This is a genomic window from Massilia sp. KIM (assembly GCF_002007115.1).
Lineage (GTDB): Bacteria > Pseudomonadota > Gammaproteobacteria > Burkholderiales > Burkholderiaceae_D > Telluria.
Genome location: NZ_MVAD01000001.1, coordinates 1 through 56,612 on the forward strand (window position 1 = coordinate 1; position 56,612 = coordinate 56,612).

Below are 56,612 nucleotides of genomic sequence, written 5' to 3' on the forward strand. Positions count from 1 at the left end.
GCCTGCCGCCGGCCCTGATCCAGACCGCCGAGAACGACGTGCTGCGTGACGAAGGCGAAGCCTACGGCCGCAAGCTCGACCAGGCCGGCGTGCCGGTGACCGTCACCCGCTACAACGGCATGATCCATGACTTCGGCCTGCTCAATCCGCTGGCCACCCTGCCGGGCGTGCGCTCCCAGGTGCTGCAGGCCGGCACCGAGCTCAAGAAAGCCCTGGCGCAGTAAAGCTTCTCTCCTCGCGGACCGGTCCGCGTTTGGCCGCCTACGGGCGGCCTTTTTTCGTCTGGACGAAAAGTGTTGTAACGGAACTACCACGCACGACAGTTCTTCTTTTCATTTTTGCTAAGCTAAGTAGTAATATTACACAGTGACCGATGGCCACCGCTGCCGACGAGTCCAAGCCTCACCTAGAAGGCAGCGCAAACAAAGAAGAACGAGGAGACACAATGTCGAACGGACGTAGTTTCACTTCACGGCTGCGCACGCTCGCGGCCTTGCTGGGCGCTGCCGGCGTGCTGGCCGCCTGCGGCGGCAGCAGCGATGGCACCAGCGCCAGCGCCAGCATGAGCGGCAGCCGCGCGCTGGCCGCCACCACGGCGGCCGCCGCCGAGCCGGTCGCCGCCGGCAGCATCCGCATCCATTTCCGCCGTGTGCAGGGCGACACCGCCCAATGGGGCGTGTATTCCTGGGACGGCCCGCAAAACCCCAGCTCGGCCTGGATCACCGACCGCTTCATGTTCAGCAAGGCCGACGCCTTCGGCGGCTACGTGGACATCCCGCTCGCGGCCGGCAAGTCGGCGATCTGGTTCCTGGTCACCGACGGCAGCGGCACCAAGAACTGCAACGCCGACCAGCGCGCCGGGCTGAACGCCGACGTCTACCAGAAGGGCCAGGAAATCTGGCTGCTGGAAGGCGACTGCACCATCTACGACAAGGAACCGGCGCCGAGCTTCGGCAGCCTGGCCCTGGCCGGCGCCCACTGGCTGTCGGCGCGCCACCTGGCCTGGCCCGGCGCCCCGTCGAGCGGCAGCTATCGCCTCTACTATGCGAAAGAGGGCGGGCTCGGCGCCGCCGCCGAGGGCGTGACCGGGGCCGACGGCAGCTTCGCCCTGCAGCCGGCCAGCCTGCCGGACGGGGTGCGCCAGAAGTTCCCGCACCTGGCCGGCGCCACCGGCCTGGCCCTGTCGACCCAGGATGCGGCCGCCGCCGCCCAACTGGCCAGCGCCCAGTTCGCGATCGCCCAGTTCGGCCCGGATGGCCGCCTGGTGCAGGTGACTTCGCTGCAAACCGCCGGCATGCTCGACGAGGTATTTGCGAGCAAGGCCGCCAGCGCCCAGCTGGGCCTGAGCTTTGACCGCGCCGGCCGGCCGACCTTCCGCGTCTGGGCCCCGACCGCGCGTTCGGTCGCGCTCGACCTCTACCCGAACGCGGATGCGCCGGCCACCAGCCAGGTGCCGATGGTGCGCGACGACAGCGGGGTATGGAGCTATACCGCGCCCGACGGCTCGATCACCAACCGCGCCTGGTACACCTACACCGTCAAGGTGCTGTCGCGCTGGGCGAACAATGCGGTGGTCACCAACACCGTCACCGATCCGTATTCGGTGAGCCTGAACGCCAACGGCCGCCGCAGCTTCGTCGCTGACCTCGACAGCCAGGCCCTGAAGCCGGCCGGCTGGGACCACCAGCGCCTGCCGAAACTCGAGCACCCGGCCGACATCTCGCTGTACGAGCTGCACGTGCGCGACTTCAGCGCCAGCGACGCCACGGTGCAGGCCAAGCACCGCGGCAAGTACCTGGCCTTCACCGAGCGCGACTCGAACGGCATGCGCCACCTGAAGTCGCTGCAGAAGGCCGGCCTGACCCACGTGCACCTGCTGCCGGTGTTCGACATCGCCAGCGTCGACGAAACCGGCTGCGTCACGCCCACCATCCCGAACGCCGGCCCGGACTCGGAAGCCCAGCAGGCGGCGGTCGACGCGGTGCGCGACAGCGACTGCTTCAACTGGGGCTACGACCCGGTCCACTACAACGCGCCGGACGGCAGCTACGCCACCAACGCCGCCGACGGCGCGAGCCGGGTGCGCGAGTTCCGCGCCATGGTCCAGTCCCTGCACGAGACCGGCCTGCGCGTGACCATGGACGTGGTGTTCAACCACACCAGCGGCTCGCAGCAGGGCCCGACCTCGGTGCTGGACAAGATCGTGCCGGCCTACTACTACCGCCTGAACGACAAGGGCGCCATCCTCAATGACAGCTGCTGCGCCGACACCGCGGCCGAGCACACGATGATGGGCAAGCTGATGATCGATTCGGTGGCGCTGTGGGCCAGGCACTACCAGGTCGACAGCTTCCGCTTCGACATCATGGGCATGGCGCCGCTCGAGCTGATGAAGCGCCTGCAGCAGGAAGTCAACCGCGCCGCCGGCCGCGAGATCTATCTCTACGGCGAAGCCTGGAATTTCGGCGCGGTCGGCAACGACGCCCGCTCCGTGCAGGCGCGCCAGGCCAACATGTACGGCAGCGGCATCGGTTCCTTCAACGACCGCATCCGCGACGCGGTGCGCGGCGGCGGCTGCTGCGACGGCGGCATCAACCTGGTGAGCCAGCAGGGCTTCATCAACGGCGCCTGGCTGGATCCGAACGCCCAGGCCAACCAGAGCAAGGACGACCTGCTGCGCCTGGCGGACCTGGTGCGCGTCGGCCTGTCCGGCACCCTGCGCGACTACCGCTTCACCGACCGCAGCGGCGCGCTGCGCAGCAATGCCGAGATCGACTACTTCGGCCAGCGCGCGGGCTTCGCGGCCAACCCGGCGGAGGTCATCAACTACATCGAGGCGCACGACAACCAGACCCTGTTCGACATCAACGCGCTGCGCCTGCCGCAGAACACGCCGCTGGCCGAGCGCGTGCGGGTGCAGAACCTGGGCGCGGCCATCGTGCTGCTGTCGCAAGGCCTGCCCTTCATCCATGCGGGGCAGGAGATCCTGCGCTCCAAGTCGCTGGACCGCGATAGCTACAACGCGGGCGACTGGTTCAATCGCCTCGACTACAGCTACGCGAGCAACAACTTCGGCGTTGGCCTGCCGATGGCGGGCGTGAACCGCGATAACTGGAGCATCATGCAGCCAGTGCTGGCCAATCCGCTCATCAAGCCGGACAGCCGGGCGATCATGAGCGCGCGCGAGGTGTTCGAGGAATACCTCGCCATCCGCAACGACAGCGCCTTGTTCCGCCTGCGCAGCGCCCAGGACGTGCAGCAGCGGCTGCGCTTCTTCAACACCGGCCCGGCCCAGGTGCCCGGCGTGATCGTGATGCGCATCGACGGCGAGCAGCCGAGCCGCTACCGCGACGCCCACTACCGCAGCGTGGTGGTGGTGTTCAACGTCGACAAGGCGGCCAAGACGGTGGCGGTTCCCGAGCTGAGGGGACAGAAGCTGTCGCTGCACAAGCTGCAGCGCAAGTCGGCCGACGCGGCCCTGCGCGGCGCGTCCTACGATCCGGCCAGCGGCAGCTTCAGCGTGCCGGCCCGCAGCGCGGTCGTGTTCGTCGACTGAGGCGCCTGCGCCAAGAAGAAAGGGCCGTGGACGCCTTGCGTCCACGGCCCTTGAAGCATGCGCCGGATCGCCGGCGGCTTACATCTTGCCGTTCGGGTTGTTGAAGCCGCCGCTTTCGCGCAGCACGCGCTCCAGTTCCTCGCCGCTGGTCACCTTGGTCGTATCGGTGCGCTTCGGGTCTTTCTTCGAGAACAGCGTGCCGGTCGGAACGTAGCGGTCGTCATAGGCGAGCTTCTCGCCCGGCTTGGTGTCGGCGGACGGGGCTGCGCAAGCGGCCAGCAGCACGCTGGCGCAGACCAGCGTCATGGTGATCTTCATGTATGTATCTCTCCGTAAAATTGGTTATGCAGCTCGCATCCTCGCTTATCTCGTGCAAACTGCGCGTACCATTTTAATATCAGTCTGGTCGGAAAGCACCTTTTCGACACCATCCATTTTCAAAGTACGCATGCCGTCGTCGAGCGCGGCCGTGCGTAGCGCGCCGGCGCGGGCGTGCTCGACGATCAGGCGCTTGAGCGTGTCGCTGCCGAGCATCAGTTCGTGCAGGCCGACGCGGCCGCGATAGCCCTTGTTGCATTCCTCGCAGCCGTGCGCGCGGTAGAGGGTGAAACGGCCCTCGCCATCGGCGTGGCGGGCGCGCCATCCGGCCAGCACGGCCGCGCGTGCGCCTTCGGGGTCGGCGCGGAAGGCGGCGGTCGCGGCCAGGTCTTCGCAGTATTCGGCCAGCAGGGCCTCGATTTCTTCCGCGTCCGGGTGGTAGGGCTGGCGGCAGGAAGCGCACAGGCGGCGCGCCAGGCGCTGGGCCAGCACGCCGAGCAGGGCGTCGGCGAAATTGAAGGGGTCCATGCCCATGTCCATCAGGCGCACGATCGATTCCGGCGCGCTGTTGGTGTGCAGGGTCGCCAGCACCAGGTGGCCGGTGAGCGAGGCTTCGATGGCGATGCCGACCGTCTCGCGGTCGCGCATCTCGCCGACCATGATCACGTCGGGGTCGGCGCGCAGGAAGGCCCGCATCACGGTGGCGAAATCCAGGCCCGCCTTGCGGTTCACCTGCACCTGGCGCAGCCCCTTCTGGGTGATCTCGACCGGGTCCTCGGCGGTCCAGATCTTGGTTTCCGGCGTGTTCAGGTGGGCCAGGATCGAGTGCAGGGTGGTGGTCTTGCCCGAGCCGGTGGGGCCGCACACCAGGAACAGGCCATAGGGCTGCTCGATCGCCGGGCGCAGGCGGTCCAGGTTGGCGGGCAGGATGCCGAGCCGCTCCAGGGGGATCGGCTCGCCCGCCTGCAGGATGCGCATCACCACGTCCTCGACCCCGCCGGCGGACGGGATGGTGGCCACGCGCAGCTCGATGTCGAGCGGGCCGTACTTGCGGAAGCGGATCTTGCCGTCCTGGGGCTTGCGCCGTTCCGAGATGTCGAGGTCGCACATGATCTTGACCCGCGCGACCAGGGCGTTGCGGTAGCTGGCCGGGATCTCGACGTAGGGCACCAGCACCCCGTCCTTGCGGAAGCGGATCGCGGTCTTGCCCTTGCCCGGCTGGGGCTCGATGTGGATGTCCGAGACGCCCTGGCGGTGGGCGTCGACGATCACCTTGTTCAGCAGGCGCACCAGTTCGTTCTCGACCGCCTCGGACACATCGGCCGGGGCGTCCGCGTCCTCGCCGTCCTCGAGGTCCGAGAGCAGCTCGCCGACCGACTGCGCGCCGGCCGCGCCCAGGCCGAAGAAGGCGTCCAGGGTCTGGCGGAATTCCTGGCGCGTGCTCACGCGCCAGCTGACTTTCGCCTTGGGGAAAAGCTGGGACACGATGCGCGAGGCGGCGCTGCGCTCGGGGTCGAGGGCCAGCACCACCAGGCCTTCGCCCGCGTCCTCGAGCGGCAGCCAGCCGTTCTCCTCGACGTACTGGGCCTTCAGGTGGCGCAGCAGCTCGACCGGCTTGATCCGGTCCGGGCGGAAGGGCTCGTAGGGCACGCGGTAGAAGCGCGACAGGGCGGCGCCGATGGCGGCGCGGCTGACGCGCAACTCGTCCAGCAGCAGGTCTTCGAGGCACAGGCCGCGGTCGCGCGCGGCGCGGGTGGCCGCCTCCAGCTCGGCGGCGGAGATGACCGCGTCCTGCGCCAGCGCGTCGTACTTGCCGCGCACGGCCGGCGGACGCAGGCGCCGGTCGAGGGCCACGGCCAGGGTCTCGCACAGCTCGCGCAGGCCGTCCAGGTAGAAGGCCGGGAAGGGGCCGCCGGCGCGGTGGTTGATGAACTGGACCACGCCAAGCAGCTCGCCGCGCGCGGTCAGCAGCGGCGCGACCAGCATCTCGCGGGTGCGGTAGCCGGTGCGCTGGTCGACGCCGCGCTGGAACTGGAGCGCGGGCGAGAGCCGGCGCAGCTCCTCCTCGTCGTAGACGTCGGCGAGCGCCACCGTCTGGCGCGACTGGGCCACGAAGCCGGCCACCGAGCCGGGACCGAGCGGCAGGCGCAGCTCGCGGAAGGTGCTCAGGCCGGTCTTGACCCGCGACACAATGTGTTCCTGGTCCGGCGCCAGGGCGTACAGGGTGAAGCGGTCGGCATCGAAGAGCTCGCAGAAATCCAGCCCCAGGTCGAGCATGATCTCGTCCAGGTTGGCGGTGGCGTGGATGCGGGTGGTGATCCGCTGCAGCCCGGCCAGGAAGGCCAGGCGCGGATCGGGCCCCTCGGCGGCGCGCGCGCCGCCGTCCTCCAGGCTCATAGCGCGACTTCCAGGCCTTCGTAGGCCAGGAACACCTTCAGCTCGCCCATGCGCGCGGCGAAGCGCGCGCACACCGCCGCGAAGGCCGCCTCCAGCTCGTCGTCGCCGCGGGTCGGCTCGTGGTGGGTGCAGTACAGGGCGCGCGCGCCGACCCGCAGCGCCATCTCGAAGGCCGCGTCGAAGGTGCCGTGGCCCCAGCCCAGCTTGGACGGGTATTCCTCGATGGTGTAGGAGCAGTCGACGATCAGGGCGTCGACCCCGCGCATCGCGGCGTCGATCTCGCGCTGGCGCCGGGCCAGGTGTTCCTCCTGGCGCGCGTGTTCCAGGCTGCCGGCCGGGTGCGGATTGTGCCAGGGCTCGTGGTCGCCGGTGAAGAACAGCGACTTGCCGCCGCAGGACACGCGATAGCCGAGGTTGGTGACCGGGTGGTTCATCAGCACGTTCGAGACCAGGGCGTCGGCCGCCTCCACCTGGGCGCCGATGGCCAGGGTGCGGTATTCGAGGGTGGCGCCGAGCTGGGCTTCGCTGACCGGGAAATAGCTGTTCTGGAGCTGCACGCTCATCACGTGCTCGATGCCGTTGCCGGTGACCGGATCGGTGGCGCCGTGCAGGCGCACCCGGCTGCCCTTGAGGAAGAGCGGCGTGAAGAAGGGCAGGCCGTGGATGTGGTCCCAGTGGCTGTGGGTGATGAAGATGTTGGCCGCGATGCCCACGCCCTCGCCAGTGCCTTCGCCCGCGCCGCGGCGCGCCAGCAGGTGCTGGGCCAGCGGGAACAGGCCGGTGCCGGCGTCCAGCACGATCAGGGCGCCCTCGTCGGTGCGCACCTCGATGCAGGTGGTGTTGCCGCCGTAGCGCACGGTGCGCGGGCCCGGGGACGGGATCGATCCCCGCACCCCCCAGAAGCGGAATTTCATCTGTACTCCCTGGCCGGAAGCGAGGTTTCCCGGCGTGTTGTCGTTATGAGAATAGGCCGATGATAGCGGGTTTGTGTCTGGAAAGCTCCAAAAATTGCGGATTATCACGGGACTTGTGTACAGCGAGCGGTAACAAAGCTACACTGGCACAAAGTTACCAATTAGTAATCTAACTTGCCGCCCATCATGGAAGAGCTGAACCCGTCCCAAGTCGCGCAACGCCTGCACCAGCTGACCGAAGTCAGCGTCGCGCTGGGCGACACCCGCGACACCGCCGCGCTGCTCGACCGCATCCTGAGCGTGGCCAAGCACATGACCGACGCCGACGGCGGCACCCTGTACCGGCCCAGCGAGGACCGCCAGAGCCTGTGCTTCCACATCTCGATCAACGACACCCTGGGCATCTACCACGGCGGGGTGAGCGGCAAGCCGATCGACATCCAGCCGGTCCCGCTGTACGACGCCTACGGCAACAAGAACCTGGCCTCGGTGGCGGCCTACGCGGCCAACTTCAACCAGTCGGTCAACATCGAGGACGTGTACAAGGCGGACGTCTTCAACTTTTCCGGCATGCGCGCCTTCGACGCCGCCTTCGGCTACCACTCCAAGTCCTTCCTGACGGTGCCGATGACCGACCACGAGGGCGAGCTGGTGGGCGTGCTCCAGCTGGTCAACGCCAAGGACCCTGAGACCGGCGCGATCCGCGCCTTCACCCAGACCGACCAGCGCTTCATCGAGGCGCTCGCGGCCCAGGCCGCGGTGGCGCTCACCAACCAGCAGCTGGTGCGCCAGCTCGAAGGCCTGCTGGAAGCCCTGGTCAACCTGATCAACATCGGCATCGACGAGAAATCGCCCTACACCGGGCGCCACTGCCAGTTCGTGCCCGAGCTGACCATGATGCTGGCCGAGGCCGTGCACGGGACCACCCAAGGCCCGCTGGCGCAGTTCAGCATGACCGAGGGCGACCGCAAGGAGCTGTGGCTGGCCGGCCTGCTGCACGACTGCGGCAAGATCACCACGCCGGTGCACGTGGTCGACAAGGCGACCAAGCTGCAGACCATCTTCGACCGCATCCACATGATCGACACCCGTTTCGAGGTGCTGCTGCGCGACGCCGAGATCCGCGCCCTGCGCGCGCGCCTGGAACCGGGCGCGAACCCTGAGGCGATCGAAGACCGACTGGCCTCGGAGCAGACGCGCCTGCGCGCCGACCGCGACTTCCTGCGCCAGGCCAACATCGGCGGCGAAGGCATGTCGCCGGACGACCAGGAGCGCGTGCGCCGCATCGCGCGCACCCGCTGGCTGGGACCGGACGGGCAGGAGCAGGATCTGCTGAGCGCCGAAGAGGTGCTCAACCTCACGGTGCGCTTCGGCACCCTGACCGACGAAGAGCGCAAGATCATCAACAACCACATCGTGGTGACGATCCGCATGCTGGAGTCGCTGCCCTGGCCGAAGCACCTCAGGAACGTGCCGGAATACGCGGGCGGCCACCATGAGCGCATGGACGGCAAGGGCTATCCGCGCGGCCTGACCGGCGAGCAGATGTCGGTCCAGGCGCGCATCATGGCGATCGCCGACATCTTCGAGGCGCTGACCGCGCGCGACCGGCCCTACAAGAAGGGCAAGACCCTGTCCGAGTCGCTCCACATCCTCGGCAAGTTCGCCCTCAACGGCCACATCGATCCGAACCTGTTCGACGTCTTCGTGCGGCGCAAGGTCTACCTCGAGTTCGCGCGCAAGAACCTCGACCCCTCGCAGATCGACGAGGTCGACGAGGCGGCGATTCCCGGCTATACCCCGTAAGCGCAAGTGGTGGGCATAGCGGGCATGGCGCGCATCCGGCAGCTTCTGTCCCGGTACGGCGGGCGCTGGGCGCTCGGCCTGCTGCTCACCCTCGGCGCGCTGGCCTACGTGTTCGGCTTCTGGAGCAGCCATGCGATCGCGCGCCAGGACACCATCGTCGCCGACCTGCGCATGCGCCTCGAACCGGTCGAGCTCGACCCCGCCATCGTCATCGTCGACATCGACACCCGCAGCCTGAACGAGGTCGGGCGCTTCCCCTGGAGCCGCAACGTGGTGGCGCGGCTGGTGCAGCAGCTCACCCGGCACTACGAAGCGGGGGCGGTGGGCTTCGACGTGTCCTTCCCCGAGGCCGACACCAGTTCCGGCTACGCGGTGCTGGAGCGCCTCGCGCGGCAAGAGCTGAAGGACGTGCCCGGCCTGCGGCGCGAGCTGGGCCAGCTCAAGGATTCGCTCGACTACGACGGGCTGCTGGCGGCGGCCCTGCGCGGCCAGCCGGTGGTGCTGGGCTTTAACGCCTCGCACGACCAGGCCAAGGGCGTGCTGCCGGCGCCGGCCTTCACCACGGAAGACCTCAACGGGCGCGAGCTGACCGCGTATTCGATGCCCGGTTTCGAGGCCAACATCGCGCGCCTGCAGGAGGCGGCGGCCGGCGCCGGCATCTTCACCACCATGCCCGGCGCCGACGGCCTGGTGCGCAGCTCGCCCCTGGTCTGGCGCATCCGCGACGGCTTCTATCCTTCGCTCTCGGTGGCCACCATCGCCGCCTACGTCGGGGCGAGCGCGATCAAGCCGCGCTTCGACAAGCCGGTCGACGAACTCTCCGAGCTCGAGCGCCGCGCCGGCGCCGCCGACTGGCTCGACATCTACTTTCCCGGCAACCGGGTCGCGATTCCGGTCGGCGAAGCCCTGGGCGCCACCATCCAGTTCCGCGGCAGCGGCGGCCCGGCGGGCGGCGCCTTCCGCTATGTCTCGGCCGCCGACGTCCTGTCCGGCAAGGCGCCGAAGGCGGTGCTGGAGGGCGCGATCGTCCTGGTCGGCACCACTGCGCCCGGCCTGCAGGACCTGCGCGCCACGCCGGTCAGCGCGGTCTTTCCCGGCGTCGAGGTGCACGCCAACCTGATCAAGTCGATGCTGGACGGCCGCTTCAAGCTGCGTCCCTGGTGGGCCCAGGCGGTCGAGGGCATCCAGGTGCTGGTGGTGGGGCTGGTGCTGAGCCTGGCGCTGGCGGTCCTGCCGCCCGCCGGGGCGGTGCTGGCGGCGCTGCTGGCCTTCGCCGCCTGCGCCGGCTTCAACTGGTACGCCTACGCCGAACTGGACGCCACCCTCGACCTCTTCATCTGCCTGCTGCTGGTGGGCGCGCTGTTCGTGCTCAACCTGGGCTGGGGCTACTTCTTCGAGTTCCGCAAGGGCAGGGCGCTGGTCTCGCGCTTCGGCGAATACGTGGCGCCGGAGCTGGTGGCGAAGATGGCCGAGGATCCCGAGGCCTACACCATGGATGGCGAGAACCGCGAACTGTCCGTCATGTTCGTCGACGTGCGCGGCTTCACCACCATCTCCGAGGGCTTGAGCCCGAAGGAGCTGCGCGAGTACATCAACCTGTATCTGACCGCGATGTCCGAGGACATCCGCTCCAGCCACCAGGGCACGCTCGACAAGTACATCGGCGACGCCGTGATGGCCTTCTGGGGTGCGCCGGTGGCCTTCGCCGACCACGCCAGCCGGGCGGTGGCGACCGCGCTGCTGATGCAGGCCAGCGCGGCGCGCCTGAACCGCGCCTTCCTGGCGCGCGGCTGGCCGGAACTGAAGATCGGCATCGGCGTGAACAGCGGCCCGATGCACGTGGGCGACATGGGCTCGGCGATCCGCCGCGCCTACACCGTGATGGGCGACGCCGTGAACCTGGCCGCGCGCCTGGAAGGCATCACCAAGGTCTACGGGGTCGGCGTCGCGGTGGGCGAGGCCACCCGCCTGGCCGCGCCGGAATTCGCCTACCGCGAGCTGGACCGGGTGCGGGTCAAGGGCAAGAACGAGCCGGTCGCCATCTTCGAGCCGCTCGGCCGCGCGGACGCGCTCGACCCGGCCCTCCATGCCGAGCTGGCGGCCTGGGAGGCGGCGCTCGCGCTGCTGCGCAGCCGCCAGTGGGAAGCGGCGCATTCCGCCGTGGCGGCCCTGCACGCGGCCCATCCCGAGGTGGGTCTTTACCCGCTCTACCTGGAGCGTATCGCCCGCTACCGCGCCGATCCGCCGGGCGAGGACTGGGAGGGGGTCACCAGCTTCGACACCAAGTAGCCCGGCCATGCAGACGTGTATCCGAACAGCAACGCCGCGCTCCACGGCTTCCCCCTCCGCGTGGGGGAAGTTTCCGGAATTACTCTAATTTTTCTCCTCTGCAACTAAAAGCTGGTTACACTCGTTTTGCGTGCTGCCCGCCGACGCCCGCTCCAGCTGACCGAACAAGAACGACCACCCTAGAGCCATCAGAATGAAACAACGCTTTGCACGCCTGCTTGCAGGCTCCGTGCTTGCCGCCGCCGTGAGCGCGGCCTGGGCGCAGGAGCCCGCGCCCCAGGCGCCAGCGGACGACGTGGTCCGCTTCGAGATCAGCCGCTTCGAGGTCAGCGGCAACACCCTGCTGGACGAGGGCGAGATCGCGCGCGCCACCGCGCCCTTCACCGGCGCGCGGCGCGACTTCGGCGACGTCCAGCGCGCCCTCGAGGCCCTGGAAAGCCTGTACCACGCGCGCGGCTATAACTTGGTGACGGTCCAGCTGCCCGAGCAGGAGCTCGGCGGCGGGGTGGTGCGCCTGAACGTGCTCCAGACCCGGATCGGCAAGATCAAGGTGAGCGGCAACCGCCATGCCGGCGTGGAGAACGTGCGCCGCAGCCTGCCGGCGCTGCGCGAAGGCGAGACCCCGAACCTGGACCAGGTGTCGGCCAACCTCAAGCTGGCCAACGACAACCCGGCCCGCAAGATCAAGCTGAGCCTGGGCAGCGGGGCCGAGGACGAGACCGTCGACGCCGGCGTCGAGGTCCAGGACCAGCGCCCGTGGAGCGTGATGCTCAACCTCGACAACACCGGCACCGGCGCGACTGGCGACACCCACGCCGGCGTGGTGCTCCAGCACGCCAACCTGTGGGGCCGCGACCACGTCGCCAGCCTGCAGTACACCACCACGGTCGAGCACCCGGACCAGGTCAGCGTCTGGGGACTGGGCTATCACGTGCCGCTGTACGCGCAGAACGCCGCGCTCGACTTCTATGCCAGCTATTCCGACGTCGATTCGGGCGTGGTGAGCGCCGGCGTGTTCGACCTGGCCGTCAGCGGCCGCGGCGCGGTCTATGGCGCGCGCTATACGAAGATCCTGCCCAAGGCCCGGCTGGGCGGCCGCGAGTTCGAAGCGCGCCTGCTGTTCGGCCTGGACGTCAAGGCCTACAAGAACAGCGTGCTGTTCCAGCGCGAGGACTTCGGCAACGACGTCACCGTGCGCCCCCTGAGCCTGGGCTACGCCGGCCGCGTGGCGCTGGATGGCGGCGAAGCCAGCTTCGCCTTGAGCCTGCTGCGCAACCTGCCGGGCGGCTCGCGCGGCGCGGACGAGGATTTCCGCCGCGCGCGCCTGGGCGCAAAGCCCGGCTACGCGGCCCTGCGCGCCTCGGCCGCCTGGACCCAGGCCCTGGGCGCCAGCGACTGGCAGGCGCGCCTGCTGCTCAACGGGCAGCTCACGGGCGACGCGCTGGTGCCGGGCGAGCAGTTCGGCGCCGGCGGCGCGGCCAGCGTGCGCGGCTTCGACGAGCGCCAGCTCGCGACCGACTCGGGCCTGGCGGCCAACCTCGAGCTGTACAGCCCGAACTGGTGCGGCGGCGGCTGGCAGTGCCGCCTGCTGGCCTTCCACGACGCCGCCCATGGCCGCCGCAAGCACGCGCTGCCGGGCGAAGCGGCCAGCGCCAGCATCGCCAGCGCCGGCCTGGGCCTGCGCCTGGCCGCCGGCAGCGCGGTCTCGGTGCAAGTCGATTACGGACATGTGGTGAAAGAAGGCGGCTTGAACGACGCCGGCAGCGGCAAGCTGCACGTGCGCATTGGCCTGGCCTACTAGGAGCACGCGATGAGAACAGCATTCAACAAGATCCGTTTCACGGCGCTCGCGGCGGCCGCCAGCTTGTGCATCGGCGCCGCGGCGCAGGGCGCGCCGGCCCAGCCCCAGGTGGTGGCTGGCCAGGCCAGCTTCGCGCAGCACGGCAACGTCTTCTCGATCACGAACACGCCGGGCGCCATCATCAACTGGCAGAGCTTCTCGGTGAACCCGGGCGAGATCACCCGCTTCATCCAGCAAAGCAGCGACAGCGCGGTGCTCAACCGCATCCTGGGCCAGGACCCGAGCCGCATCCTGGGCGCCCTGCAGTCGAACGGCAAGGTGTTCCTGATCAACCCGAACGGCATCCTCTTCGGGCGCGACGCGCGCGTGGACGTCAACGGCCTGGTGGCCTCGACCCTGCAGATGAGCGACGCCGACTTCCTGGCAGGGCGCCGCCGCTTCAGCGCCGGCGCCGTGGCGGGCGGCGTGCGCAACGAAGGCGCGATCACCACCCCGGGCGGCGGCCAGGTCTTGCTGGTGGCCCCCCAGGTCGAGAACAGCGGCCTGATCACGGCCCCGAACGGCGAGGCGCTGCTGGCCGCCGGGCGCAGCGTGGAGCTGGTCGATTCCGGCAACCCCGACCTGCACGTGGTGGTGGCGGCTCCTGGCGACCAGGCGCTCAACCTGGGCCGGGTGGTCGCGGCCAGCGGCAAGGTCGGCATCTACGGCGCCCTGGTCAGGCAGCGCGGCGCGCTCAACGCCGACAGCGCGGTGGTGGGCGAGAACGGCAGGATCGTGCTCAAGGCCAGCCGCGACACGGTGCTGGAGGCGGGCAGCGTGACCAGCGCCACCGGCGCCGGCAAGGGCGGCGACATCCGCCTGCTGGGCGAGCGCGTGGGCCTGGCCGGCGACGCGGCGGTGGACGCCAGCGGCGACCTGGGCGGCGGCAGCGTGCTGGTGGGCGGTGACTGGCAGGGCAAGAACCCGCTGCTGCCGAATGCGCGCCAGACCTGGTTCGGCCAGGACGCCACGATCCGCGCCGACGCCCGCGTGGCGGGCCAGGGCGGCAAGGTGGTGCTGTGGGCCGACGACGCCACCGGCGCCTACGGCAGCATCTCGGCGCGCGGCGCCGGCAGCGGGCGCGGAGGCCAGGTCGAGACCTCGGGCCACGAGCTCGACATCGCCGGCATCCGGGTCGACGCCGGCAGCGCAGCGGGCGCCAAGGGCAGCTGGCTGCTCGACCCCTACGACATCGAGGTGGTGAGCACCGGCGCCGACAGCGCGGCCGACGCCGCCCTGTTCAGCCGCAACCCAAGCGGCACCACGAAAGTGTCGGCCGCGACCCTGCGCGCCACCAATGCCGACATCGTGCTGCAGGCGCTGCGCGACCTCAGCTTCAACGACGATCTCGACACGCCCTACAGCCTGCGCGCCGAGGCGGGCCGCGACATCATCGTCAACGGCGCGATCACCTCGACCGGCGGCAGCCTGGACTTCCGCGCCGGGAATGCCTTCGTGCTCAAGGCCGGCGCAAGGCTCGCCAGCCGCGAGTTCATCGACTTCAAGGCCGCCAGCATGGACTTCCAGGGCAGCGTGGTGGGCGTCGACGGCGTCAAGCCGCTGGTCTCCTTCAGCAGCGCCAGCGCGGGCAGCGCGATCTACGTGCGCGAAGCGGCGCTCGGCGCGCCGGGACTGGTCCTGAAGCCCTCGCAACTGGCGGCCATGCAGGCCTACGGCTACAGCATCGGCAACAGCGCGCATACGAGCCTGATCGGCATCGAGGATGCGCTGACCCTGAACGGCAACCTGGTGCTCGACACCGGCGGCGCGGTCAACCTGCGCTCGCAAGTGCGCCTGGTCGCCCCAGGCGCTCAGTTCATCGCCAACCTGCACCCGAGGCAGGGCGGCGGCAGCATCAGGCTGGAAAGCGGCAGCCTGGTGGAAGCCGCAGGCGCGGTGCGGCTGAGCGCGGGCGCCCTGGTGCTGAACGGCGGCCTGCGCGCCGGCAGCATCACGGCCGCCGCCGGCGCGGGCGGCATCGAGAACGGCGGCCTGCTCGAAGCGGCCGGCCTGGTCGACCTGAGCTCGCTCGCTGCCATCATGCAGGGCAGCGGCAAGGTCAAGGCCCAGAGCCTCAAGCTCGATGCGGTCAACATCCTGATGAACGGGGCCAACGAGGTCGGGACCCTGGCCGGCGCGGCTTCGGGCAACGCCTTTCATTTCGCCTGGAGCGGCGAGCTGCACCTGGGCAGCGTGGGCGGCATGTCGGGCCTGCGCTCGGGCACCGAGCTGCGCCTGAGCGGCGGCGCCCTGTGGGTCGATGCGGCCAGCGAAGCCACCGCGGTGACGGTGAACGCCGCCGGCATCCGCGGCGACGGCACGCTCAAGGCCAACATGATGCTGCTCGAGTCCAGCGGCGGCGTCGGCACCCTGGCCAAGCCGCTGCGCACCAGCGCCAGCTATCTGTCGGCGCGCAACACGGGCTCCGGCGCCGACCCGATCCACATCCGCAACGACCGCGCCCTGACCATCAAGGACGTGGTCCAGGCCGGCCCGTCCAACGCCGGCGCCATCCTGGTCGAGAGCCAGGGCGGGCTGACCGTCGACAGCACCGAGGCTTACGAGACCGGGGTCAAGACCGGCAGCGGCGACATCACCCTGATCACCCACAGCCCGCTGACGGTCCACGGCAGCGTCACCTCCACCAGCGGCAACATCCGCCTGTTCGCCGACAATGGCGGCGCAGTGACCGTCAGCGCCGGCGCGCGCATCGACACCGCGGGCGGCCTCAAGGTCGAAGGCGGCAGCGCCAGCTTCGCGCCGGGCAGCGTGCTGGTGCCGGCCGAGCGCATGCAGGTCGTGCTCGGCGGCCCCGGCCAGCAGGAGCCGGATCCCACGCCCGATCCCGATCCCGAGCCGCAGGTGCCGACGCTGGCCGCCTGCCTGGCCAATCCCGCGCTGGCGGGCTGCGGCCCGGTGCTGCAGGCGGCCACCCAGGCCTGCGTGCTCAACCCGGACGGTCCGAACTGCAGCCAGGTGCTGCCGCGCCCCGAGGTCTGCCGGCTCAACCCGGCCACCCCGGGCTGCCAGGTGGTGCTGGAGCGGGAAGCCCTGCTGGCCTGCATCGCCAACCCATCGGGTCCGGGCTGCGGCGCCATCCTGCCGTCCTACGAGACCTGCGCGCTCAATCCCTCGAAGCTGGGCTGCGTGCCGGTGCTGGCCCAGCGCGCCGCGCTGGAAGCCTGCATCGCCGATCCGAAGGGCCCGAACTGCGGCAGCATCCTGCCGCCCCTGGCGCAGTGCCGGGTCAACGGCGGCATCCTCGGCTGCGCGCCGGTGCTGGCGCGCGCCGAATTCGAGGCCTGCCTGGCCACCCCGGGCGCGCCCGGCTGCGCCGCCGTGCTGCCCGCGCTCAGCGTGTGCAAGGCCAGCCCGGCGCTGGAAGGCTGCGCCCAGGTGATCCAGCTCACCTTCGACGCCTGCCTGGCCAAGCCCGGCGACGCCGCCTGCGTGGGCGTGCTGCCCAGCCTCTCGCAATGCGTGGCCGGGCCGGGCGCGCCGGGCTGCGAGGTGGTGCTGCCGACCCTGGCGCAGTGCATCGGCAGCCCGAGCCTGCAGGGCTGCTCGGTGCGCCTGCCGAGCATGGCCCAGTGCCTGGCCGACAAGAGCGCGGCCGGCTGCGAGGCGGTGCTGCCGCCGCTGGTGCTGTGCGCGGCCGAGCCGGCGCATCCTTCCTGCCGCCCGGCCACGCCCGACGGCAAGCCGGAAGGCAAGCCGGCGCCGAGCTCGCCGCTGGACGACACCGAGCGCGTCACGCACAGCCTGATCGAGGCGCTCACGCCCACGCGGCCCGGCGCCAGCCGGCCGGCCGCCCAGCTGCCGGGCGCCCGCGACGATGCGGACGAGCAGGGCAAGCCGGGCAAGAACGACAAGCAGGGCGGACCTGCGTCGGTGGACAACACTGGAGTGAAGAATGAAAAACCTGCTGCCAAGATGTATTGCAATTAAGGCCTTGCTGTTCGCGGCGCTGCTGGCCTTCGGCGGCGCGGCCTGGGCGGCGCAGGTGGCGGGCGTGATCACCCGCCTGTCCGGCCCCCTGATGGCCAGGAAGGCGGACGGCAGCGTCAAGGTGCTGGCCCTGCGCTCCGAGGTCGAAAGCGGCGACACCCTGGTGTCGGAAAAGAACACCTACGCCCAGATCAGGTTCGTGGACAACAGCGAGATCACGCTGCGGCCCGGCACCACCTTCAAGGTCGAGGATTTCTCGTACGACGAAGGCAAGCCGGACGCCGACAAGGCCAGCTACCAGCTGGTCAAGGGCGGCCTGCGTTCGATCACCGGCCTGATGGGCAAGCGCAACAAGGAGAAGTTCTCGCTCAAGACCCCGACCGCGACCATCGGCATCCGCGGCACCACCTTCATCGTGCAGTACGTGTCGCCCGCCGAACCCGCGCGCGGCAGCGCGCCCGGCACGCCGCCGGCCCTGCCGCCGGGCCTGCACCTGAGCGTCAGCGACGGCGCGATCATCGTCACCAGCAATGGCGGCGCGCTCGGCTTCCAGGCCGGCCAGTTCGGCTACGTGCCGAGCATCGACCAGCCGCCGGTGATCGTGCCCCAGAACCCGGGCCTGCAGTTCGCGCCGCCGCCGTCCTTCGAGGCCGGCAACGGCCTGGCGGGCGGTCCGGGCGGAGCCGGTCCCGAAAACGCGGTCGATTGCGTGGTGCGCTGAACGAAGCGCCGGGCCCTAGGCGCCGCGCACCATGGCCGCGGCGCGCTCGAGCAGCAGCGCGCGCTCGCGCGCGTTGGCGGTGAGGCCGGCCGCGCGTTCGAATTCGCGCCGCGCTTCCTCATGCCGTCCGAGCTTGGCCAGCAGGTCGGCGCGCACGCTCGGCAGCCAGTGGTAGCCATCCAGCTTGCCGCCTTCGGCCAGCCGGTCCGCAAGCAGCAGGCCGGCGGCCGGCCCCTCGGCCATGCCCACCGCCACCGCGCGGTTGAGCTCCACCACCGGCGACGGCTGGACCCGGGCCAGTTCGGCGTACAGGTCGGCGATGCGGCGCCAGTCGGTCTCGCCGGCGCTGCGGGCGCGCGCATGGCAGGCCGCCAGCTCGGCCTGCAGCACGTAGGGGCCGCGTCCGCCCAGCTTCGCCGCGCGCTCCAGCGCGCCCAGGCCGCGCCGGATCAGCACCCCGTCCCAGCGCGCCCGGTCCTGGTCGAGCAGCAGCACCGGACGGCCGGCGCCGTCCACCCGCGCGCCCATGCGCGAAGCCTGCAGCTCCATCAGCGCCACCAGCCCGTGCACTTCCGGCTCCTCGGGCGCGAGGCCGGCCAGGATGCGGCCCAGGCGCAGGGCTTCCTCGACCAGCTGGGGGCGCATCCAGTCCTCGCCCGCGGTGGCCGAATAGCCTTCGTTGAAGACCAGGTAGACCACCTCCAGCACCGTGCCCAGGCGCGCGCCCAGTTCGTCCGGCTCGGGCAGCTCGAAGGGGACCCGGGCCTCGCCCAGACCCCGCTTGGCGCGCACCAGGCGCTGGGCCATGGTGGGTTCCGGCACCAGGAAGGCGCGCGCGATCTCGGCGGTCGACAGGCCGCCCAGCAGCTTGAGGGTGAGCGCCACCCGCGCGTCCAGCGGCAGCACCGGATGGCAGGCGGTGAACATCAGGCGCAGCATGTCGTCCTGGAACACGTCGCGCCGCCGCTCGTCCAGGCTGTCGGAGAAATCGGGGACCACGAGCGCCTCCTGGGCCTCGAGGTCGAGGCCGATCTGTTCCAGCTTTTCGCGCAGCGAGCGGTCGCGGCGCAGGCGGTCGAGGGCGTTGTTGCGTGCGGCGGTCAGCAGCCAGGCGCCGGGGCGCTCGGGGATGCCGTCGCGCGGCCAATGCTCGAGCGCCGCCACCAGCGCATCCTGGGCCAGCTCCTCGGCCAGCCCGACATCGCGCACCATGCGCGCCACGCCAGCCACGATGCGCGCCGACTCGATGCGCCAGACCGCGGCGATGGCGCTGTCGACCGCCGCGCGCATCAGGCCTGTTCCGGGGGCATGGCTTCCATGTACACCACTTCCCAGACGTGGCCGTCCGGATCCTCGAAGCCGTGCTGATACATGAAGCCGTAATCGCGCGGCTCGGCCGGCACGCTGCCGCCGGCCGCCCTGGCCTGGGCGACTATCTCGTCTACGGCGGCGCGGCTGGTGCGCGACAGGCAGACCAGCACCTCGGTGCTCTCCCTGGCGTTGGCGATCGGCTTGCGGGTGAAGCCGGCGAAGAATGGTTCGGTGAGCAGCATCACGTAGGCGTCGGGGCCGATGATCATGCAGGCCGCGTCCTGGTTGCTGAACTGGGCGTTGAAGCCGAAGCCGAGGGCGGAGAAGAAGGTCTTGCTGCGTTCGAGGTCCTTGACCGGGAGGTTCACGTAGATCTGGGTGTTCATGGTGCTTCCTTTCGCAGTAAGGTGGTTCACAGCGCGCGCAGGGCGTCGATGGCCGGGGAAGGGGGGAAGTCGTCGAGCTCGAACAGCGGCCGTACCTCGATCTCGGCGGCCACGCCCTCGCCGTGCGGGGCGGGGAAGCGCCGCGCCCATTCCAGGGCTTCCTCGCGCGAGCGCACCTGGATCAGGGTGTAGCCGGCGATCAGCTCCTTGGTCTCGGCGAAGGGCCCGTCGATCACGCTGCGGCGCGGGCCCTCGTAGCGGATGCGCCAGCCCTGGCTGCTCGGCTTCAAGCCGTTACCGTCGAGCAGGACGCCGGCGCGGGCCAGCTCCTGGTGGTAGGCGGCCATCTCGGCCAGCAGGGCGGCTTCGGGCATGACCCCGGCCTCGGTCGCGGCGGTGGCCTTGACGATGATCATGAAACGCATGGATGACTCCTCTGGTAGCGCCGGCGGCTGCCGGTTCATCTGCTACGACGAAGGAGGGTGCGGCGTTTCGACACCGTCCGCGATATTTTTATCAGCTCTCGAAGCAGGGCGCCAGCGCGCGCACCTCGACCGTCGCCCATTCGGCGGCCGGGCAGCGCTCGGCCAGGGCGACCGCCTCGTCGAAGCTGTCCACGTTCACCAGAAAGAAACCACCGACCATTTCCTTGGCTTCGGCGAAAGGACCATCGACGATGCGGGTGCGTCCGCCGGGCGTGCTGACGCGCACCGCGTGATCGGTGGAGGCCAGCGATTCGGCGCCCAGCAGCAGGCCCCTGGACTTGAGCTCCTCGCCCCAGCGCAGCATGCGGTCGTAAGTGGCGCGGCCCTCGGCCTCGCTGCGCGTGGCGCGCTGGCCGACGGGTTCGTGGATCAGCAACATGTGGGGCATCGCGGTCTCCTTGTGGTCTTGTGCCGGAATATTGTAAACGCGCCAAGGCCGGCCGGCTCGGCCCGCGCCAGGTTTTCTGCGCGCGCAGACGAATCGGCTTCCGCCCGCACCCGCTAGCCCGGCAAGCTGATGCGGCGCAGGCCGAGCTGTACGGCAAGGGCGCAGGCAGTCGCGAGCAGGAAGGCGGTCGCCAGCGGCTGGGCCACCAGCAGCAGAGTCAGCGCCAGACAGAATACGGCGAAGGCGTAGTACCCCTTGATCATCCCGCGCAGCAGGTCGACCGCGAAGCCGGGGCCGGCGGCACGGTGGGAAAAGCCGACCAGCACCGTGCTCATCACGGGAAACATCGCGAACAGGCCGGACAGGCGCGGCCCCACTGACCCTGCTGCAGCGGTGACGGCGACGGTGAGCATGGCGCCGGCCAGCATGCGCCAGGGCAGGTCGCCGCCTGCCGCGTGCGCGCTGGGCGGGGCGGCAATGCGGCCGATCAGGCGCGGCGCCACGGCCAGTGCGGCGAGAACGGCGGCGAACGCGGCCCAGGGCGGCAGCGCGCCCAAGCGCAGGACGGACACCGCCAGCGCCCAGGCCAGGAGGGCGGCGGCCATGGCGGCCGGCATGCGCTGGCGCGCGGCGGCGCGTGCATAGACGACGCTGAACACGACGATCGCCAGCACCGTCAGCAAGGTATGGGCGGCCGCTTCGGCGGCGAAGGCGGGGCCTTGTTCGAGCGCGATCACGAGCAGGATCGGACCGGCGACGATGGGAAAGGCGGACAGCCAGCCCGCCACCCCGGGCCCCCAGCGCCGTCCGGCGAGGGTGACGGCGGCGATCAGGGAGGGGACGAGCAGGAGCTTGAGCAGCAGCGTGGGCAAATTCGGCATGGCTATGCGGCGGGTATAAAGAAAAACGCCCGCCGGATGGCGGGCGTTGCAGGCAGCAGGACTACACTCAGAGCACGTCGCTGGCGTGATCGGCCAGGCGCGAGCGTTCGCCGCGCGCCAGGGTCACGTGGCCGCTGTGGGCCCAGCCCTTGAAGCGGTCGACCACATAGGTCAGGCCGCTCGAGCCTTCGGTGAGGTAAGGCGTGTCGATCTGGGCGATGTTACCCAGGCACAGGATCTTGGTGCCGGGGCCGGCGCGCGTGACCAGGGTCTTCATCTGCTTCGGCGTCAGGTTCTGGGCTTCGTCGATGATCAGGAACTTATTGACGAAGGTGCGGCCGCGCATGAAGTTGAGCGACTTGATCTTGATGCGCGAGCGGATCAGGTCCTGGGTCGCGGCGCGGCCCCAGTCGCCGGCGTCGCCGTCGGACTTCATCAGCACCTCGAGGTTGTCGTCGAAGGCGCCCATCCAGGGCGACATCTTTTCTTCCTCGGTGCCCGGCAGGAAGCCGATGTCCTCGCCCACCGGCACCGTGACGCGGGTGACGATGATCTCGTTGTACAGCTTGGTCTCCAGCACCTGGGCCAGGCCGGCGGCCAGGGCCAGCAGGGTCTTGCCGGTGCCGGCCTGGCCGAGCAGGGTGACGAAGTCGCACTCCGGGTTCATCAGGAGATTGAGCGCGAAGTTCTGCTCGCGGTTGCGCGCGGTGATGCCCCACACATTGTTCTTCTGGTGGCCGTAGTCGCGCAGGGTCTGCAGCACGGCGGTCTTGCCGTTGATCTGGCGCACCTGGGCGTAGAAGGGGCTCTCGCCATCCTTCGGTTCCAGGTAGACGAACTGGTTCACCAGCAGGCTGTTGATGACCGGACCGGTGACGCGGTAGAAGGTCGAGGAATAGCCGTTGCGGTTCTCCTGCCAGGATTCGATGTCCTTGCCGTGGGTATCCCAGAAATTGTCCGGCAGCTGGACGATGCCCGAGTACAGCAGATCGGTGTCTTCCAGCACGTGGTCGTTGAAATAGTCCTCGGCCGGCAGGCCCATCGCGCGCGCCTTGATGCGCATGTTGATGTCCTTGGACACCAGCACGATGGCGCGGCCGGGCATCTCGTCTTCGAGCGCGCGCACCACGCCGAGGATCTGGTTGTCGGCCTTGCCCGAGGGCAGGCCTTCGGGCAGCGGGGCTGCGCCGAGCCTGGTCTGGAAGAACAGGCGGCCCTTGGCATCCTTGTTGCCGAGCTTGGCCAGCAGGATGCCGGCCTCGATCGCGTCGTCGTCGACGTTGGCGATCAGGGCGTCCAGGGTGCGCGAGACCTGGCGCGCATTGCGCGCGACCTCGGACATGCCCTTCTTGTGGTTGTCGAGTTCCTCCAGGGTCATCATCGGCAGGTAGACGTCGTGCTCCTCGAAGCGGAACAGCGAGGTCGGGTCATGCATCAGCACATTGGTGTCGAGCACGAAGACCTTGGTGATGCCCGACTTGTCGGCCTTGCGGCTGGTCGAGGACTTGACGTTGACTTCGACCGGCTTGTGCTTGGCCGGATGCGGCTGCTCGGCATCGGTCTCGCGCAGCTTGGCCACGGTGGCCGGGGCGCTGCGCGACACGTCGCCGCGCGCCGGCGCGGGGACCAGGGTGGGCGTGGCGCCTTCCGCGGCCTTCTTGCGCGCGCGTGTCTTGGGCGCGGGGACGGCCTGGCCGCTGATCAGTTCTTCGAGTTCGGCGTCGGCCTTGGCGGACGCGGGCCGGACCGGGCTCTTGCCGGGCTCAGCCTTCGGGTAATCCTTGGCCAGCAGCATGGTGGCTGGCTTGGTGGGCATTTTTGGCAGTGGCATCAGGTTCTCAATCTAAAAAATGTCGGAAAGGCCGAAGCGCGCGGGCCACGGGGCCGCGCTGGCGTTCGGGATCGATGCAGCTTGGGGGAATCGCTGCCGCATAGCCGGGCCCGGGTGTGTGCCGGTCCGGCAGGCAGCCAGATTGGAATGATGCTGATGTGTTACGGGGCAACTCAAAATAGGCGATAGCAGTCCAGCGGTTGATAAACTGGAGCCATCCCCTTCAAGGCTGGCTCTTCAGAAATTCCAGCACTTCGGCGACGTGATCGTTGACTTTCACGCCACGCCATTCTTTCACCAATCGGCCTTGAGCGTCAATGACAAACGTACTGCGCTCGACCCCGCGCACTTGCTTACCATACATATTCTTCATCTTCATGACGGCGAACTGGCTGCACAGGATTTCGTCCGGATCGGAGATCAGTTCGAAGGGCAGGCCCAGCTTGCCCTTGAAGTTCTCGTGCGAGCGCAGCGAATCGCGGCTGATGCCGTAGATCTCGGCGCCCAGGGCCTGGAACTCGGGCCAGGCTTCGCGGAAGGCGATGCTCTCGGTGGTGCAGCCCGGGGTATTGTCCTTGGGGTAGAAATACAGGACGGTATAGCGGGCCGGACGGCCTTCCAGCTCGAAGGTCCGGCCGCCGGTCATCGGGGCGCTGAAGGGGGCGATGGGCGCGGATGCGCCGGCGTCGGCAGTGAGGCTCTCGGCCACGGGGTTCTCCTGGCAGTGGCAGCGCGGCGCGCTGCGCGTGGTTTCTCCCTGGCGCGGGAGGCAGTGCGCATGATAATCCCGCACCGCCGCACTAGGCTAGTCCCAGTTGCCAGGCTGATCATCTTGCCAGATGGGGATGCTATTTCTATATTTCAAGACTTGCATCCTATTACCGCTCAGCTGCGGGCCAGCAGGACCACCCCGACCATGATCACTGCGATCGCAAGCATGCGCTGGGGCGAGACTGCTTCGCCCAGGAACATCCAGGCGCCGGCGGTGCCGATCACGTAGCCGAGCGAGAGCATGGGGTAGGCGATGGTCACGTCGGTGCGCGACAGGCCGAGGATCCAGACCACCAGCGAGATCATGTAGCACAGCACCCCGGCAACGATAGGCCACTGGGTGGCGACCTTCAGGCCGGTGAGGAACCAGTTGTCGCGGGTCAGGTGGATGGCGCCGCCGAGGGCGTTCGTGCCGGCCTTGAGCAGGAGCTGGCCGGCGGCGTTCAGGATCACGCCGGAGAGGATGAAGGCGAAAGCGGATGGGCTCATTCTTAACGGAAATAGCGCACGGGCCGCACGCGGCCGGCGCCCCAGGACAGGGGCGCGGCCCGCGCAAGGCGCGGCGGATCAGGTGGGAGAGTCGATGATCAGGGCCAGGGTGACCTTGCGGCCTTCGCCCATCAGGATGTTGTAGGTGCGGCAGGCGGCCTGGCTGTCCATGCATTCGACGCCCACGCGCAGGGCCGACAGGCTGGCGACCAGGCGCGGGTGGACGAAGCGCTGGCGCTCGCCGGTGCCGAGCACGACCACGTCGGGCGCGTCCCTGGCGATTTCCTCGAAATGGGCGGCGCTCAGGTCTTCGAAACGCGCCACGTTCCAGGGGCGCGGCGGAACTTCGGGCATGACCGTCAGGCTGTAGTTGAAGCGCTGGGCGTTGATTTCGACGCCACTGGCGTCGTAGCCGGTCACGGTCTGGTATTGTTGAGTGTTGTCGGAGTGGAGCTTCATCGTCTGCGTCGCTGATTGGCGGGGGCGCGGACAGCCAGCACGAGCGGGGCGCCGCGGCCGCAGGCCGGGTTGGGCGCGCGTACGGCGACGGCGCCAAAACGCCCATTGTAACCGCTTCGGCAAGGTTGCTTAAATCGGGCGACTTCGGCAGAATGGTATTTTTCGCATTGCAACATAACGGCTACTCTCCAGGGGATACTTTGCGACCGATTTTCAAATCCAACAAGCTCGACGATGTCTGTTACGAGATCCGCGGACCGGCGTTGGAAAAGGCGCGCCAGATGGAGGATGACGGGCAGAAGATCATCAAGCTCAACATCGGCAACCTGGCCGTGTTCGGCTTCGACCCGCCGGACGAGATCGTCCACGACATGATCCGCAACATGCAGGGCGCGGCCGGCTATACCGATTCCAAAGGCATGTTCGCGCCGCGCAAGGCGGTCATGCAATACACCCAGGAAAAGAACATCCAGGGCGTGACGATCGACGACATCTACCTGGGTAATGGCGCCTCGGAACTGATCGTGATGGCGATGCAGGGCCTGCTCAACAATGGCGACGAGGTGCTGGTGCCGGCCCCCGACTATCCGCTGTGGACCGCGGCGGTGAGCCTGGCCGGCGGCAACCCGGTGCACTACGTGTGCGACGAGCAGAGCGGCTGGCTGCCGGACATCGAGGACATGCGCAAGAAGATCACGCCGAACACGCGCGCGATCGTGGTCATCAATCCCAACAACCCGACCGGGGCCCTGTACCACCGCGAGGTGCTGCTCGAGATCGTCGAGCTGGCGCGCCAGCATGGCCTGATCATCTACGCCGACGAAATCTACGACAAGACCCTGTACGACGGCGAGGAGCATGTCTCGATCGCCTCACTCGCCGACGACGTGCTGTTCCTGACCCTGAACGGCCTGTCGAAGAACTACCGCTCCTGCGGCTACCGCGCCGGCTGGATGGTGGTGTCGGGCGAGAAGCGCCACGCCAAGGGCTATATTGAGGGCCTGAACATGCTGGCCTCGATGCGCCTGTGCGCCAATGCGCCGGGCCAGTTCGCGATCCAGACCGCGCTCGGCGGCTACCAGAGCATCGCCGACCTGGTGGGCCCGGGCGGACGCCTGCTGAAACAGCGCGACCTCGCGCACAAACTGCTTACCGATATTCCGGGTGTGTCCTGCGTCAAGCCAAAAGCCGCGCTGTACATGTTCCCGCGCCTCGACCCGAAGATGTACCCGATCACGGACGACCAGCAGTTCATCTGCGAACTGCTGTCAGAGGAAAAAGTGCTGCTGGTGCAAGGCACCGGCTTCAACTGGATCGCCCCGGACCACTTCCGGCTGGTGTTCCTGCCCAATTCCGACGACCTGGCCGACGCCTGCGGACGCATCGCGCGTTTCCTCGACGGCTACCGACGGCGCCATGGCCGCGCCTAGACCTCAACGAGAAACAAGATCATGAAACCCATCAAAGTTGGCCTCCTGGGTATCGGCACCGTCGGCGCCGGCACCTTTAACGTTCTCCAGCGCAACCAGGAAGAGATCCGCCGCCGTGCCGGCCGCGGCATCGAAATCACCATGGTGGCGGCGCGCAATACCGAACGGGCACGCCAGCTGACGAACAACAGCGTCGAAGTGGTGGCCGATCCCTTCGCCGTGGTCAACCATCCCGACATCGACATCGTGGTGGAACTGATCGGCGGCTACGAGCTGCCGCGCGAGCTGGTGCTCAAGGCGATCGCCAACGGCAAGCACGTGGTGACCGCCAACAAGGCCTTGCTGGCGCTGCACGGCAACGAGATCTTCGCCGCCGCCCAGGACAAGGGCGTGACGGTGGCTTTTGAAGCGGCCGTGGCCGGCGGCGTGCCGATCATCAAGGCGCTGCGCGAAGGCCTGACCGCCAACCGCATCGAATCCGTGGCCGGCATCATCAACGGCACCACCAACTTCATCCTGTCGGAAATGCGCGAGAAGGGCCTGGACTTCGCGACCGTGCTCAAGCAGGCGCAGGAACTCGGCTATGCCGAGGCCGACCCGACCTTCGACATCGAGGGCGTGGACGCGGCCCACAAGCTGACCATCATGTCGGCGATCGCCTTCGGCATTCCGGTGCAGTTCGACAAGGCCTATGTGGAAGGCATCAGCCAGTTGAAGGCGGACGACATCCGCTACGCCGAGCAACTGGGCTACCGCATCAAGCTGCTGGGCATCACGCGCCGCACCCGCACCGAAACCGGCGAGGGCATCGAACTGCGCGTGCACCCGACCCTGATCCCGGCCGCGCGCCTGATCGCCAACGTCGAAGGGGCGATGAACGCGGTGCTGGTGCAGGCCGACGCCGTCGGCGCCTCGCTCTATTACGGCAAGGGCGCGGGCTCGGAGCCGACCGCCTCGGCCGTGATCGCCGACCTGGTCGACGTCACCCGCCTGGCCACCGTCGACCCGTATTGCCGCGTGCCGCACCTGGCCTTCCAGCCGAACGAGATGACCGACGTGGCGATCGTGCCGATGGCCGAGATCACCACCAGCTACTACCTGCGCGTGCACGTGAAGGACCAGCTGGGCGTGATGGCCGACCTGACCCGCATCCTGGCCGATGCCGGCATCTCGATCGACGCCGTGCTGCAGAAGGAGCCGGGCGACCAGACCGACATCGACATCGTGATCCTGACCCACCAGACCCGCGAGAAGAACATCGACGCGGCGATCGCCAAGATCGAGGCGCTGCCGGCGGTGATCAGCAAGGTGACCCGGATCCGTCTGGAAGCGCTGAGCTGACACGCGGCGCGGCTGCCTGCCGCAGTACAAGATCCGGAGATGACGACGCCGTCTTTTCCGGATTTTTTTTGCCCGCTCAGCCCGTTTTTGTGCGGCGTGTCATAGGGGCGGCATTTCCCACTGGACCGGCCGGGGCGGTGGCAGGCAGTCCGGCAGCGGACGCAGGGGAGGGGGCTCGTCGTCGTCGAGGAGGGCGGTGGTCAGGAGCAGCAGGTCCTGCTCGATGTGCTCGAACAGCGCATTGGCGACGCTGGCGTAGCAGACGTGGAAGTTGGCGGAAGTCATCCGCGGATTCTACCTGCGCTGCACTGCACCATGGTCCCGGATCGTTTCCGGTTTGATTCATTTCAATCAGGTATCGCCTGCATCACACAGTTTGACCGCACAGGCTTGCCGCGGACGGCGCTCCGTGCATCGAAATCCGCGACCGGGAGTATCGGATTGGGCTACCGCAACATGTTTGTGAGAAACAGCGTTTGTTTGGCGAGGTCGGCCGTTGTACATTACGCACTCCTTCTTCAGCGAGCAAAAGCTCATGAGCAAACCGAACCAGTTTTCCCTGCTGAGTCAGCGCCGTTTCGGCCCCTTCTTCTGGACCCAGTTCCTGGGCGCCTTCAACGACAACCTGTTCAAGACCGCGCTGCTGGTCGTGCTGACCTATGACGCCCTGTCCTGGACCACGCTCGACCCGGCCCTGCTGAACAACCTGATCCCGGGGCTGTTCATCCTGCCTTTCGTTCTGTTCTCGGCCACCGCCGGCCAGATCGCCGACAAGTACGACAAGGGCAAGCTGGCGCGTTTCGTCAAGCTGTTGGAGATCGGGATCATGCTGGTCGCCTGCGTCGGCTGGGTGTACAAGGAATTGTGGCTGCTGGTCGCGGCCGTGGCCGGCATGGGCCTGCACTCGACCCTGTTCGGGCCGGTCAAATACGCCTATCTGCCGCAGCAGCTCAAGCCTGAAGAGCTGGTGGGCGGCAACGGCGTGATCGAGATGGGCACCTTCGTCGGCATCCTGCTGGGCGAAGTGGCGGGCGCGATCCTGGTCGCCTACAAGCCGATCGGCATCGAACTGGTGGCCGGCGCCACCCTCGGCTGCGCGGTGCTGGGCCTGATCGCGAGCTGGCGCATTCCGCCTTCGCCGGCGCCGGCGCCCGAGCTGAAGATCAGCCGCAATCCTTTCGCCGAGTCGATCCGCAACCTGAACTTCTCGCGCCAGAACCGCACGGTCTTCCTGTCCATGCTGGGCAATTCCTGGTTCTGGTTCTATGGCGCCCTGATGCTGGCCCAATTCCCGCTGTTTGCCAAGGATTACCTGCACGGCGACCACAGCGTCTTCGTGCTGCTGCTGACCGTCTTCTCGCTCGGCATCGGCGCAGGCTCGCTGCTGTGCGAACGCCTGTCCGGCCACAAGGTCGAGATCGGCCTGGTGCCCTTCGGCTCGATCGGCCTGTCGCTGTTCGGGATCGACCTGTATTTCGCCAGCGCGGCTTTCGGCGGCACGGCGGCGGTGGACGCCTTCGCGCTCCTGCAGCAGCCGGGCGTGTGGCGCATCCTGGCCGATATCGTTCTGATCGGCATCTTCGGCGGCTTCTACATCGTGCCCCTGTTCGCGCTGATCCAGACCCGTTGCGACCAGAAACACGTGTCGCGCACCATCGCCGGCATGAACATCCTCAACGCGTTGTTCATGGTGGCTTCGGCCGGCGTCGCCATCCTGCTGCTGGGGCAGGGCTTCAGCATCCCCGAACTGTTCCTGGTCACGGCCCTGCTCAATGCCGTGGTGGCGGTGTACATCTTCTCGCTGGTGCCGGAATTCCTAATGCGCTTCCTGGCCTGGCTGCTGATCCACACCGTCTACCGGGTGCGCACCGTGGACACGGCGCGCATTCCGGAAGAAGGACCGGCGGTGCTGGTGTGTAACCATGTCAGCTATGTGGACGCGCTGGTGATCGGCGCCGCGAGCCCGCGCCCGATCCGTTTCGTGATGGACCACCGCATCTTCAACACGCCTTTCCTGAGCTGGCTGTTCCGCGCCGCCAAGACGATCCCGATTGCGCCGGCCAAGGAAGATCCCTGGGTCATGGAAAAAGCCTTCGTCGATATCGCCCAGGCCCTGCACGAGGGCGAACTGGTGTGCATCTTCCCTGAAGGGAAGCTGACCTCGACCGGCGAGATCAACGAGTTCCGCGCGGGGATTTCCAAGATCGTCGCGCGCAGCCAGGTGCCGGTGATTCCGATGGCGCTGCGCGGGCTGTGGGGCAGCATGTTCACGCGCGACAAGACCAACTTCTTCGAGCGCCGCATCGAGCGCGGCGTACGCTCCAAGCTGGCGCTGGCGGTCGGCCTGCCGGTGCCGCCGGAGCAGGCCACGCCCGAATACCTGCAAGAGCAGGTGCTGGCGCTGCGCGGCGACTGGAAGTAGAGCCCTTCAGCCCGGCTGGCGCAGCGGCCTGGCCGCGGCCGGCTTGCCGATCCAGGTGGCGCGGTGCCACAGGGCTTCGAGCGGGCCCTGGCTGTGGCGGCGCAGCCACCAGGCGCTGAACCAGCATTGCAGGCCCGCCAGCGCGAGACCGATCAGGATCGCGCTCGAGGCGCCGGTCGAGGCGTAGAGTCCGAGGCCCCAGCCGTAATAGATGGCGGTGCCGACCAGGGATTGCATGAGATAGCTGGTCAGGCTCATGCGGCCGATCGGGACCAGCGCCGACAGCAGGCGCCGGGCGGCACCGCTCCGGTAGAGCAGGGCGAAGCCGGAAACCAGCAGGGCGGCCAGCGCCAGGTTGGACCAGGAGCCGAGGATGGTCAGCAGGGGACGCTTGAGGCCGTCCGCGCCGGTCCAGCCATTCAAGGCGCGGACCGTGAAGAACAGGGGCAGGAACAGGATCAGGGCGAGCAGGGCAATCCTGCGCAAGCGCCGGGTGGCGGCGGGCTCGTCCGCGAACAGGCGCAGGCGGCAGGCGAGCATGCCGAGCATGAACAGGGCCGGGATCTGGAACAGGCGGCCGTTTTCCCAGCTCCACAGCACGACGCCGGTCTTGCCGTTGCTGAGATTGCCGGTCCAGACCTCCCACAGCGAGCCGTTCGCCAGATAGGCATTGGCGCGGCCGAAATAGGCCCAGGACTCCGGGTCCGGCAATTTGGCGGCCGGGGCGGGGAGGGCGCGCATCAGTTCGTACAGGGCGTGAGGCTGGAGCAGCAGCAGGCAGGCGAGCGCCAGCATCAGGCGATGGCTGGCCCGGGCCACGAACAGCAGGCTCAAGCCGAGCACGGCGTAGAGGCTGAGGATGTCGCCGTGGTAGAACAGCGAATTGACCAGTCCAAAACCGAGCAGGAGCAGCATGCGCCAGGCGAAACGCGGGCGGAAGTCCTCGCCGAGGGCGGCGCGGCGGTCGGATTGCAGGGCGAAGGTGACTCCGAACAGGAAGGCGAAGATGGCGTAGGCCTTGCCGCCGAACAGGAAGAACATCGTGTCCCAGATCAGTTTGTCGAGACTGACGACCCAGGCCGGAAGATTGGCTGGCGTGTGATAGAGGTCGAAGTGCTCGATGTTATGCAGCAGCATGATCGCGACGATGGCGAAACCGCGCAGGGCGTCGACGACGGCAAGGCGTTCGGATGGTGAGGACATCGGTGCTCCGGCTGGGTGGGGAGTGCTCATTTTGGATTGGAATTGTTTCCAATTCAACACCGTGCGCATGAAACGTGGCCAGGGAAGAGGGAGTAGAGCGGGGTGGGCCAAGCTCGGACAGGGCTTGATCGCCGCTCGATCAGGCTGGAATTTAGGCGGCCGCAAGAATTTGATTCGAAACGTATAACAAAACCTTAAGAAATTTTTCCAGCTCTGATATAATTGCTGGCTAGTCGGGGCGTAGCGCAGCCTGGTAGCGTACCTGCATGGGGTGCAGGGGGTCGGAGGTTCGAATCCTCTCGCCCCGACCAACAAAATCGAGTAGTTGCGGCGAAAGCCGTGGATGAACAGCACTGAATATTATGAATTCTTATAATATCGGTGCTGTTTTTTCGTTTGGAGCTGCCAATCGAGAAACCGTCTGCTCGCCTCTCGCTGCATAGCGCCGAAGATCCTTTCAACGATGAGAAATTGGAAGCGCGTCGCATTCAGGACTCGTTGTACGCGTCCGATTCCTGGCATTACTTCCACTGGATTGTCTTTGGCCCTGCAGAGCGGTCTCTGGAAGATTAGTCCGCGTCGCTTGCCCGGATGACCGTCGACGAGAGTGGCTCAATCGAAAACTGGCACTGCCATTGACGGCCCCGCCGGGGCCGCGACCCCATCTGGGGTGCTGCGCAGGCCTGGTGCAGGTGTGGGGTATGTGTAGCGCTTTCCGTCAAATACACGCACGCACGGCGAGACCGGAGCGCGGCGCCAGGTCGGCACGCCATAGGCGGCTCATCCTCGGCGAACACCCGGATGGAACTTCGCCGCGTCGCCTAGGGACAGCACCGATCATGAATGAGTGTCTCGCCTATTGCACCTCTTCGTGCTCGGCGATCAGCACGGCGGCGCTGTACAGGTCCGGCGCCATCCGCGTCGGCAGGCGGCGTGGCCCGAGGCGCCATTCGGTTTCATTGCCGTTGTCGATCAGGAGCGTGTGGCAGCCGGCGCGGTTGCCGGCTTCGACGTCGTGCAGCACGTCGCCGACCATCCATGAGGACTTCAAATCGATGCCATGTTCGAGCGCGGCCTTGAGCAGCATGCCGGGCGAGGGCTTGCGGCAGTCGCAGGCCAGCGCATACTTCGCGACCGTGCCCAACGGGTGGTGGGGGCAGTAGTAGAAGCCGTCCAGCGTGAGCTGTTCGCGGAACAGCAGGTCGGACAGGCGGTCCGCGACCGGGCCCATCGCGTCCTCGCCGAAGCAGCCGTGTGCGATGCCGGACTGGTTGGTGACCACGAACAGGCGGTAATCGAGGCTGGCGAGCAGGCGCAGCGCCATGCCGGCGCCGCTCACAAGGCGGATGCGGCGCGGCTCGACGTTATAGGGAAGATCGTCGACCAGGGTGCCGTCCTTGTCGAGGAAGATCGCTTTGATGCTCATGCATTCACCTGGCTGGGTAGGTGGGTTGACGCGGCCGGCACCGGCGCCACCTCGAGTATCGATTCATAGACCTCCAGCACGCGTTCCCCCACGCGTTCCCAGGTGTGCTGCCTGCTCGCGCGCAGGTGGCCGGCCTGTCCCATCGTGTGCGCCAGCGCTGGCTGACGCGCCAGGCGCGCAAGGCGTTCGGCCAGGACCTCGGCGTCGCGCGGAGGAATCAGGTAACCAGTGACGCCATCCTCGATGTAGCTCCTGATGCCGCCGAGCTCGGCGCCAACGACCGGGCGCGCGCAGGCCATTGCTTCCAGCGCCGTACGCATGGACCCCGCATGCCAGGGCATGCTGACCACGACATCGGCAGCGTTGTAGTAGTCACGCAGCATGTCGCCGCCGGCCGGGCAGGCGAAACGCAGTGTCGCGGCGATGCCGAGTTCGTCCGCAAGGCAGCGTATCCGCCCCTGTTCGTGCCTTTCCTTCTGGTCATGTGCGCCAGGGCCGACGAGCACCAGTCCGGAGTCGATCCCATAGCGCGTGCGCAGCATGGCCACGCCGCGGACGACGGTGTCCGCGCCTTCGCGCGCACGCATGCGGCCAATGTGCAGCACCGTGAAGCGTTCTTGCGGCAGGCGCAGGCTGCGGCGCGCGTCCACTAGGGAGAGCGGCCATAATGCATCGGGGGCATAACCCGTCGCCGCCACGGCAATGCGGGTTCTGGCGGCGCCGAACAAGTGCTCGATTGCACCTTGTTCGTCCTCGCTGTCGGCCAGGATGGCGGCGGCTTCGCGCGCCAGCGCGGCCTCGATGCCCGCGTGGGCGGGCGGCGTGTCCTTCGAGCCCGCGCTCCTGCGCTGCGGCAGACCGAGCGCTTGCGAACCCAGCACGAAGGGCAGGCGCAGGGCGTGCTTCAGATGCAGTGCTACCAGGCCCGAGCCAAGACAGCCTGCATGCACCAGCCGGTAGATGAAGAGCTGGCTGCGCACGAAGCGGGCGACGGAACGCGCGAAGGCATCCATGCGGGCCGGCAGGGACACGACGCCTGTCCGTGCCCCCACCGGCATGTGGATGATCCTCACGCCGTCCAGGCGACGCACGAGCTGGTGCTGCTCCGACGCCTCGTGCCAGGTGAACAGGTCGACCTGCACGCCCAGCCGTGCCAGCGCGCAGGCGAACCGGACCAGATCGTGGCCCATCGGCGGGTTGGCGATCCCGCTCGCGCAACCGGGCGTGCTGAGGTCGCCGATCAGTGCGACGCGCAGCGGCTCACGGAGCTTGAAGGCAGGGGCCTGGGCTGTGGCGTGTTCGAGGGGCATGCGAAACTCCCTGGCGGTCGAGGGCGGCTTCAGGCGAACCGCACGCGGTAGCGCAGCGCTCCGGCGAGGCGCCAGAACACCGCCAGCGGCGGCAGCAGGGCCGAGGTGACGATCATTTCGGCCACATGCGAGGGGCTGTGGGCCGTTCCCTTCAGCTTGTGCACGCACAGCCAGGCCGTCAGTACCAGCCAGGCGGCGCCGGCGCCGGCTGCGGCCGGCTTGAAGCCGAGCGCCAGACTGCCGAGCGCCGCGACGAGGGCGGCGACGATGGCATAGTGCTCCCAGCAGGGGCGCGTTTCGATTCTCTGGCGGTACAGGGTGGGGTGCTTCTTGTACAGCAGGGCGTCGAACACCGCGTGCCGGATTTGCAGCAGGCTCGCGCCCCAGGGCGTGGGACGGACCGGATGCACGGCCAGCGCCTGTGGCGCGCGGGCCACCTGGATGCCGCTTTCCAGCAATCGGAAGTGCAGGTCGGCGTCGCTGCCGCGCTGCACGCTGAAGCGCTCGTCGAAGCCGTCCGTGCGGTCGAGCACCGCGCGCCGGATGAAGCAGTTGGCGCTGGTGAAGTCGGCCTGCTCGTGCGCGTGGGCGCTGCGCTGGCGGTCGGTGGGGCGGGCTGGCACCGGCGTTTCGATACGGCCGCAGACGACGTCGATGTTGTCGCTGAAGGCCGCGAGGCCCTGGGCCAGCCAGTCCATGGCCGGCACCGCGTCGTCGCTGGTGAAGGCGACGAAGGCGGCGCGCGCCGCGCGCCAGCCGCGGTTGCGCGCCGCCGCCGGCCCGCGCGGCCCCGGGTTGGCGACGTAGACCAGGCGCGGACCGCGGTCGAGCGTGCGCGTGCGCCAGCCGGCGACCAGATGCAGGGTATTGTGGTTGGGCTCGTCATCCACGACGATGACTTCGTAGCTGCGCGGATCCAGGCTCTGCCGCATCAGCGCATCCAGGCTGCGATCGAGCAGGTCCATGCGGCCGCATGCCGGCAGCACCACCGACACGGCAATCAGGGCATCATCCGTTGCTGACATGGGACATCTCCGCTTGTGTTCGCGAAACTCGTTCACCCGGCGCACCGGATGGATGCGCTGGCGGGCATGGTCATGACGGGTGTTGAGTGCAGTTCGATTTGTCCCGGGCTGGGTGGTTCCGGCCCGCCCGTCCAGCTTGGATGTGCGTCAAAGGCGACGGCAATGGTGAGCCGGGCGGGCCTTTCCCCCGCTATGCTTGATCCTGTTTGCTACACTTCCGTCCGTGTACAACAAGACCAACAGGGGACCAGCATGAAACAACTGTATATCGATGGCCGGTGGATCGACGGCGCCGCGGTGAGCACCTCCCGCAGCCCTTCCGACCGCAGCGACCTCATCGCCGAGTATGCGAGCGCGGGCGCGGAGCAGGCCGTCATGGCGGTGGCGGCCGCCCATGCCGCCGCGCCGGGCTGGGGCCTGTCGGGCGTGCAGCAGCGCGCCGATGCGCTGGACGCCATCGGCAGCGAAATCCTGGCGCGCAAGGTCGAACTCGGCACCCTGTTGTCGCGCGAAGAGGGCAAGACGCTGCCCGAAGGTATTGCCGAGGTCGGGAGGGCCGGCGCCATCTTCAAGTTCTTTGCCCAGGAGGCGCTGCGCGTGCGCGGCGATCACCTGGCCTCGGTGCGTCCCGGCATCGAGGTCGACGTCACCCGCGAGCCCGTGGGCGTCGTCGGCATCATCGCTCCCTGGAATTTTCCGATAGCCATTCCGGCCTGGAAGATCGCACCGGCCCTGGCCTACGGCAATACCGTCGTCTTCAAGCCGGCGGAGCTGGTGCCGGGCAGCGCCTGGGCGCTGGCCGAGATCATCAGCCGGGCTGGCCTGCCGCCCGGCGTGTTCAACCTGGCGATGGGGCCGGGCCGCGTGGTGGGCGAAGCGATGCTCAACGACAGCCGCGTCAACGCCATCAGCTTTACCGGTTCCACATCCACCGGCGAACGGGTGCTGCTGGCCTGCGCCAAGCGCCGCGCCCGCGTCCAGCTCGAGATGGGCGGCAAGAATCCGCTGGTGGTGCTGGCCGACGCCGACCTCGACGTGGCGGTCAACGCGGCGCTGCAGGGTTCCTTCTATTCCACCGGGCAGCGCTGCACGGCATCCTCGCGCCTGATCGTGGACGAGCAGATCTACGGCCGCTTCATCGACGACCTGGCCGGACGCATGGCGGCCCTGAAGGTGGGGCATGCACAGCACGAAGGCACCGACATCGGGCCGGTCGTCGACGCCTCCCAGCTGGAGCAGGACTTGTCCTATATCGAAATCGCGAAAGGGGAGGGGGCGCGGCTGGTATGCGGCGGCGAGCGCCTGAAGCGCGACACCGAGGGCTATTTCCTGAGCCCCGCGCTGTTCGCCGACTGCGAACCCGGCATGCGCCATGCGCGCGAAGAAATTTTCGGACCCGTGGCCTCGGTGATCCCCGCCAAGGGCTACGAGCACGCGCTGGCGCTGGCCAACGACACCGAATTCGGCCTGACCGCGGGCATCTGCACCACCTCGCTCAAGCACGCGACCCATTTCAAGCGCAATGCGAAGGCGGGCATGGTCATGGTCAACCTGCCCACCGCCGGGGTCGATTACCACGTACCTTTCGGTGGCACCAAGGCGTCGAGCTTCGGGCCGCGCGAACAGGGAACGCACGCGGTGGAATTCTTTACCACCGTGAAGACGAGCTATACCGGCGCCTGAAGCAGCTTCAGGCAGGGGAGGGAGGCCGCGCATCTTTCCTGGCGGTCAGATGCGCGGAACAGCGGCCGGAAGGCTTACGGCCGCGGGCGTTCAGGGTTCACTTGCGCGAGAAGCCGGTATCGTCGTCCATCTTGCGGTCGCCGGCCAGCTTGTTGGCGCCGGCAGGGCTGCGCGGCAGGCCGCCCGTAGTGTCGTTCGACTGGTGCACGGCCTCGTCGCGCTGCATGCTGCCACCCGGTTTCCAGCCGGGGTTCTCGTTTTGCGGGCCGCTGTTGCCCGGGCTGCGCGGCAGGCCGCCCGCCACGTCGTTCGAGAGGTGTACGTCGACGGTGCCAGCCTCACGCGCGCCCGGGCCGGTCTGCGAACCCTCGCGGTCGGTGCTGTGCTGGGCGTTGCCTCCGCTTTGCTGGGCGCTGCCGCCGCTTTGTTGAGCAATGCTGTCGCCCTGTTGGGTGCCGCCGCCGCTCTGCTGAGATCCACCGCCACCCTGTAGGGTGCTGCCGCCGCTCTGCTGAGCTTCACCGGCCCCCTGTTGGACGCTGGCACCACCCTGTAGCGTGCTACCACCGCTCTGCTGAGCGCCGCCAACGCCCTGTTGGACACTGCCGCCACCCTGTTGGGCGCTGCCGCCGCTCTGCTGGACACTGCCGCTGGACGGTTGAATTCCCCCGTCCGCTTCAGCCCCGCCGCTCTGCCGCGAGCGCTGCACCTCGGTGCGCATGCCACCCACCTGGGCATCGGTGCGCATGCCGCCGACCTGGGTGGACGACTCCATGCCATCGCCCTCGGCATCCGAGCGCATCCCGCCGCCTTGGGCGTTCGACTCCATGCCGCCCGTCGATGCGCCCGGCAAGCCCGCGCCTCCCGATCCTCCCGGCAGCGTTCCACCGGCCGACGCGCCCGGCTGCATTCCGCCTCCTGAGGCTCCCGGCTGCGATGCGGACTGGCGCGCGCCCGAGCCGATGCCGGTCGACTGGGTTCCGCTCGCCTGCACCCCAGCCGGTGCCACGTCGTCCTGCCGACCCCCGCTCGTCTGCAGGTGATCGATCGGGGCCGACTGGCGGTTGCCCGGCGCATTGCCGCTCATCGCGGCCGGACGGTTCCCGTACACGTCGCCTTGTTCCGAGCCCGGCATTCCGGCCTGGGTGCCGTGGGCGGCGGGACCGGTCGTGCCCGGGGGAACGCCGTGGTGGCGACCGAGCGAGCCGCCCTGCAGCTCGGGCTGGGCGGGGTCTTGCGGATTCATCCGGTGCGCGGCCTGGCTGTTGCCCTGCTGGTTGGCCGGGTGGGCCATAAGATCGGTGCCGGAATCGGCGGGACGGTGTCCCACCGGCTGTTCGAGCTTGCCCCAGGCTTCCGAATGCATTTCCATCTGGCGCTGGTGGCTGTCGGTGATGCCTTGTTGCGGACCGGAGCCGCCGGTCTGCTGGCTCTGCATCGAGCCGCCCTGCAGTTCTCCGGACGAGGTCGGCGCGCGGCTGTCGTCGCGGTTGAACCAGTCGGCGTCGGTCCCGACAGGTCCTTCCTCCGGACGCTGCACGCCCTGCTGGCCACTACCCGGCAGGCCGGCCTGCTGCACCGCGCCCTGCGGATAGGTGTGGTCGTTCGGACCGCTCGTGGTATTACCTTTCGATCCCGGAGTCCATTTCTCATTGGCTCCGTTATTGGTCTGGTTATTGGATTCGCTGCGTTGGTTCGCATCCATCTTGGCCTCCTATCGGAATTCGTGAGGGGCTGCGCGGACGAGCGCGGCCATATAAAGCCATGATGCTCGCCCCTCCCAGAGGACAGTATAGGAAGACGTAGTGGGGCAATGTAGGACTGCTACTGACAACGTTTATTGACTACTGGAAGTAAATTTTCACTGGTGCATTTTCTGTCGCGTGTAGTCCTACAAAGTCATCTGAAAACGTCCTATACCCTCATCTACCGGGCGTGCCTAAGATGACTTTCGACCTGCACTCATCGGCTTCGCCGCTGGGTGTATGGTCAAGCCTGCCGCAGGACGCGGCGGTTTCTATAAGCGAACAGGGAGAAGATGATCATGGCCTCAAGCAATCAAGGTAGTAAACAAGGCGGTAACCAAGGCGGCAGCAGCCAAAGCAGCGGCACCCGCAATCGCGGCTTCGCATCGATGGATCCGGCACGCCAGCGCGAGATCGCCAGCCAGGGTGGCAAGGCCGCCCATGCCAAGGGCACCGCCCACGAGTTCACCTCGGAAGAAGCACGCCGCGCCGGCAGCATGAGCCACGGCAACCGACAGTCGGCCAACGCCGGTTCGGGCAGCGCCTCGCGTACCAGCAGCAAGAGCAGCGGTAACCGCCAGAGCTCGTCGGGTGGCAGCCGCGGCGGCTCGAAAGAGTAAGCCGTGATCGACCAGGTTTGCCGGCCCCGGCCGGCAAACCGATACCAGGAAATGGGGAGCCGAGGGCTCCCCGTTTTGTTTCTGATACCACACAAATCGACGAAGGGATGCGGTAGAATCGCTGCGCCTTTTTCAACCTTCCTGAGGATCCTTCCCGTGAAATCTGCGGTTATCCGTCAAGTCAAGAGCCTGTCGATGTCCTGCGACCGCGTGGGCAATCTCCTGCTGGCCAAGTTCTCCACCCATGGCGCCGGCGATGTCGCCATCTACGTGCCTGCGAACATCGTGTTCTGGCTGCTCAGGCACCTGCCGGTGAACCAGGATCCGCGCCTGCAGCCGCCGCCGGCCGGCCCGTCGATCACCCAGCACGACTGGGAAAATCCTTACATCCCGCGCGCCCAGTACGTCAACGCCAAGGAATTGCCGGGCGCCATCCGCATGACCTTCGCCCTGGACGCCAAGCAGGACCTGACCGTGGTGCTGGACCGCAGCAACGTCGAACTCATGCGCCAGATCATGGCCATGTACACCAAGGACCTGATCGACCTCGACGCCTGAGGCCTCGCTTGCACACCGGGGCAGGGGAGGCCGCCAGCCGCCCCGCCACGCGCCACGCGCTCCGGTATCATTGCCGGATATTGTCCGGCCACGAAAGGATCTCCCCATGCCCATCAAAATCAGCCAGGCCTTCGATTCCGGCGCCATCGAGGTCGTGCGCGCCGACAGCGCGAAGCAGATCGACCTGAACCTGCGCAAGGATTCTCACGCCGACATCCATCAGTGGTTCCACTTCCGCCTCCAGGGCGCGCGCGGCCAGGCCTGCACCATCCGCTTCCTCAACGCCGGACAGGCGACCTATCCGAAGGGCTTCGAGGACTACCAGGTGGCCGCGAGCTACGACACCGAGAACTGGTTCCGCGTGCCGACCAGCTTCGACGGCCAGGTGATGACCGTCAACCACACTCCCGAGCTCGACAGCATCTACTACGCCTATTTCGAACCCTACACCTGGGAGCGCCACCTGCGCCTGCTAGGTGAAGTGGCCGAGAACCCGATCGCGCGCGTGCACGACATCGGCACTACCATCGACGGCCGCGACATGAACCTGGTCGTGATCGGCAACCCGGCGGCGGAGAAGAAGATCTGGGTGATCGCGCGCCAGCACCCGGGCGAGACCATGGCCGAATGGTTCGTCGAGGGCATGATGGACGCGCTGCTGGACAGCGCCAACCCGGTGTCCCGCAAGCTGCTGCAGCGCGCGGTGTTCTACATCGTCCCCAACATGAACCCGGACGGTTCGGTGCGCGGCAACCTGCGCACCAATGCCGCCGGCGCCAACCTGAACCGCGAGTGGATGACGCCCAGCCTGGAGCGCAGCCCTGAAGTGCTGTGCGTCAAGAACAAGATCCACGAGACCGGCGTCGACATGTTCTTCGACATCCACGGCGACGAGGCGCTGCCCTACAACTTCGTGGCGGGCAACGAAATGCTGGCCGACTTCACGCCGGAACGCATGGAGCGCCAGAAAGCGTTTGTCGAGCGCTACATGGCCGCCAGCCCCGACTTCCAGAACGTCTACGGCTACGCCGCCAGCAAGTACAACGAAGAGCTGCTGACCCTGGCCTCGAAGTACATCGGCCACACCTTCAAGTGCCTGTCCCTGACCCTGGAGATGCCCTTCAAAGACAACGCCAACCTGCCCGATCCGCACACCGGCTGGAACGGCGCGCGCAGCGCGGCCCTGGGCGCGGCGATGCTCCAGCCCATCCTGCAGTCGCTGGACTGAGCCCATGGGCGTCGAGATCGAGCGCAAGTTCCTGGTGGTGAACGAGGCCTGGCGCTCGCTCGGCGAGCCGGTGCTGCTGCGCCAGGGCTACCTGTGCGCCGACCCGCTGCGCACCGTGCGCGTGCGCATCGAGGGCGACCAGGGCCTGCTCACCATCAAGAGCAAGAACGAAGGCGCCGCGCGCGGGGAGTGGGAGTATCCGATCCCCTTGCTCGAGGCCGCCGAACTGCTGGACCGGCTGTGCGAACGCCCGCTGGTCGAGAAATACCGCCGCCGCATTCCCTACGCCGGTTTCGTCTGGGAAGTCGACGAATTCCTGGGCGAGAACGCCGGCCTGGTGGTGGCCGAGATCGAGCTCCCGGCCGTTGACGCCGAATTCGCCTTGCCCGACTGGATAGGGCGCGAAGTCACCGGCGACAAGCGCTACTACAACTCCAGCCTGATCCGTTCCCCTTACTCCACCTGGACCCACGCATGACCCAACTTTCCCGCCGCGGCCTGATCGCCTTCGGCCTGGCCCTGCTGCTGCCCGCGGGTGGCGCCTTCGCCGCCGACGCGGCGTATTTTCCACCCGCGGGCGACTGGGCCCGCAAGCCGCCCGAGCAACTGGGGATGGACCCGGCGGCGCTGGCCGCCGCGGTGCGCTACGCCCAGTCGCGCGAGACCGAGCGCGCGCGCGACTTCTCCGACCAGGAGGCCACCTTCGGCACCCGCTTGGGCTCGATGCCGAGCCGGCGCGCAGCGACCAACGGCCTGGTGATCTACAAGGGCTATGTGGTGGCGGAATTCGGCGACACCGCCTTCGTCGATCCGACCTATTCGGTGGCCAAGAGCATGCTTGCCACGGTGGCCGGCGTGGCGCTGCGCGAGGGCCGCATCGCGCTCGACGAGCCGGTCGGCAAGCGCGTGACGGACGGCGGCTATGCCTCGGGCAACAATGCACTGGTGACCTGGAAGCAGCACCTGCAGCAGGAATCCGAGTGGGAAGGGAGCATGTGGGGCAAGCACAGCGACTTCATCGGCAAGCAGGCCTTCGGCGCCGGCGAACGCAAGCCGCGCACGCTCCAGGCGCCCGGCAGTTTCTATGAATACAACGACGTGCGCATCAACCGTTTCGCCCTGTCGCTGCTGCAGGTCTTCAAGCAGCCGGTGCCGGACGTGTTCCAGGAACAGGTGATGGACCCGATCGGCGCCTCCAATAGCTGGAAGTGGGTTGCCTACCATAACAGCTACGTGGAACTGAACGGCAAGCAGGTGGCATCGGTCAGCGGCGGCACGCGCTGGGGCGGCGGCATGTGGATCAACAGCTGGGACATGGCGCGCTTCGGCTACCTGTGGCTGCGCGGCGGCGCCTGGAACGGCCGCCAGATCCTGCCGCCTGCCTATGTGAAGGCGGCCCTGAGCCCCAGCGCCCACGGGCCGGACTATGGCTACCTGTGGTGGCTCAACACCAAGGGCAAGAACCTGCCCGGCCTGCCGGCCAACGCCTATGCCGCGCTGGGGGCGGGCAGCAATACCATCCTGGTCTCGCCCGACCACGACCTGGTGATCGTCTGGCGCTGGCATGCCGGGAATGCGGCCGAGTTCGCGACGCGGGTGATCGCCGCGATCCGGAAGTAAGCCGGCATCACCATCGACAGGGCGCGTTCAGCGCCCTGTTGTCTTTCCGGGCTCAGAAGCTGATGCGCACCGCCGGCGCGCTGCGCTCGGCCGCACCGTGGAAGACAGCCTCGATATTGTTCCCGTCCGGATCCAGCACGAAAGCGGCGTAATAGCCCGGGTGGTAAGCCCGCTCGCCCGGCGCGCCGTTGTCCCTGCCGCCATGGGCCAGCGCCGCCCGGTAAAAGGCGTCGACCATGGCCTGGTCCCGGGCCTGGAAGGCGAGGTGGTGGCGCCCCGTCAGCTCTCCCAGCGCCGCTTCGCTGCCGGGCGAGGAGATGAACAGCTCATCCGCCCAGAAGTAGGTCTCGCCGCTGCCGCCCAGCGGCACCTCGAGCACCTCGAACACGGCCGTATAAAAGCGCCGCGACGCGTCCAGGTCGCGCACCACCAGCTGAATGTGGTCGATCAGGCGTCCCCGGAAGAGTTCCTGTGTCTCCATGTTGAGCTCCTCGACAAAGCGTTCCTTTTCTTCGGCCGTTCATCTTAATCCCGTCGGAATGCGCCGTCATCCCGCACACTCAAGAATGCGCATGAGAATAGGAATGATTCTCGTTTACAAAAGCCGGCATTTTCTTTACAATAACTTTCATCTTTTAGCATTTCCTAAACATTGCACAGAAAAGGTTGGTATGAACGTCATCAAGAGCCGTAAGCGACCCGTCTCCCACCACGCCATGGGCACCGCCCTGGCGGCCGTCCTGCTGCCGCTGGCGGCCCAGGCCGACAACGTGGCTCCGCCGCCCGCCGACGCCAAGCCGGCGACGACGGTCGAGGTCAAGGGCCAGTACGAGAACGCTTTCCGCGCCGAGCACGCTTCCTCGCCCAAGTACACCGAGAAACTGCTCGATACCGCCCAGACCGTTCAGGTCATCAAGAAAGAGTTGTTCGAGCAGCAGGGCGCCCTGACCCTGGCCGACGCGCTGCGCAACACCCCGGGCGTGGGCGCCTTCTTCCTGGGCGAGAATGGCAATACCAACACCGGCGACGCCATCTTCATGCGCGGCTTCGACACCTCGGGCAGCATCTTCGTCGACGGCGTGCGCGACATCGGCTCGATCTCGCGCGATGTCTTCAACCTGGAGCAGATCGACGTGCTGAAAGGCCCGGCCGGCACCGACACCGGCCGCGGCGCACCGACCGGCTCGATCAACCTGGTCACCAAGAAAGCCCAGATGGCGAACGCGGCCTCGGCCTCGCTCACCGGCGGAAGCGCCTCGCAAAAGCGCGCCACGGCCGACGTCAACCGCGTGCTGAGCGCCGAGCGCGGCATCGCCCTGCGCCTGAACGTGATGGCCCAGGATTCCGACAACCCGGGGCGCGACGTGGTCAAGAACAAGCGCTGGGCGGTGGCGCCCAGCCTCGGCTTCGGCCTGAATGGCGCGACCCGCGTCCACCTCGACTACCTGCACGTGGACCAGGACAACATCCCGGACGGCGGTGTCTCGACCGTGGGACTGCCCGGCTACACCAGCCCGGACCGCGCCCGTCCCTTCATCGGCGAAGCGCGCCCGGTCGATCCGAAGAATTTCTACGGCTCGAAAAACGACTACGACGAGATCAAGGCCGACATGGCCACCGTGCGCATCGAGCACGAGTTCTCGCCGACCATGCGCCTGCAAAACGTGAGCCGCTACGGCCGCACCAAGCAGGACTACCTCCTGACGGCCTGGCTGGCCAGCGCCGCCAACCTGCTGACTCCGGTGCCCACCGATCCCTCCACCTGGACCGTGGCGCGCAGCACCCGCACCGTGAAGGACCAGGAGAACAAGATCCTCACTAACCAGACCGTGCTGACCACCGACTTCACGACCGGCACGCTGTCCCACACCCTGGTGACCGGCCTCGAACTGGCCAACGAGAAGCAGATCACCTATGGCCTGACCGGCCTGGGCACGATGCCGGCCGCGAATCTCTACCACCCGAACCCGAACGATCCGGTGACCGGTTTCGCGCCGCGCCGCACCGGCGCCTACAACAAGGGCGAGATCGACACCCAGGCCCTGTACCTGTTCGACACCATCAAGCTGGGCCAGCGCTGGATCTTCAACGCCGGCGTGCGCGCCGAGCGCTACGAGGGCGACTACACGGTGGTGGCGCTGACCAACAACGTGCTGGTGCCGACCCACTTCACGGTCGAGGACACCCTGGTCAACGGCAAGATCTCGGCCCTGTACAAGCCGACCGAGAACAGCAGCGTGTACGCGATGGTCGCTTCCTCGCGCCAGCCGCCGGGCGCCAGCTTCACCGTGTCGGGCAACGTCAACAGCGCACAGAACCCGATCTACGAACCGCAGAAGACCACCACCACCGAGATCGGCGGCAAGCTCGACCTGCTGCGCCAGAAGCTCTCGCTCTCGGCCGCGCTGTTCCGCACCGAGGTCAAGAACGAAGTCGAGCAGGATCCGGTCGACCTGCAGTGGTACCAGACCGGCGAGAAGCGCGTCCAGGGCATCGAGCTGGGCGCCACCGGCGCCATCGCCACCAACTGGCTGGTGAGCGCTGGCTACCTGTACCAGGACACCAGCGTCGAGCGCGGCCGCGCCGTGACCGCCTCGGGCGAGAACAGCCTGACCTACACGCCCAAGCACACCTTCACGCTGTGGACCTCCTACGACCTGCCGTTCGGCCTGAAGATCGGCGGCGGCGCCCGCTACAACGACAAGCTCAAGCGCGGCACCGACGGCGCCATCGGCACCCCGGCCTATACCGAGGACTACTGGGTGTTCGATGCGATGGCGGCCTACCAGGTCAATCCGAAGTTCGACCTGCGCCTGAACGTCTACAATATCGGCGACAAGGAGTACGTGGCCAACATCAACAAGAGCGGCTATCGTTACACCCCGGGCGCGCCCCGTTCGGCCAGCCTGACCGCCAACATCCGCTTCTAAAAGGAACCCGCGCATGCTGCTGCACATCCCCAAGGTCCTCACCCAGGAGGAGGTGGGCATCATGCGCGAGCGCCTGGCGCGAAGCGGCTGGACCGATGGCCGGGCCACGGTCGGGGCCCAGGGCGCGCAGGTGAAGCGCAACCGCCAGTTGCCGGAGAACGCGCCCGAGGCGCGCGAACTGGCGGCGATGGTGCAGGCCGCGCTGGCGCGCAACCCGCTGTTCTTCGCCGCCGCGCTGCCGGTGCGCTCGATGCCGCCGCTGTTCAACCGCTACGGCGTCGGCGAGCACTACGGCGACCACGTGGACGGCGCGGTGCGCGTGCTGCCGGGTGGGGCCGGCATGCTGCGCACCGACGTCTCCAGCACCCTGTTCCTGTCCTCGCCCGAGGACTACGACGGCGGCGAGCTGGTGGTGCAGGACACCTACGGCGAGCACGAGGTCAAGCTCGACGCGGGCGACCTGATCCTCTATCCCTCGACCAGCGTGCACCGGGTCGAGCCGGTCACCCGCGGCGAGCGCATCTGCAGCTTCTTCTGGACCCAAAGCATGGTGCGCGACGACGCCCGGCGCGCCATGCTGTTCGAGCTCGACCGCACCATCGAATCGCTGCGCAGCCGCGTGGGCGACTGCCCGGAAACGGTGGCGCTCACCGCCCACTACCACAACCTGCTGCGGCAGTGGGCCGAGACCTGAGGGGTCAAGCGCCGAAGCCGCCGTCGGCCGCCAGGTCGGCGCCGGTGATGAAGGACGATTCCGGGCCGGCCAGGTAGGCCACCAGCGAGGCGATTTCCGCCGGCTTGCCGTGGCGCGGCAGGGCCATCAGGCTGTGCAGGAAGGTGCCGAATTCGCCGTCCGCAGGGTTCATGTCGGTGTCGACCGGGCCAGGCAGCACGTTGTTGATGGTGATGCCGCGCGGGCCGAGGTCGCGGGCGGCGCCCTTGACGAAGGCGCTCAGGGCCGATTTGCTCATGCCGTAGACCGCCGCGCCGGCAAAAGGCACGCGCAGGGCGTTGATGCTGCCGATGTTGACGATCCGGCCGCCTTCGGCCATGTGGCGCAGCACGCCCTTGGTGGCCACGAACACGGCGCGCACATTGACCGCGATGGTCTTGTCAAAGTCTTCCAGCGAAAATTCCTCGACGCTGCCCGGCAGGAACACGCCGGCATTGTTGACCAGGATGTCGATCTTGCCGAAGTGCTCGGCGGCGCGGTCGATGGCCTCGGTCAGCGACTTCGGATCGGCGGCGTCGCTGCGCAGGGCCAGGGCCTTGCCGCCGGCGGCGACGATTTCCTGGGCCAGCGCTTCGGCCGCGCCTTGCGAACCCTGGTAGGTGAGGGCGACGGCGGCGCCGTCCGCGGCCAGGCGGCGCACGATGGCGGCGCCGATGCCGCGCGAACCGCCGGTGACGAAAGCGACTTTGTTCTGCAATGCTGCCATGATGTTCTCCTGATGAGTGGTGGGAATGGAGTCAGTATCCCCCTCATCCGCGGTTGAAACTAGTGAGCGTTTCGTCGCAACAATTTCAACTCCCGGTATAAAATGCCGGCATCTTCATCCTGCTCCCCACGCCATGCTCGATTCGATCAGCCACCTGGTTTCCTTCATCTACAGCGCCGAGGAGGGCGGTTTCTCGGCCGCCGCCCGCCGCCTTGGCCTGAGCCCGGCGGCGGTCAGCAAGAACGTCGCGGCGCTCGAGCGCCAGCTCGGCGTGCGCCTGTTCCAGCGCACCACCCGCCAGCTGCACCTGACCGAGCAGGGCGAGCAGTTCCTGCGCGAGGTGGCTGAGCCCTGGCGGCGCATCGAAGGGGCGGTGCAGGCGGCGCGCGAAGGCGCCGCGGAGCCGGCCGGCACGCTCAAGATCAGCATGGCGCCGATGGTCGGACGGACGTATTTCGTGCCGATGCTCGAGGACTTCCGCACGCGCTATCCCGGCATCGTGCCCGACCTGTATTTCGAGAACCGGCAGGTGGACGTGATCGGGGAGGGCTTCGATGTCGGCATCGGCGGCGGGATCGCCCTGAGCGAGGGGCTGGTGGCGCGCGAGCTGACCCGGGTGCACGTGGTGGCGGTGGCTTCGCCGGCCTACCTGGCGCGCCACGGCAGGCCGGCCCACCCGGGAGAGCTGCAGCGGCACGAAGGGATTGCGCGGCGCTCGGTGCAGACCGGGCGCCGCTATGCCTGGAGCCTGCGCCAGGAGGAAGAGGGCGAGGAAGTGGCAGTCGAGTTCCGTACGGTGGCGGTGGCCGACGATCCGGAGGCGATGGCGATGGCGGCGGTCGCCGGCGTCGGCCTGACCCTGCTGCCGATGCCGCATGCCCTGCCTTTCCTGCGCAGCGGGGAGCTGGTGCACCTGCTTCCGGGCTGGTACACCTTGGCCAAGCCCCTGTGCATCTACTATCCCAGCAGGCGCCTGTTGCCGGCCAAGACGCGGGTGTTCGTGGACTTCGTGGTCGAGCGCTTCCGGGAGACCGGCCTGGCCGAGCAGTTCAGGGCGCCCGGCTAGCCGGTGAACGCGGGGTCGTAGGCGACGCTGCCCGTCGGCGCCGGACCGGCGAAGGACAAGGCCATGAAGTAGTCCGTCGGCGGACCGGGAAAGCGCAGGGCCGGATCGGCCGCGAAGCCGAAGCGCCGGTAGTACTCCGGCTCGCCCAGCACCACGCAGCCGCGCGCATCGGCGCGCCGGCGCAGGCAGGCCAGCCCGGCCTCGACCAGGGCCCGGCCGACGCCCTGGCGCTGCGTGCGCGGCCGCACAGCCAGCGGCCCCAGGCCGTACCAGCCGAGGTCCGCGCCATCGACAGCGACTTTCGAGAAGGCGACATAGCCCACCAGTTCGCCGTCCGGCAGCAGGGCCGCCAGGCCGAGCGCCAGCCTGCCGTGCGCGCGCAGGCGCTCGACGATCAGGTGTTCGGTGTGGTCGCTGTGGGGATGCCCGGCGAAGGCCGTGCGCAGGAGAGAGGAAACGGCCTGCACATCGCCAGGCTGTTCCGGGCGGATGTGCAGGTCGATCATGGGGACGGAGGGATCAGTGGAAGTGCTCGGTGCCGGCCGGGGTGTCTTCCGGCATCTCCGCGTGCACCAGTTCGCCGGTCGGGTCGGCGAACAGCGGCGCGCCGCAATCGTCGCAGTACTCGGCCACGTAGCGCTCGTTGATGCGCTTGACGTGGGCGATGCCGGCGTCGTTGAGGTGGGCGATGATCTCGTTGAGCGGCGTCAGCGGGGTCGGGCTGGCCGCCAGCGGACCTTCCATCGGGGTGCCGTTCTCGTCTTCCTGGCCGTAGAGCGGCCAGACGATGCCGTACACCACGTCGGTGCTCTGGCGCATGGTGAACGAGACGCGGTACTCGTCGATCTGGATGTCCGAGGCTTCCTCGCCGAAGCCGGCGATCACGGCGCGCAGGTCCGAGGCTTCCACGCCCAGGGTGTTGGTGAGGTAGTGGACGGCCGCGCGGATCGAGATCGGGCGGATCAGCTTGTCGGCTTCCCGGCAGGCCACGTAATAGGCTTCCGGCAACAGCAGCTCGATGCCGCAGCCCGGCAGCAGGCGCGCCACGTTGGCCGTGGCCTGGCTGCGCCATTGCTCGAGGGCGCGGTTGCGCTCCTCGGCGAAGTGCAGCTGGTGCTGGGGTTCCTGCCAGCGGAACAGCGGCGCGCCCTGGGGCGCGACGATGGCCACCAGCAGGTAGCGGGTGTCGGCCAGGAAGGGCGCGGTCTCGGGATCGCGCGTGGCCGGCTTGATGGTGCCGCCCTTGTGGGCGGCGGCCGCCAGCTTGTGGGTCAGGGCATAGGTCTCGGCGTGGGAACGCGGCAGCTGGTCGATCGAGTACAGCGTGGGCGCGATCGACAGGCGCGCGCCCTCGGCCAGCAGGTGGGCCGAGAAGTGGGCGGACAGCGTATTGAGCAGATCGGACGGAATGTTCCCGGTGGCGATCGAGAACCGGGTCCAGGCCAGGATGGGCGCGGCGACCAGCAGGGCTTGCCAGGTCACGTCGCCGCCATCCTGCTGCTCGACCATGGTGGCCGATTCGCTAACGGCCTCGACGGTATCCATCAGGACGTCGTAGGACGCGAGATCGTCCTTGAACAGCAGGTTCAGGGCGCTGTCGATGCTGTCCTGGTGGTTCGTCTTGAGCAGTTTCTGCAGTTGCGTGTCCAGTTGGCGTTCCCAGGCCCGCTCCTCGACACGGCTCGCGGCCTGCATGAGGGCTTGCGAGATGCTGACGAGGCGCTGGGCTTCTGCGGAGAGTTTGGGGGGTGAATCTTTGGAAGGACGACGCATGGCGCTAGTGGGTCTCTTGTCAATGAAGTGTGGATCGAAGGTCCATGGGGTCATCATAAACCCTTATCCCCGGTATTGTAGTTGATTCGGCCACATGCCATGAACACATGGGCAACATCTCGTGCCTATCGGCGGGGTGGTGGAGGACGCTTGCCAAATGCGCGATTTCAAACGATAATGCGAATCGTTCTCATTCACTTTGAGGGCCCGACGGGTGCGCCGCGCGGTGCGGCCCCGTCGGGCGCCACGATTGGAGTACCACCCCCCGCCGGGCAACCGGATTCGCCCTCCTGATTCGTCAGGGGGGCTTTTTTCTTCTGTTTTGCCCTTTCGTTCGCCGTGCCTGCGCCTGCGCACGCTCTCGCGCCTGCTCTCGGCTCTCGCTCCCGTTCCCGCTCCCGCTCCCGCTCCCGCGTTCGCTTTCGCTTTCCCAGTGCGCCGGCCACAGCGCCCAGGGGCGGCCCGCGGCCCCAGAACGTCATTCCGGCGAAGGCCGGAATCCAAGTCCGTACCGCCGCCACCCACGTCACACGTAGCGGTTACGCTGGCAAACTTGGATTCCGGCCTTCGCCGGAATGACGGTTTTTAGGTTAGCGGGGAAGCAGACGGCCGGCGATGCTCGGGATAAGTAAAAAGGGCCGGAACCCTCGCGGGTTCCGGCCCTTCTTGCCGCCTGAGAGCCCGCCTTGACGGCGGGCCTCGACATTACGCAGCCAGCAGTTGGCGCAGCACGAACGGCAGGATGCCGCCATGCTTGTAGTAGTCGACTTCGATCGGGGTGTCGATACGCAGCAGCACTTGCACTTCCTGCGATTCGCCGTTTTCACGGTGGATCACCAGGGTCGCCTGTTGCTGCGGCTTGATCTCGCCTTCCAGGCCCTTCAGGTCGTAGGTTTCCTTGCCGGTGATGCCCAGCGACTCGACGCTGTCGTTGCCGATGAACTGCAGCGGCAGCACGCCCATGCCCACCAGGTTCGAGCGGTGGATGCGCTCGAACGAACGGCAGATCACGGCCTTCACGCCCAGCAGCTGGGTGCCCTTGGCCGCCCAGTCGCGCGAGGAACCGGTGCCGTACTCTTCACCACCGAAGATCATGGTCGGAGTGCCTTCGGCGATGTACTTCATCGCCGCGTCGTAGATCGACAGCTGCTCGCCCGACGGCTGGTGGATGGTGATGCCGCCCTCGACCGCCGAACCGTCCGCCTTCGGCGGGATCATCTTGTTCTTGATGCGCACGTTGGCGAAGGTGCCGCGCATCATGATCTCGTGGTTGCCGCGGCGCGAGCCGTAGGAGTTGAAGTCCGCCTTCAGGACGCCATGGTCCTTCAGCCACTTGCCTGCCGGACCATCTTCCTTGATCGAACCCGCCGGCGAGATGTGGTCGGTGGTGATCGAGTCGCCGAACACGCCCAGCGCGCGCGCGCCGGTGATGCTGCTGGCGGCCGCCTTCGGGGTCATCTCGAAGTCGGCGAAGAAGGGCGGCTCGGCGATGTAGGTCGACTCCGGCCAGTTGTACACCTGGCCTTCGGTCGAGGACACGCGCTCCCACAGTTCGCCCGGGTTGCCCTTCACGTCGGCGTAGTTCTTCTTGTACACCTCCGAGTTCATCGCCAGGCGCATCAGCTCGCCCACTTCCTGCGAGGACGGCCAGATGTCGCCCAGGTAGACGTCGACGCCGTTCTGGTCCTTGCCCACCGGCTCGGTCATCAGGTCCTTGGTCATGTTGCCGGCGATCGCGTAGGCGACGACCAGCGGCGGCGAGGCCAGGAAGTTCGAGCGGATGTTCGGGTGGATACGCGCTTCGAAGTTACGGTTGCCCGACAGGACGGCGGCGGCGATGATGTCGTTCTGGACGATCGCGGCGTTCAGTTCCGGGGTCAGGTCGCCGGCGTTGCCGATGCAGGTGGTGCAGCCGTAGGCGGTCACGCCGAAGCCCAGCTTTTCCAGGTAAGGCAGCAGGCCGGCGGCGGTCAGGTACTCGGTCACGACGCGCGATCCCGGCGCCAGCGAGGACTTGATGTGCGGCGCCACGGTCAGGCCGCGCTCGACCGCCTTCTTGGCCAGCAGGCCGGCAGCCAGCAGCACGCTCGGGTTCGAGGTGTTGGTGCAGGAGGTGATCGCGGCGATCAGGACGTCGCCGTTCTTCACGCGCACGCCGTTGGTGGTCTCGTAGACCTTGGTCAGCTCGACCGGGTTCTTGTTGAAGCCGTTCTGGGTGGTCGGCTTGCTGAACAGGTCGGTGAAGGTGTTCTTCACGTGACCCAGTTCGATACGGTCCTGCGGACGCTTCGGGCCGGCCAGCGACGGGGTGACGGTCGACAGGTCCAGTTCCAGCACGCGGGTGTAGTCGATCTCGCCTTCCTGCGGGATGCCGAACATGCCCTGGGCCTTGAAGTAGTTCTCGAAGGCCGCCAGTTCTTCTTCGGTACGGCCGGTGCCGCGGAAGTAGTCGACGGTCGCTTCGTCGACCGGGAAGAAGCCCATGGTCGCGCCGTATTCCGGCGCCATGTTGCCGATGGTCGCGCGGTCGGTGGTCGACAGCGAGCGGGTGCCTTCGCCGAAGAACTCGACGAACTTGCCCACGACCTTTTCACGGCGCAGCATTTCGGTGATGGTCAGCACCAGGTCGGTCGCGGTGCAGCCTTCGCGCAGCTTGCCCTTCAGGTTGACGCCGATCACGTCCGGGGTCAGGAAGTAGACCGGCTGGCCCAGCATGCCGGCTTCCGCCTCGATGCCGCCCACGCCCCAGCCCACCACGCCCACGCCGTTGATCATGGTGGTGTGCGAGTCGGTACCCACCAGGGTGTCCGGGTAGAACATGTTGCCTTGACGCATAACGCCGCGCGCCAGGTATTCCAGGTTAACCTGGTGCACGATGCCGAAGCCCGGCGGCACCACGCCGAAGGTGTCGAAGGCCTGCATGCCCCACTTCATGAACTGGTAGCGCTCGTTGTTGCGCTGGAATTCCAGTTTCATGTTCAGGTCGAGGGCTTTCGGCTCGCGGAAGTGGTCGATGGTGACCGAGTGGTCGACCACCAGGTCGACCGGCACCAGCGGCTCGATCTTCTTCGGATCGGTGCCCATCTTGGCGGCCACGTTGCGCATCGCGGCCAGGTCGGCCAGCAGCGGCACGCCGGTGAAGTCCTGCAGCACGACGCGGGCGACGACGAACGGGATCTCGTCGGTACGCTCGGCGGTCGCGCCCCAGTTGGCGAGCTGCTTGACGTGTTCTTCGGTGACCTTCTTGCCGTCGCAGTTACGCAGCACGGACTCGAGGACGATACGGATCGACACCGGCAGGCGCGACAGATTCACACCGAGGCTCTCGCCCAGGGCGGGCAGGGAGTAGAACTGACCGGTCTGGCCTGCGCCGACCGGGAATTCCTTCAGTGTGTTCAGAGTGTTGCGAGACATAATCTCTCCTTCAGTGGGGATTTTGTTATTTCAATAACAATAACATCAGGCGACGCGCGGCGAACCCCGCATCAGCTTTTCTTCTCCGCCGGGACGGCGGCTGCCATCTGTTCGGCGCTCTTGCATTCGTTGGCCAACTGGCGGTTCAGCTTGGAGTCCAGCAGGATGCCCTTGGCCGGGATGCCGATCCAGACCAGGCCGTAGTGCGGGTTCTCGAAGCGCAGCGCGCCGGTGGTGGTGCCGACCCGCGCCAGGCGGTGCAGGCGCTTCTTCCAGCGCAGGGCGATGTGGCTGTCGTCCTGCTGGTTGGTATAGATCGTGATCTTGTTGCCAAGTTCGCAAGCATATTCGGTCACCAGGGTGTCGGTGATGTCGGGCTCGGCGACCTCGGGACTGTTGGGGTCGAACGCGGCGGCGACGCCTGCCGCGCCCACGGCGGCGGCGCCGGCGGCGGCTTTCTTCGCCTTCTTCGACTTCGACTTGGATTGGGCTTTCAGGACGTCTTCCGCCTTCGGATGCTTCTCGACGGTGGCGGAGACGGCCGGCGCGCACAGGCCGGCAGCCGCGAGCGCGACGGCGCAGGCGGCGAGGAGTTTGGACAGGTGGGTGGCCATCAGCTGGGTTCCGTAGGGTTGACGAGTGCCGCCGCGGCTTCGGGCAGCGCAAGGCCGGCCAGCTTCGCGCGCTGCAGAACGGTCCAATAATATCGGTAGCTCGCGCGGTCGTGCAAGCGGCCGTGGTGCGCGATCGGGCCCCAGCCGGCCGCCATCGCCTCCTGCAGAATATTGGTCGCCTCGTTCACTTCCGACAGGCGCGGCGTGAAGGCCTTCAGGATCGCCTTGATCTGGTCGGGGTGGATGCTCCACATGCGGGTGAAGCCGAATTCGGCCACCGCGCGCTGGGCGTCGTTGGCCACCACCGCGCTGTCCTTGATGTCGGTGGTGACGTTGTGCGAGGGCACCTTGCCGTGTGCGTGGCAGGCGGCCACCATCTCCAGCTTGGCGCGCACCACCAGCGGGTGGGTGAACTGGCCCGGGGTGCGCATCGCGCTGGCCGGGATCGCGCCGAAGTGCGAGGAAACGAAATCCATGATGCCGAAGGACAGGCATTCGACCTGGGGCAGGGCGGCGATGTCGTAGGCTTCGCGCAGCGCGCCGTGGGTCTCGACCAGCACGTGGACCGGCAGGTCGGGGCGGTGCGCGCCGGCGTGCTGGTTGATCAGGTCGATCGCGCGCGCCACTTCCATGGCGCTCGACACCTTGGGCAGCACCACATAGGCCAGGCGCTTGGCGGCGCCGCCGACGATGGTCGCCACGTCGCTCGCGAAATGCGGGCTGTCCGGCTCGTGCAGGCGCACGCCGATGCGCAGGTAGTGGTTGTCCTCGCTGTTGACGAGGGCGGTGACCAGGGCGGCATGCTCGGCTTCGGCGCCGGCGGCGGCGCCGTCCTCGCAGTCGAAGGTGATGTCGAAGACGGGCCCAAGCTCTTGTTGCAGGGCCATCGATTTGCGCATCAGCTTCTCCGAGCCGGCGTAGTGGTCGCAGGCGGGGAGCAGGAGCGGCTGGCGTTTGCCCTGGAATAAAACCTCGGAAGGATGCATGGTCGGTCGTTGCAACGGATCGGCCGCGCCGCTCGCGCGGCACGGCCAGGGAAGGCGCGGCTCCTAGGGCCGCGCCGGGATGGATCAGCCCAGCAGGTGGGCGACGCCTGCGCGCTCTTCTTCCAGTTCCTTGAGGGTCAGGTTGATGCGCTCGCGCGAGAACTCGTCGATCTCCAGGCCCTGGACGATCTTGTACTCGCCGTTCTCGGTGGTCACCGGGAAGCCGAACACCACGCCTTCCGGGATGCCGTACGAACCGTCCGAGGGGATGCCCATGGTGGTCCACTTGCCGTTGGTGCCCAGCACCCAGTCACGCACGTGGTCGATCGCGGCGTTGGCGGCCGAGGCGGCCGAGGAGGCGCCGCGGGCGTCGATGATGGCGGCGCCGCGCTTGCCGACGGTCGGCAGGAAGACTTCGCGGTTCCACTGTTCGTCGTTGATCAGGTCCTTGACCGACTGGCCGTCGGCGGTGGCGAAGCGGTAGTCGGCGTACATGGTCGGCGAGTGGTTGCCCCACACGGTCAGCTTCTCGATCGAGGACACCGGCTTGCCCGACTTGGCGGCGACTTGCGACAGCGCGCGGTTGTGGTCCAGGCGCAGCATGGCGGTGAAGTTCTTGGCCGGCAGGTTGGGGGCCGACTTCATGGCGATGTAGGCGTTGGTGTTGGCCGGGTTGCCGACCACCAGGACCTTGACGTCACGCGAAGCGACGGCGTCCAGGGCCTTGCCCTGCACGGTGAAGATCTGGGCGTTGGCTTCCAGCAGGTCCTTGCGCTCCATGCCCGGGCCGCGCGGACGCGCGCCGACCAGCAGGGCCACGTCGGCGTCCTTGAAGGCGGTCATCGGGTCGGCGTGGGCGGTCATGCCGGCCAGCAGCGGGAATGCGCAGTCGTCGATTTCCATCATGACGCCCTTGAGCGCCTTCTGTGCTTTCTCGTTGTCGATTTCCAGCAGCTGAAGGATGACCGGCTGGTCCTTGCCCAGCATGTCGCCGTTGGCGATGCGGAACAGCAGGGAATAGCCGATCTGGCCGGCCGCGCCGGTGACGGCAACGCGCATTGGGGTTTTAGCCATGATGAATCTCCAAAGTGGGAATGAAAACGGTTCGGCGGCGCGCAAGAGACGCAATCGTCGCCGAGGATACGCCTGTTTGGGAAAACTGCAATGATACCAAAAGCGCCATCCAAAATTTTGCCAAAGAGCCGGTGTCGCGCGCGTACAATGGCTTGTGGAGCCGACGCCCGGTCGACCGCGAGTGTATTCCTCTGCTAATCCATCTGTCAATTCATATCATATGTCTTATATAAGACACATGTGTTTGACAGTTGCACACTGGACGCTCATGCACTTTTGTGGTGAAATCGCGGTCTATGAACCCCGTCCCGTCCAACCAGGCCAGCGAAGCAGCCGGCAGCGCGTCTCCGTCCTTCCGGCCGCTGTACCAGCAGATCAAGGCGCTGATCACCCAGAGCCTGCAGTCGGGCGAATGGAAGCCCGGCGAGCTGATGCCGAGCGAGGTGGAGCTGGCGGGGCGCTTCAAGGTCAGCCAGGGCACGGTGCGCAAGGCCATCGACGAGCTGGCGGCCGAGAACCTGGTGGTGCGCCGCCAGGGCAAGGGCACCTTCGTGGCCACCCACGCCGAGGAGCGGGCCCACTTCCGCTTCCTGCGATTGATGCCCGACGAGGGCGTTCCCCACCATCCCGACAACCGCCTGATCGAGGTCAAGCGCATCCGCGCCCCGGCCGAGGTGGCGCGCCTGCTCGAACTCAAGTCGGGCGATGCGGTCGTGTACATCAAGCGCCTGCAGTCCTTCGACGGCCAGCCGACCATCCTGGAAGAGCTGTGGCTGCCGGGGCAGCTGTTCAAGGGGCTGACCGCGGAACGCCTGGTGGAATACAAGGGGCCGATGTACGGCCTGTTCGAGTCGGAATTCGGCACGCGCATGATCCGCGCCACCGAGAAGATCCGCGCGCTGGCGGCCGACGCCG

46 protein-coding genes and 1 tRNA gene (1 of these 47 running past the window's edge) are annotated in these 56,612 nt (G+C 67.7%); 21 read left to right on the plus strand and 26 right to left on the minus strand.

The window, feature by feature from the left end; all coding sequences use genetic code 11:
- Nucleotides 1–224: alpha/beta hydrolase fold domain-containing protein (locus tag B0920_RS00005; protein WP_143745583.1), on the plus strand; the 224-nt coding region annotated here is incomplete at its 5' end.
- A 221-nt stretch (nt 225–445) separates the two neighbouring features.
- The gene (gene pulA / locus B0920_RS00010) at nt 446–3,556 is read left to right on the plus strand and encodes a pullulanase-type alpha-1,6-glucosidase (RefSeq protein WP_078030552.1); all 3,111 of its coding nucleotides are present in this window, start codon (nt 446–448) and stop codon (nt 3,554–3,556) included.
- A gap of 78 nt (nt 3,557–3,634) precedes the next feature.
- Here pulA and B0920_RS00015 read toward each other — a convergent pair whose 3' ends face one another.
- The 3 genes from B0920_RS00015 to B0920_RS00025 are packed head-to-tail and all read right to left on the minus strand — an operon-like array spanning nt 3,635 to nt 7,185.
- Nucleotides 3,635–3,874: a hypothetical protein gene (locus B0920_RS00015; protein ID WP_078030553.1), complete on the minus strand. Its 240-nt coding sequence runs from the start codon at nt 3,872–3,874 to the stop codon at nt 3,635–3,637.
- 45 nt (nt 3,875–3,919) lie between these two features.
- Nucleotides 3,920–6,271, minus strand: coding sequence for a GspE/PulE family protein (locus B0920_RS00020; RefSeq protein WP_078030554.1), 2,352 nt, complete (start codon nt 6,269–6,271; stop codon nt 3,920–3,922).
- Nucleotides 6,268–7,185 carry an MBL fold metallo-hydrolase gene (locus B0920_RS00025; RefSeq protein ID WP_078030555.1) on the minus strand — a complete coding sequence of 306 codons (918 nt, stop codon included), beginning with the start codon at nt 7,183–7,185 and terminating at the stop codon, nt 6,268–6,270. The genes B0920_RS00020 and B0920_RS00025 overlap by 4 nt, the downstream gene beginning before the upstream one ends.
- A gap of 186 nt (nt 7,186–7,371) precedes the next feature.
- On the opposite strand from B0920_RS00025, the gene B0920_RS00030 reads away from it, so the two are divergent.
- The 5 genes from B0920_RS00030 (at nt 7,372) to B0920_RS00050 (ending at nt 17,789) form a co-directional block, all read left to right on the plus strand.
- Entirely contained in the window at nt 7,372–8,991 is a 1,620-nt protein-coding gene (locus B0920_RS00030) for an HD family phosphohydrolase (RefSeq protein WP_078033232.1), read from the plus strand.
- Between the two features lie 24 nt (nt 8,992–9,015).
- Nucleotides 9,016–11,280 carry a CHASE2 domain-containing protein gene (locus B0920_RS00035; protein WP_078030556.1) on the plus strand — a complete coding sequence of 755 codons (2,265 nt, stop codon included), beginning with the start codon at nt 9,016–9,018 and terminating at the stop codon, nt 11,278–11,280.
- Nucleotides 11,281–11,473: 193 nt separating this feature from the next.
- Nucleotides 11,474–13,081: a ShlB/FhaC/HecB family hemolysin secretion/activation protein gene (locus B0920_RS00040; protein WP_078030557.1), complete on the plus strand. Its 1,608-nt coding sequence runs from the start codon at nt 11,474–11,476 to the stop codon at nt 13,079–13,081.
- 9 nt (nt 13,082–13,090) lie between these two features.
- On the plus strand, nt 13,091–17,068 hold the full coding sequence (locus B0920_RS00045) for a filamentous hemagglutinin N-terminal domain-containing protein (protein ID WP_078030558.1): 3,978 nt from the start codon (nt 13,091–13,093) through the stop codon (nt 17,066–17,068).
- Nucleotides 17,034–17,789, plus strand: a complete 756-nt coding sequence (locus B0920_RS00050; RefSeq protein WP_078030559.1) for a FecR domain-containing protein — start codon at nt 17,034–17,036, stop codon at nt 17,787–17,789. Before B0920_RS00045 ends, B0920_RS00050 begins: the two co-directional genes overlap by 35 nt.
- Nucleotides 17,790–17,804: 15 nt before the next feature.
- On the opposite strand, the gene B0920_RS00055 is transcribed toward B0920_RS00050, so the two are convergent.
- The 9 genes from B0920_RS00055 to B0920_RS00095 form a co-directional block, all read right to left on the minus strand.
- Complete coding sequence (locus B0920_RS00055; RefSeq protein WP_078030560.1) at nt 17,805–19,079, minus strand: RNA polymerase sigma factor; 1,275 nt, start codon at nt 19,077–19,079, stop codon at nt 17,805–17,807.
- The gene (locus B0920_RS00060) at nt 19,079–19,486 is read right to left on the minus strand and encodes a VOC family protein (RefSeq protein ID WP_078030561.1); all 408 of its coding nucleotides are present in this window, start codon (nt 19,484–19,486) and stop codon (nt 19,079–19,081) included. Before B0920_RS00060 ends, B0920_RS00055 begins: the two co-directional genes overlap by 1 nt.
- A 26-nt stretch (nt 19,487–19,512) precedes the next feature.
- A complete protein-coding gene (locus tag B0920_RS00065; RefSeq protein WP_078030562.1) occupies nt 19,513–19,911 on the minus strand; it encodes a YciI family protein in 399 nt (132 codons plus the stop codon).
- A 91-nt stretch (nt 19,912–20,002) separates the two neighbouring features.
- Nucleotides 20,003–20,359, minus strand: coding sequence for a YciI family protein (locus tag B0920_RS00070; protein WP_078030563.1), 357 nt, complete (start codon nt 20,357–20,359; stop codon nt 20,003–20,005).
- Between the two features lie 113 nt (nt 20,360–20,472).
- Nucleotides 20,473–21,240, minus strand: a complete 768-nt coding sequence (locus B0920_RS00075) for a hypothetical protein (protein WP_078030564.1) — start codon at nt 21,238–21,240, stop codon at nt 20,473–20,475.
- Between the two features lie 67 nt (nt 21,241–21,307).
- Nucleotides 21,308–23,071 (minus strand): PhoH family protein, encoded by a 1,764-nt coding sequence (locus B0920_RS00080; RefSeq protein ID WP_078030565.1) that lies wholly within the window; start codon nt 23,069–23,071, stop codon nt 21,308–21,310.
- A 223-nt stretch (nt 23,072–23,294) separates the two neighbouring features.
- Entirely contained in the window at nt 23,295–23,780 is a 486-nt protein-coding gene (locus B0920_RS00085) for a peroxiredoxin (protein ID WP_078030566.1), read from the minus strand.
- Nucleotides 23,781–23,956: 176 nt separating this feature from the next.
- Entirely contained in the window at nt 23,957–24,331 is a 375-nt protein-coding gene (locus B0920_RS00090; protein ID WP_078030567.1) for an EamA family transporter, read from the minus strand.
- Nucleotides 24,332–24,409: 78 nt separating this feature from the next.
- Nucleotides 24,410–24,790: an Mth938-like domain-containing protein gene (locus B0920_RS00095; protein ID WP_078030568.1), complete on the minus strand. Its 381-nt coding sequence runs from the start codon at nt 24,788–24,790 to the stop codon at nt 24,410–24,412.
- 200 nt (nt 24,791–24,990) lie between these two features.
- Between B0920_RS00095 and B0920_RS00100 the strand changes: the two genes are divergently transcribed.
- Complete coding sequence (locus B0920_RS00100; RefSeq protein ID WP_078030569.1) at nt 24,991–26,220, plus strand: pyridoxal phosphate-dependent aminotransferase; 1,230 nt, start codon at nt 24,991–24,993, stop codon at nt 26,218–26,220.
- A 21-nt stretch (nt 26,221–26,241) separates the two neighbouring features.
- Nucleotides 26,242–27,561, plus strand: coding sequence for a homoserine dehydrogenase (locus B0920_RS00105; RefSeq protein ID WP_078030570.1), 1,320 nt, complete (start codon nt 26,242–26,244; stop codon nt 27,559–27,561).
- Between the two features lie 99 nt (nt 27,562–27,660).
- On the opposite strand, the gene B0920_RS00110 is transcribed toward B0920_RS00105, so the two are convergent.
- Nucleotides 27,661–27,846, minus strand: a complete 186-nt coding sequence (locus B0920_RS00110) for a hypothetical protein (RefSeq protein ID WP_078030571.1) — start codon at nt 27,844–27,846, stop codon at nt 27,661–27,663.
- A gap of 250 nt (nt 27,847–28,096) precedes the next feature.
- Here B0920_RS00110 and B0920_RS00115 point away from each other — a divergent pair, with 250 nt between their 5' ends.
- On the plus strand, nt 28,097–29,983 hold the full coding sequence (locus B0920_RS00115) for an MFS transporter (protein WP_078030572.1): 1,887 nt from the start codon (nt 28,097–28,099) through the stop codon (nt 29,981–29,983).
- Nucleotides 29,984–29,989: 6 nt separating this feature from the next.
- Here the strand turns inward: B0920_RS00115 and B0920_RS00120 are convergent, their stop codons facing one another.
- Nucleotides 29,990–31,186 carry a DUF418 domain-containing protein gene (locus B0920_RS00120; RefSeq protein WP_078030573.1) on the minus strand — a complete coding sequence of 399 codons (1,197 nt, stop codon included), beginning with the start codon at nt 31,184–31,186 and terminating at the stop codon, nt 29,990–29,992.
- A gap of 234 nt (nt 31,187–31,420) precedes the next feature.
- Between B0920_RS00120 and B0920_RS00125 the strand changes: the two genes are divergently transcribed.
- Nucleotides 31,421–31,497 (plus strand) — tRNA-Pro (locus B0920_RS00125).
- A 545-nt stretch (nt 31,498–32,042) separates the two neighbouring features.
- Here the strand turns inward: B0920_RS00125 and B0920_RS00130 are convergent.
- Genes B0920_RS00130 through B0920_RS00140 form a run of 3 tightly spaced genes read right to left on the minus strand, consistent with a single transcriptional unit; the run spans nt 32,043 to nt 34,947 of the window.
- On the minus strand, nt 32,043–32,612 hold the full coding sequence (locus B0920_RS00130; protein ID WP_078030574.1) for an HAD-IIIA family hydrolase: 570 nt from the start codon (nt 32,610–32,612) through the stop codon (nt 32,043–32,045).
- On the minus strand, nt 32,609–33,922 hold the full coding sequence (locus B0920_RS00135; protein WP_078030575.1) for a glycosyltransferase: 1,314 nt from the start codon (nt 33,920–33,922) through the stop codon (nt 32,609–32,611). Before B0920_RS00135 ends, B0920_RS00130 begins: the two co-directional genes overlap by 4 nt.
- A 29-nt stretch (nt 33,923–33,951) precedes the next feature.
- Nucleotides 33,952–34,947: a glycosyltransferase family 2 protein gene (locus tag B0920_RS00140; protein ID WP_078030576.1), complete on the minus strand. Its 996-nt coding sequence runs from the start codon at nt 34,945–34,947 to the stop codon at nt 33,952–33,954.
- Nucleotides 34,948–35,199: 252 nt separating this feature from the next.
- Here B0920_RS00140 and B0920_RS00145 point away from each other — a divergent pair, with 252 nt between their 5' ends.
- A complete protein-coding gene (locus B0920_RS00145) occupies nt 35,200–36,630 on the plus strand; it encodes an aldehyde dehydrogenase family protein (RefSeq protein WP_078030577.1) in 1,431 nt (476 codons plus the stop codon).
- 97 nt (nt 36,631–36,727) lie between these two features.
- On the opposite strand, the gene B0920_RS25835 is transcribed toward B0920_RS00145, so the two are convergent.
- Nucleotides 36,728–38,335 carry a hypothetical protein gene (locus B0920_RS25835; RefSeq protein WP_078030578.1) on the minus strand — a complete coding sequence of 536 codons (1,608 nt, stop codon included), beginning with the start codon at nt 38,333–38,335 and terminating at the stop codon, nt 36,728–36,730.
- Between the two features lie 339 nt (nt 38,336–38,674).
- Here B0920_RS25835 and B0920_RS00155 point away from each other — a divergent pair, with 339 nt between their 5' ends.
- From B0920_RS00155 to B0920_RS00175, 5 genes are all read left to right on the plus strand, one after another.
- The gene (locus tag B0920_RS00155) at nt 38,675–38,995 is read left to right on the plus strand and encodes a KGG domain-containing protein (protein ID WP_078033233.1); all 321 of its coding nucleotides are present in this window, start codon (nt 38,675–38,677) and stop codon (nt 38,993–38,995) included.
- Nucleotides 38,996–39,151: 156 nt separating this feature from the next.
- Nucleotides 39,152–39,553 carry a hypothetical protein gene (locus B0920_RS00160; RefSeq protein ID WP_229455076.1) on the plus strand — a complete coding sequence of 134 codons (402 nt, stop codon included), beginning with the start codon at nt 39,152–39,154 and terminating at the stop codon, nt 39,551–39,553.
- A gap of 106 nt (nt 39,554–39,659) precedes the next feature.
- The gene (locus tag B0920_RS00165) at nt 39,660–40,781 is read left to right on the plus strand and encodes a M14-type cytosolic carboxypeptidase (protein ID WP_078030580.1); all 1,122 of its coding nucleotides are present in this window, start codon (nt 39,660–39,662) and stop codon (nt 40,779–40,781) included.
- 4 nt (nt 40,782–40,785) lie between these two features.
- On the plus strand, nt 40,786–41,259 hold the full coding sequence (locus B0920_RS00170; RefSeq protein WP_078030581.1) for a CYTH domain-containing protein: 474 nt from the start codon (nt 40,786–40,788) through the stop codon (nt 41,257–41,259).
- Nucleotides 41,256–42,401: a serine hydrolase gene (locus B0920_RS00175; RefSeq protein WP_078030582.1), complete on the plus strand. Its 1,146-nt coding sequence runs from the start codon at nt 41,256–41,258 to the stop codon at nt 42,399–42,401. The genes B0920_RS00170 and B0920_RS00175 overlap by 4 nt, the downstream gene beginning before the upstream one ends.
- 52 nt (nt 42,402–42,453) lie before the next feature.
- On the opposite strand, the gene B0920_RS00180 is transcribed toward B0920_RS00175, so the two are convergent.
- On the minus strand, nt 42,454–42,882 hold the full coding sequence (locus tag B0920_RS00180) for a VOC family protein (protein ID WP_078030583.1): 429 nt from the start codon (nt 42,880–42,882) through the stop codon (nt 42,454–42,456).
- A 190-nt stretch (nt 42,883–43,072) separates the two neighbouring features.
- Between B0920_RS00180 and B0920_RS00185 the strand changes: the two genes are divergently transcribed.
- Nucleotides 43,073–45,331, plus strand: coding sequence for a catecholate siderophore receptor Fiu (locus tag B0920_RS00185; protein WP_078030584.1), 2,259 nt, complete (start codon nt 43,073–43,075; stop codon nt 45,329–45,331).
- A gap of 13 nt (nt 45,332–45,344) precedes the next feature.
- Nucleotides 45,345–46,025, plus strand: coding sequence for a Fe2+-dependent dioxygenase (locus B0920_RS00190; RefSeq protein WP_078030585.1), 681 nt, complete (start codon nt 45,345–45,347; stop codon nt 46,023–46,025).
- A gap of 4 nt (nt 46,026–46,029) precedes the next feature.
- Here the strand turns inward: B0920_RS00190 and B0920_RS00195 are convergent, their stop codons facing one another.
- Nucleotides 46,030–46,770: an SDR family oxidoreductase gene (locus B0920_RS00195; RefSeq protein ID WP_078030586.1), complete on the minus strand. Its 741-nt coding sequence runs from the start codon at nt 46,768–46,770 to the stop codon at nt 46,030–46,032.
- Between the two features lie 133 nt (nt 46,771–46,903).
- On the opposite strand from B0920_RS00195, the gene B0920_RS00200 reads away from it, so the two are divergent.
- Nucleotides 46,904–47,836, plus strand: coding sequence for a LysR family transcriptional regulator (locus B0920_RS00200; protein WP_078030587.1), 933 nt, complete (start codon nt 46,904–46,906; stop codon nt 47,834–47,836).
- Here the strand turns inward: B0920_RS00200 and B0920_RS00205 are convergent.
- From B0920_RS00205 to B0920_RS00230, 6 genes are all read right to left on the minus strand, one after another.
- A complete protein-coding gene (locus B0920_RS00205; RefSeq protein ID WP_078030588.1) occupies nt 47,833–48,342 on the minus strand; it encodes a GNAT family N-acetyltransferase in 510 nt (169 codons plus the stop codon). The two genes, B0920_RS00200 and B0920_RS00205, sit on opposite strands and share 4 nt — an antisense overlap.
- A gap of 13 nt (nt 48,343–48,355) precedes the next feature.
- Nucleotides 48,356–49,609 (minus strand): DUF2863 family protein, encoded by a 1,254-nt coding sequence (locus B0920_RS00210; protein WP_078030589.1) that lies wholly within the window; start codon nt 49,607–49,609, stop codon nt 48,356–48,358.
- Between the two features lie 705 nt (nt 49,610–50,314).
- Nucleotides 50,315–53,023 (minus strand): aconitate hydratase AcnA, encoded by a 2,709-nt coding sequence (gene acnA, locus B0920_RS00215; protein WP_078030590.1) that lies wholly within the window; start codon nt 53,021–53,023, stop codon nt 50,315–50,317.
- A 71-nt stretch (nt 53,024–53,094) separates the two neighbouring features.
- Nucleotides 53,095–53,637, minus strand: a complete 543-nt coding sequence (locus B0920_RS00220) for a hypothetical protein (protein WP_078030591.1) — start codon at nt 53,635–53,637, stop codon at nt 53,095–53,097.
- Complete coding sequence (locus tag B0920_RS00225) at nt 53,637–54,623, minus strand: CoA ester lyase (protein WP_078030592.1); 987 nt, start codon at nt 54,621–54,623, stop codon at nt 53,637–53,639. Before B0920_RS00225 ends, B0920_RS00220 begins: the two co-directional genes overlap by 1 nt.
- Nucleotides 54,624–54,707: 84 nt before the next feature.
- Complete coding sequence (locus B0920_RS00230; protein ID WP_078030593.1) at nt 54,708–55,697, minus strand: malate dehydrogenase; 990 nt, start codon at nt 55,695–55,697, stop codon at nt 54,708–54,710.
- A gap of 296 nt (nt 55,698–55,993) precedes the next feature.
- Between B0920_RS00230 and B0920_RS00235 the strand changes: the two genes are divergently transcribed.
- On the plus strand, nt 55,994–56,612 hold the 5' portion of the coding sequence (locus B0920_RS00235) for a GntR family transcriptional regulator (protein ID WP_078030594.1). 146 nt of this gene lie beyond the right edge of the window; 619 of the gene's 765 nt are visible here — the first part of the coding sequence; its start codon is at nt 55,994–55,996; its stop codon lies beyond the right edge, outside the window.

What these genes read in the sequence shown, in the direction of transcription:
- B0920_RS00220 (WP_078030591.1), bottom strand. Translation starts at nt 53,637, where the DNA reads ATGGCCACCCACCTGTCCAAACTCCTCGCCGCCTGCGCCGTCGCGCTC.
- B0920_RS00040 (WP_078030557.1), top strand. Translation starts at nt 11,474, where the DNA reads ATGAAACAACGCTTTGCACGCCTGCTTGCAGGCTCCGTGCTTGCCGCC.
- B0920_RS00095 (WP_078030568.1), bottom strand. Translation starts at nt 24,790, where the DNA reads ATGAAGCTCCACTCCGACAACACTCAACAATACCAGACCGTGACCGGC.
- B0920_RS00065 (WP_078030562.1), bottom strand. Translation starts at nt 19,911, where the DNA reads ATGCGTTTCATGATCATCGTCAAGGCCACCGCCGCGACCGAGGCCGGG.
- B0920_RS00175 (WP_078030582.1), top strand. Translation starts at nt 41,256, where the DNA reads ATGACCCAACTTTCCCGCCGCGGCCTGATCGCCTTCGGCCTGGCCCTG.
- B0920_RS00115 (WP_078030572.1), top strand. Translation starts at nt 28,097, where the DNA reads ATGAGCAAACCGAACCAGTTTTCCCTGCTGAGTCAGCGCCGTTTCGGC.
- B0920_RS00230 (WP_078030593.1), bottom strand. Translation starts at nt 55,697, where the DNA reads ATGGCTAAAACCCCAATGCGCGTTGCCGTCACCGGCGCGGCCGGCCAG.
- B0920_RS00190 (WP_078030585.1), top strand. Translation starts at nt 45,345, where the DNA reads ATGCTGCTGCACATCCCCAAGGTCCTCACCCAGGAGGAGGTGGGCATC.
- B0920_RS00075 (WP_078030564.1), bottom strand. Translation starts at nt 21,240, where the DNA reads ATGCCGAATTTGCCCACGCTGCTGCTCAAGCTCCTGCTCGTCCCCTCC.
- B0920_RS00105 (WP_078030570.1), top strand. Translation starts at nt 26,242, where the DNA reads ATGAAACCCATCAAAGTTGGCCTCCTGGGTATCGGCACCGTCGGCGCC.
- B0920_RS00055 (WP_078030560.1), bottom strand. Translation starts at nt 19,079, where the DNA reads ATGCGCGCGGCGGTCGACAGCGCCATCGCCGCGGTCTGGCGCATCGAG.
- B0920_RS00225 (WP_078030592.1), bottom strand. Translation starts at nt 54,623, where the DNA reads ATGCATCCTTCCGAGGTTTTATTCCAGGGCAAACGCCAGCCGCTCCTG.
- B0920_RS00145 (WP_078030577.1), top strand. Translation starts at nt 35,200, where the DNA reads ATGAAACAACTGTATATCGATGGCCGGTGGATCGACGGCGCCGCGGTG.
- B0920_RS00130 (WP_078030574.1), bottom strand. Translation starts at nt 32,612, where the DNA reads ATGAGCATCAAAGCGATCTTCCTCGACAAGGACGGCACCCTGGTCGAC.
- B0920_RS00110 (WP_078030571.1), bottom strand. Translation starts at nt 27,846, where the DNA reads ATGACTTCCGCCAACTTCCACGTCTGCTACGCCAGCGTCGCCAATGCG.
- B0920_RS00185 (WP_078030584.1), top strand. Translation starts at nt 43,073, where the DNA reads ATGAACGTCATCAAGAGCCGTAAGCGACCCGTCTCCCACCACGCCATG.
- B0920_RS00200 (WP_078030587.1), top strand. Translation starts at nt 46,904, where the DNA reads ATGCTCGATTCGATCAGCCACCTGGTTTCCTTCATCTACAGCGCCGAG.
- B0920_RS00070 (WP_078030563.1), bottom strand. Translation starts at nt 20,359, where the DNA reads ATGCCCCACATGTTGCTGATCCACGAACCCGTCGGCCAGCGCGCCACG.
- B0920_RS00045 (WP_078030558.1), top strand. Translation starts at nt 13,091, where the DNA reads ATGAGAACAGCATTCAACAAGATCCGTTTCACGGCGCTCGCGGCGGCC.
- B0920_RS00135 (WP_078030575.1), bottom strand. Translation starts at nt 33,922, where the DNA reads ATGCCCCTCGAACACGCCACAGCCCAGGCCCCTGCCTTCAAGCTCCGT.
- B0920_RS00120 (WP_078030573.1), bottom strand. Translation starts at nt 31,186, where the DNA reads ATGTCCTCACCATCCGAACGCCTTGCCGTCGTCGACGCCCTGCGCGGT.
- B0920_RS00050 (WP_078030559.1), top strand. Translation starts at nt 17,034, where the DNA reads ATGAAAAACCTGCTGCCAAGATGTATTGCAATTAAGGCCTTGCTGTTC.
- B0920_RS25835 (WP_078030578.1), bottom strand. Translation starts at nt 38,335, where the DNA reads ATGGATGCGAACCAACGCAGCGAATCCAATAACCAGACCAATAACGGA.
- B0920_RS00080 (WP_078030565.1), bottom strand. Translation starts at nt 23,071, where the DNA reads ATGCCACTGCCAAAAATGCCCACCAAGCCAGCCACCATGCTGCTGGCC.
- B0920_RS00210 (WP_078030589.1), bottom strand. Translation starts at nt 49,609, where the DNA reads ATGCGTCGTCCTTCCAAAGATTCACCCCCCAAACTCTCCGCAGAAGCC.
- B0920_RS00090 (WP_078030567.1), bottom strand. Translation starts at nt 24,331, where the DNA reads ATGAGCCCATCCGCTTTCGCCTTCATCCTCTCCGGCGTGATCCTGAAC.
- B0920_RS00155 (WP_078033233.1), top strand. Translation starts at nt 38,675, where the DNA reads ATGGCCTCAAGCAATCAAGGTAGTAAACAAGGCGGTAACCAAGGCGGC.
- B0920_RS00195 (WP_078030586.1), bottom strand. Translation starts at nt 46,770, where the DNA reads ATGGCAGCATTGCAGAACAAAGTCGCTTTCGTCACCGGCGGTTCGCGC.
- B0920_RS00025 (WP_078030555.1), bottom strand. Translation starts at nt 7,185, where the DNA reads ATGAAATTCCGCTTCTGGGGGGTGCGGGGATCGATCCCGTCCCCGGGC.
- B0920_RS00015 (WP_078030553.1), bottom strand. Translation starts at nt 3,874, where the DNA reads ATGAAGATCACCATGACGCTGGTCTGCGCCAGCGTGCTGCTGGCCGCT.
- B0920_RS00140 (WP_078030576.1), bottom strand. Translation starts at nt 34,947, where the DNA reads ATGTCAGCAACGGATGATGCCCTGATTGCCGTGTCGGTGGTGCTGCCG.
- B0920_RS00030 (WP_078033232.1), top strand. Translation starts at nt 7,372, where the DNA reads ATGGAAGAGCTGAACCCGTCCCAAGTCGCGCAACGCCTGCACCAGCTG.
- acnA (WP_078030590.1), bottom strand. Translation starts at nt 53,023, where the DNA reads ATGTCTCGCAACACTCTGAACACACTGAAGGAATTCCCGGTCGGCGCA.
- B0920_RS00060 (WP_078030561.1), bottom strand. Translation starts at nt 19,486, where the DNA reads ATGAACACCCAGATCTACGTGAACCTCCCGGTCAAGGACCTCGAACGC.
- B0920_RS00020 (WP_078030554.1), bottom strand. Translation starts at nt 6,271, where the DNA reads ATGAGCCTGGAGGACGGCGGCGCGCGCGCCGCCGAGGGGCCCGATCCG.
- B0920_RS00205 (WP_078030588.1), bottom strand. Translation starts at nt 48,342, where the DNA reads ATGATCGACCTGCACATCCGCCCGGAACAGCCTGGCGATGTGCAGGCC.
- B0920_RS00165 (WP_078030580.1), top strand. Translation starts at nt 39,660, where the DNA reads ATGCCCATCAAAATCAGCCAGGCCTTCGATTCCGGCGCCATCGAGGTC.
- pulA (WP_078030552.1), top strand. Translation starts at nt 446, where the DNA reads ATGTCGAACGGACGTAGTTTCACTTCACGGCTGCGCACGCTCGCGGCC.
- B0920_RS00180 (WP_078030583.1), bottom strand. Translation starts at nt 42,882, where the DNA reads ATGGAGACACAGGAACTCTTCCGGGGACGCCTGATCGACCACATTCAG.
- B0920_RS00035 (WP_078030556.1), top strand. Translation starts at nt 9,016, where the DNA reads ATGGCGCGCATCCGGCAGCTTCTGTCCCGGTACGGCGGGCGCTGGGCG.
- B0920_RS00170 (WP_078030581.1), top strand. Translation starts at nt 40,786, where the DNA reads ATGGGCGTCGAGATCGAGCGCAAGTTCCTGGTGGTGAACGAGGCCTGG.